A 57,671-nucleotide genomic window follows, 5' to 3' on the forward strand; every position below is an offset into this window, starting at 1 on the left:
AGCGTCGGAGATGGCGCTGAAATATGCGAAAGTCAACAAGCAGCAGCTGCAGTTCTATGTCGGCGGCGATCTGATGAACCAAATTATTAGCAACAGCTTCGCGGCCAGAACAATCGGCGCTCCTTATCTCGGTGTATTCGGCGCTTGCTCAACGTCGATGGAATCGCTTGCCATTGCATCGCTAATCGTCAATTCCGGCTCTGGCGAGTATGTGCTCGCAGGTACTTGCAGCCATAACTGCACAGCGGAGAAACAATTCCGCTATCCAACGGAATATGGCTCCCAGAAGCCGCCGACGGCACAATACACCGTAACCGGAGCAGGTGCGGTCGTCGTTGCCCCGGCAGGCGACGGTCCTATTGTGGAATGTGCAACAATCGGCCGGATTGTAGATCTGGGCATTACGGACCCGTTTAATATGGGAGCGGCGATGGCCCCGGCTGCCGTCGACACCTTGAAGTCGCATTTTAACGATACAGGCAGGCAGCCGAAAGACTATGATTTGATCGTGACAGGGGATTTGGCTACTGTCGGGCATGGCATCGCGAAAGACCTGCTTAAGCGGGATGGCGTACCGATGGAAGATACGGTTTTCGGCGATTGCGGCTTAATGATCTACGATGTGCAAAACCAGAAGGTGCAAGCCGGGGGAAGCGGCTGCGGCTGCTCGGCAACGGTTACCTATGGTCATCTGTTAAAGCGGCTGAAGCAAGGGGAGCTGAAACGAATTCTCGTCTGCGCGACAGGCGCGCTGCTCTCGCCGCTGTCGTTCCAGCAAGGCGAATCGATCCCATGTATCGCCCACGCCGTAGCGCTCGAAAGTCCAATGCACAACTAATAGGGAAGGAAAGGAGCAGAGGTTACATGATCTATTTATGGGCTTTTATCGTGGGCGGGGGCATTTGCGTGATCGGCCAGCTTATGTTTGATATTGCGAAGCTGACACCTGCGCATACGATGGCAACACTCGTTGTTGCAGGTGCCGTAGTGGACGGGGTCGGCTTGTATGAACCGCTCGTCAAATTTGCCGGCGCAGGAGCAACGGTACCAATAACGAGCTTCGGCAACGCGCTTGTGCACGGCGCAGTAACGGAGTATCAGAAGGATGGCTGGATCGGGATCATTACCGGTATATTCAGCATCACGAGCGCGGGGATTTCCGCCGCGATTATTTTCTCCTTTTTGGCAGCGCTGGCGGTTCGGCCTAAGGGGTAGCGGTAGACATTCATCTAGCTGAGGATAAGCGGAAAATATAGACAGTTCTACCGAATTGGAGGGTCCCTGTGGGATTCTCCAATTTTTTTTGGCGGTTATGTTGCTATACGAGTAGTTGTATTTTTTGTAAAATAATAGAATCACTACTCTCATATCCAACTACCATCATCCGGGAGGAATTGTCATGGACAATCGTACAGCAGAGTATCGCTTATGTAAGGAAATTCGCCGTAATTTGGGCAGTTGTATATTGGGTAAAGAGGTCGAAATCGAGAGACTGCTTACAGCGCTGCTTGCCGGCGGCCATGTACTCATCGAGGATGTGCCGGGAACGGGCAAAACACAGCTTGTCAAAGCACTCTCCCGCACAATAGGCGGGCAATTCCGACGCATTCAATGTAACCCCGATCTACTCCCAACTGATATAACCGGCGTTGCAATCTATCATCCGAAGAATGAAACTTTTATGTTCCGGCCCGGTCCGGTCATGACGAATTTGTTGTTGGTCGATGAGATCAACCGCGCAACGACGAAGACGCAATCGGCACTATTGGAAGCGATGGAAGAACATCATGTTACGGTGGATGGCGAGTCGCACGAATTACCGGTACCGTTCACAATGATTGCCACGCAGAACCCCATTGAATTCGATGGCACGTATACACTCCCAGAGGCACAGCTTGACCGATTTATGATGAAGCTATCACTGGGCTATCCGGATGCCGCGACAGAGAGGCAAATGATTATATCTCCTAATGCTTCCTCTCCGGCAGATAAGCTGGAGTCGGTAGTAGATGTCGAGCAAATCGCCGTTATGATGGAAGCCGTTAAACGAGTGCATCTTGACGAAGCGGTTGCCGATTATATCGTGCGAATTGTACGTGCAACGCGCAATCACAGCGGCGTGCAGCTAGGTGCAAGTCCGCGTGCCGCAATTTCCCTGACGGCAGCAGCCAGAGCGAACGCTTATCTGCAAGAACGCGATTATGTCATTCCCGATGATGTGAAGCTGCTTGCTTCCTCGGTGCTAGCTCACCGGATGATTATGCATACGGAAGCCAGAATGAACGGTCTGAAGCCTGAGGACGTGATTCAATCCGTCATCCGTGACACGAATGTCCCTGTCCGAATGGAGCGCTGACGCTGATGCTTACGGCTAAAGCGACAATGTTTAGATGGCGTTTTATCGGCCTTGTCTATGTGATCTCGCTCTTATTTTTACTTTTTCAAGGCGGTAAGACGTCTTTCATGTTGTTCTGTATCTTTAATGTGCTGCTGATTTATTTGGTCTTTGGCAGGTGGAGCGGTATTGCATCTGTAACCGGAGTTCGGAGATTGAGCAACGGTGCGAACTCGATTAGCGAGCAGTCATTGTCTGCCGGGACACGGCTTGAAGTAAGTCTGACCATGCAAATTCCGGGCGTCTGGCCCATCCCGTACGTACTCGTTCGCGACCGTTTGAAGAGTATAAGCGGGACCGTGATTCCGATTGAAGCTTCCTTCGTGCCGAACTATCGCAGAAACGGTGTGGTTCAATACGTAACACCGCCGCTGGAACGCGGTGTCTACCGGTTTGATTCAACAGAATGCTCAACGCGGGACATATTCGGTTTATTCGAACACAAGGGATCATTCGAATCGTCCGAGCCGTTCACCGTGTATCCACGGATCGCAGTGATTCGGCAGTGGAAGCAGATGAAACGAGGCTCGAAGGGGCCGTACTCGACCTCTGCATCTCGTCTATCAGCGAAAGAAACGACACAGATCAACGGTGTCCGCGAATATATTTATGGCGATCGTCTGTCTAGGATTCATTGGAATGCTACGGCAAAGACAGGGCAGTGGAAGTCAAAGGAATTCGAGCGCGAATCCCTGCCGCGAACCGTCGTCATGCTGGATCGCTATGCCGGTTCATATGAGAACAAGGACCAATTTGAGCTGGCGGTTTCGACTGCTGCCTCGCTTTTGGAATTCGGGTTTCGGCGAGCGACTGCCGTCGGGTTGATTTCGGTCGGCAAGAAGAGTGAAGGCTTCACGCCCAAAGCGGCTGCCGAACAACGCGAGCTGATGATGAACCATCTGGTCCGTGTGCAAGCGGATGGAGAACAGCCCCTATATCGCGCCATCCGGCAGTCCGGAACGCTTGCTGCAGCCGGTTCCTTTGTTGTCATTGTCAGTCCGCAAGTAGGCGAAGAAACAATACGTGCGATGGAATGGCTGAACCGTACCGGCGTCGTGCCTGTCCTCATCCATTTGCAGACTAAGTCTACTGTAGGGAAAAGTATCGCCGTCAGTGAAAGCCGCGGCAACGAATGGATGAAACTGCTGCGTAAGAACGGCTTCGCGGTGCATGCAATCAGTACGCTGCAAGAACTGCCCGACGCGCTTGAAGGAGGTCAGCTGTCATGAGGACCTTCAACCGTGTGGCGATCAAATGGTTTTCCGCAGATGTTTATCGCAAACTATCGGCTATTTTCTCCGCACTTATTGTCTATCAGTGGATTCGATGCTTGGGTGATTACTGGTGGTCGGAGACCTATACTATCGTCAATGGAGTCTTATTCGCCGCTGTTGCCGCTAACCTGCTCATCCCTTCCAAGCTGCTTTCCGGAACGGTACAGCTGATATCGCTGGTTGGTCTTAATGCAGCTTATTCGGGTTACGTATGGGTCGCATTCGAAGGTGATAAACGATCCGTTACGCAATGGGTGGATTGGTTCCAGCTTCAATACGATCAACTGACTCCTTTCATATGGATCAGCCTTGGCGTATGGGCGGTTTTCCATGCCATTGTCCTGCTGCGCCATAAACGAGCTTACATGATGATCGCCGTGGGACTTGCGATTCTATCGCTGGCTGCAGCAGATTCCTTGTTTACGCCGATCCATCTGTGGGACGAGATAGCCTGGCTGGTTTTCATCGGTCTCGGTTGGCTGGTTGCAAGCCACTTCTCAAGATTCAAGGAACGCCATCCTGAGAATTGGGCGCAGCTGCTGGAATATCCGCTAAGCTTGTTTCTGCCGATGCTGCTAATTATTACGCTTGTTATGGGTGCAGGTCTGTTTGTGCCGGCTGTGAAGCCAATCTTGACGGATCCTTATACGGCGTGGAAAGAAGCGCGCGGGGAATCCATTCCTAATTTGGTGGGAGACAAAGCGATCATCGTTCCCGCCAGCAAGAACAATGCAGATGGGAAATCCGGCTACAGCCGGGACGACAATGAGCTCGGTAACGGATTTGAATTCGACTATACGCCGATCATGACCGTCACGACGACCAAACGCAGCTATTGGCGCGGTGAAACCAAATCGCTCTATAGCGGTAAGGGCTGGTCGGAGGCGCCGCTGGAGAAGAAAGAGAAGGCACTCGGCTCTATCGTAAGTAAGCAGGTACTGAAATCCAACGGTATTGCGGATACGACGAAGACAGAGGTTGTCGATCAGACGATTACGATGCTGAAGAAGGATAAGTACCCGGTCTTATTCGGTGCAGGACCGATCTCGTCCGTGCTTGCGGTCAATGGGAAGAATACGTCGCTGCCTAAGCTGAACTGGATGTCTGATTCCTGGGAGCTGCGACTTTCCAAGTCGTCCGGTACGACCAGCTACCCGGAGAGCTACATCATCCAATCAAGCATTCCGATTCTGGATGTGGCCGCGATGGAAACCGGAGCACCAGCAACACTAAGTACCGACATCGATCCCATGTATTTGCAGCTGCCGGATACTTTACCGCTTCGCGTGAAGCAGCTTGCTCAGAATATTACGTCTACGGGAGCAACGCCTTACGATAAAGTGAATTTGTTGGTTTCCTATTTGCAGGCGACCTATTCGTATACCAATACACCGGACTTGTCGAAGCGTGTGAGCGATGATTTTGTGGATTCCTTCCTATTTGAAGTGCGCGAGGGATACTGCGATTACTTCTCCACATCGCTTGCCGTCATGTCACGTACACTTGGTATTCCTGCCAGATGGGTGAAAGGGTATTCGCCTGGCTCTAAACCGGTTGATCCGGAAATGCAGCGTCTCCAAGGAATGACAGGCGTAGAACCGGAAGAGAGCGATGCAGGCACGTACACCGTGCGAAACGCAGATGCGCATTCCTGGGTTGAAATTTATTTCAACGGCTATGGCTGGCTGCCTTTCGAAGCGACTTCCGGGTTCGCATTTCCTTATGCGGTGCCGAAGGATAAAGCAGAGCCTGAGCTCGCACCTGTTCCGGTCCCGGAACTGGACGACGTCACGCAGCCTGCTGAAGATAGCGGCTTCAAGGTGAAAGCTTGGATGTTCTGGACTGCCGCTTCTGTTCTTGCGCTGGCGCTCGCGGTGCTGGGCTTCCGTCCCTTGCTGGCGCAGCTCAAGAGATATCGCGGCGGCTCCGCCACGATCAACGAGCGAATAGTAAGAGAAACTAACCGTCTGATTAAGCATTGCCGCAAGAAGGGACTTGATTATAACGAATATGAGACGGTCCGAGAAACGATGGTACGCTGGTCGGGAAGGCTCTCGTCGCTGCAAACGCAGTTCCGAGAGGTGCAAGTGGCGTTCGAGCAAGCGATGTACAGCAATAAGACGATGACGCGGGAAGAAGCAGATCGTTTATCGCTGACGATGAAACAAATTCGGGAGCATTTGGGATAATCAAGCTTTCAAGCCGCTTAAAGGTGTGTTTTACGCATCTTTAGCGGCTTTTTTGCAACAAATTCACTAATTATGGTATAGTTTGCGTGATAGCGATAAGCAGGGGAGTCGAAACTATGTTTGAACGGCTGTTGCCGCACATGCGCGTCAATACCATTTATGATATCAATATGCATACCTTGAAAGAGCAAGGAATGAGAGGCATCATTACAGACCTCGATAACACACTCGTCGGAGCAAGAGAACCGCTGGCTACGCCGGAGCTTGTCCAATGGCTTGACGATGTGCGCGATAATCTTGGCTTCAAGGTTGTCATCGTATCCAACAATAATCAGACACGGGTCGGGAAGTTCGCGGAGCCGCTGAATATTCCATTCGTACATGCTGCCCGAAAGCCGGCCGGAAGGGCGTTTACTCGCGCGCTTAACGAGCTGGGTTTGTCCGCGGAGCAAACGGTCGTAATTGGTGATCAAATGATGACAGATGTGCTTGGCGGAAGAAGGATGGGATTGTTTACAATTCTCGTCCGTCCAATCGCACCACATGATGAAGGAATCATGACCCGTTTCAATCGGTTTCTGGAACGCATTGCCCTGTCCCGTCTGCGGAAGAAAGGGCTATGGCCCGAGGAGGAACATAAGAAATCATGACTACTTACCATCAAGAAGACAAAAATGCTTGCGCCGGCTGCGGCGTGAAGCTGCAAACCGAATCATCGGACAAGCTGGGTTACATCCCGCAAGCGGCGCTTGCTAAGGATCCGGCCATCTGCCAAAGATGCTTCCGAATCAAGAACTATAATGAAGCAGCGTCAATCGCTGTGGATCAAGACGACTTTCTGCGACTGCTAAGCGGTATTGCGAATACGCAAAGCTTGGTTGTACATATTGTCGACTTGTTTGATTTCGAAGGCAGCTTGATCTCCGGCTTGCAGCGGTTCGTCGGCAACAATCCCGTATTGCTCGTGGTGAACAAGATTGACTTACTGCCGAAGAGCATTAACCCGAACCGCATACTCAACTGGGTGCAGAAACAAACGAAAGCGCAAGGCTTGAAGGTTGTCGATGTGGTGCTTTGCTCCGCGAAGCGCAATATCGGCTTTGAGCGCGTTATCGAAGCGATCGGAACGCACCGCGGTAAGCGCGATGTGTATGTTGTCGGGGCCACTAACGTTGGGAAATCAACGCTGATTAACCGACTGATTCGCGACTACAGCGATTTGGACCGAGAGCTGACAACATCTCGCTACCCGGGAACAACGCTTGATGCGGTTCATATTCCGCTTGATGACGGGAATGAAATCATTGATACGCCGGGTATCGTTTATTCGCACCGGATGACAGAGATCGTACCGCGCGAGGTGCTTGGCGCCTTGCTGCCGGATAAACCGATCAAACAGCTGGTCTATCAGCTGAATGCGGGGCAAACGCTGTTTGTCGGCGCACTGGCGAGGTTTGATTTTATAGAAGGGGATCGTCAATCGTTCTCCCTTTATGTCTCGAATGCGCTTCAGGTACATCGGACGAAACTCGAGCGTGCAGACGAGCTGTACGAAACGCATAAAGGCGAAATGCTTGCACCTCCTTCCAAGGAGCAGCTAGAGGAAATGCCGGCATGGACGCGTCATCGTTTGACGATTAAACGCGGCACGGATACGGATGTGTTTATCTCCGGTCTGGGCTGGATCCATATCAATGGCAGCAGCGGCGCGCTGGTTGATGTATTCGCACCGAAGGGGATTCGAGTGCTTCAGCGCGATGCGCTGATCTAATGGAGTAGATTAAGGGATTAAAGGCCGATTCATCTTGCATGGGGAGAGTGAACAGAAGGATGGGCAACGCAGTGGACAGCCATACCGTGCTCTACAGTGTAATCGGGGATCCGATCCGGCATTCGAAATCGCCGATTATGATGAACCGCGCATTCCGAGAGACCGGCATTAATGGCATTTACACCGCTTTTCATATTACAGGTGACCGACTTGGAGATTTCGTGGCAGGTGTACGAGCAATGGGGATTCGCGGCGTGAACGTGACGATTCCGCATAAGCTCGATATTATGCCTCTGCTGGATGAAATCGATGAGAGCGCGCAGGCAATCGGCGCTGTGAACACGATTGTGAACACAGACGGGCATTTGACAGGCTACAACACCGACGGACTTGGCTATGTGCGATCGCTTAAAGAAGAAGCGAAGTCCGATCTTGCAGGTGCGAATGTGCTGATTATTGGTGCAGGCGGCGCGACTAGAGGCATTCTGTACGCACTGGCCCGTGAAGGCGTCGGCTCGATTACGATTTCCAACCGTACGGTAGCTCGTGCCGAAGAGCTTGCAGATGCATTCCGACCACTGGTTCCTTCGATTCGCGCAATTGGACAGGATGAATTACAGGAAGCTTGCGGCTTGAATGATATCATTATTAATACAACCTCGCTTGGTATGTATCCGAATGTGGAGGCCACGCCGATCGACAGTACATGGCTGAAACCGGATACGGTGGCGAGCGATCTTATTTATAACCCGCTGACAACGAGATTTCTCGCGGAAGCGCAAGAACGAGGCTGCCGCATTCACGGCGGGCTTGGCATGTTTATCTATCAGGGCGCCTATGCCTTTGAATATTGGACGGGCCGTCCGGCTCCGGTTGCCGCCATGCGGGAGACGGTGCTGGAAGCGCTGCTCGCCAAATAGGGAAGTTCAGTTTTTATTTTGACGAGAGAAGGAATCACACATGTTAACAGGTAAACAAAAACGTCATTTGCGCTCGCTTGCGCATCATTTAACGCCGATTTTTCAAGTAGGTAAAGGCGGCACTAACGATCATCTCGTTCGCCATATCGAAGAAGCGATCGAAGTTCGTGAATTGATCAAAGTCTCCGTGCTGAACAATTGTATGGATGACCCCAAAGAAGTAGGCCAATGGATCGCGGAAGAATCCGGGTCTGAGCTCGTTCAAGTCATCGGCAAAACGATCGTATTGTATAAAGAATCGAAAGATAACAAAACAATCGAGCTTCCTTAAGGGCAGGTTCGGCTAAGGCGAGAGGAGTCATGTCGTTGATTAAAGTGGGATTTATGGGCGGAACGTTCGACCCCATTCATTATGGCCATTTGCTCGCTGCCGAATCGGCACGTGAAGCTTGCGGACTGGACGAGGTTTGGTTTATTCCTGCCGGTCATCCGCCGCTGAAAGAAAACGGGCCTCTTGCCGACGGCCAGACACGGCTGGAGATGGTGTACCGCGCAATCGATTTTCAACCTCATTTCCGGGGGATGGATGTTGAGCTGGAGCGCGAAGGCACCAGTTACACGATCGATACGGTAAAATCACTCATGGCCTTGTATCCTGACAGGGAGTTCAGCATCATCATCGGTTCGGACCGCGTCAATGACCTGCCGCAGTGGCATCAAATCGAGGAATTGGCAAAGCTGGTTCGTTTTATCGGTGTGCGCAGAGCCGGCGAAGAGCTGAAGGTTGATGATCTTCCCGTTTATCTGCAGGAAAGACTGTCGATGATTGAGATGCCGCAGATCGGTATCTCATCCACGGATATCCGGAATCGTCGTGCACAGGGCCGGTCGATACGTTTCCTCGTTCCGGAGAAGGTGTATTCGTTTATCAGAAGGAACGAGCTCTATGAATCGTGATGAGATGATTGCCAGGGTAAAGGCCGAGATGCCGGAGCGGAGATGGACCCACACGGTCGGCGTAATGGAGACATCCGTTATTCTTGCTGAGCGGTTCGGTGCCGATCCTGTCAAAGCGGAGCAGGCAGCTATTCTGCATGATGTCGCCAAATATTGGGCCACCTCCCGTATGGAAGCGATCATTCGGGTAGAAGGGCTTCCCGCTGATCTATTACTGTTTGATAAAGAGCTGTGGCATGCGCCTGTTGGCGCGTTCGTCGCTGAGCGCGAGTATGGTGTCACAGACCTTGAAATTCTAGATGCGATTCGTTACCATACCTCCGGCCGCGAGAAGATGACCCTGATGGACAAGGTCGTTTGTCTGGCCGATTATATGGAGCCGGGCCGCGATTTTCCCGCAGTTCAATCCATTCGGGAATTAGCGGAGCATAGTTTGGAACGCGCTTTGGTCGCGGGGTTTGATTCAACGATTTCTTATTTGCTGCAGCAGGGAAAACGGATTTATCCGCTTACAGTTGCAGCGCGCAATGATTTACTACTAACGATACGGGAGGCGGGGCTATGACGGTTCATTCCGACGAGCTGCTCAAGCTTGTAGTTAAGGCAGCTGATGATAAAAAAGCGCAAAATGTAATCGCGCTTGACTTGAAAAACATCTCGCTTGTAGCGGACTATTTTGTCATCTGTCACGGGAATTCGGATGTGCAGGTGCAGGCCATTACAACAGAAATTCGCAAACAAGCAGAGTCGCGCGGCGTACGTGTTCGCGGGATTGAAGGCGCGGATACCGGGAGATGGGTACTGGTAGACATCGGAGATGTTGTCGTCCATGTATTCCACCGCGAAGAGCGCGAATATTACAATATCGAACGTCTATGGTCCGACGCGAAGGTCGTGGAATTCGCATGAGTTTAATTGCAGGTACTACGATGAAGCTTAAGTTAGCACGCGAAGTTTCGCCATATGGATATTTCATGACCGATGGCGAATCGGAAGTGCTGCTGCACTATACCGAGCTTGTCGGACATCGTCCGCAAATCGGGCAATTCTATGATGTATTTCTGTTCTTCGATTCGGAGGATCGGATCGCCGCAACGATGAAGACGCCTCTCATTCAGCTCGGTACTGTAGCGAGACTCGCGGTAGCGGATATTCATCCGCGAATCGGAGCTTTTCTCGAGATGGGCCTTGGCCGTCAGCTTCTGCTGCCGCTCTCTGAGCAGCCGGAATTGAAGGAGCTTCGCCCGAAACGCGGCGACGAGGTTCATGTTATTCTTGCCCATGACAAAATCGGCCGTCTTGTCGCTAAGGTGGCCTTCGAGGAAGAACTCTCGGAGCTGGCATTCCATGCGCCGCAAGCTTGGCATAACACTTGGGTCGAGGGCTGGGTAACGAAGACGCTGAAGATCGGCTCGTTTGTGATGATCGATGGCGGCGTAATCGGATTTGGCGCTTATGGCTTCATCCCTGCCGATGAGCGGACGCGGTTGCTGCGACTCGGTGAGCGTGTGAAAGCGCGGGTTACTTTCGTACGTGAGGACGGACGTGTCAATCTGTCCATGAATCAGCGTAAGGAAGTAGGACGTGTAGAAGATTCGGAGCGTATTCTGAGCTTCTTGAAGGAGCGTCCGAACGGGGCTATGCCATATTCGGATGAAACGCAAGCCGAAATCATCAAGGAGAAATTCAGCATCAGCAAAGGCGCGTTCAAGCGGGCTATCGGTAAGCTGATGCGCGAAGGACTCGTCGTCCAAGAAGGAAGCTGGACGAAGCTGACCGAGCAAGCGAAGGCGGCGGCTACTGCCACGACGCAGGCAACTTCTGCGGCAGACGCGGGGGAATAGAGATGGAAGCTTATCGGCATTTCGCCTCCGTATATGACAGACTGATGGAAGAGATGCCGTATCCGCAGTGGCTGAAGTTTGCAGAGAATTGCTGGAAACGGTACGGAACGCCTAAAACTGTCGTTGATCTGGGATGCGGAACAGGCAGCATTGCCATTCCGCTGGCACGAAGCGGTTACCAGGTCTACGCGATTGATCTTTCCTCCGATATGCTGACCATTGGGCAAAGCAAGTGGGGGGATGAACCTTCGCGCAGCGGCGGCTCGATTACTTGGCTTCAGCAGGATATGACCGAGTGGGAGATCGGCGAAGAGGCAGATGCCGTTATCTCTTTCTGCGATTGTATCAACTATCTGACGGAGGAAGAAGAGGTTCAAGCCGCTTTTCAGGCAACCCATCAAGGCTTGAAGTCAGGCGGTTTGTTCCTCTTTGATGTTCATGCGCCGAAGACGTTAGCTAGGTATGCGGATGAGCAGCCCTATGTACTCGATGATCCGGATGTGGCTTACATTTGGACCTGCGAGCTGGATGAAGAGCGGGTTGAGATCGAGCACCGACTGACGATATTTGCGCAGGAGAGCGGTCCGCGAGACAGTTATTCTCGCATTGAGGAGACGCACGTACAACGGGCGTATGACGCGCAGTGGATTCGGGAATCACTGCTAATGGCAGGATTCAGTCATGTGGAGCAATTTGCGGATTTCACGATGGATGAGGCTAATTCGGAATCAGAACGGCTGTTTTTTGCGGCAATCAAGTGAAAATGACAGATTTCGGGCGTTCTATGCCTTGACATGACAGGATTCGCTTCTTTATAATCGAACTATCTATTTAGGTGTTGAAGAGGAGCAGTAGCTTTAGCAGCGTTTGGATCAGAGAGCCGGCGGTAGGTGCAAGCCGGACCAACGTGAAGTGAACTCGCCTTGGAGCCGCGCGTGAACACGATTTCAGTGGCAAACGTGCCGTTTCGCCTGCGTTAAGGGCAAAGAGTGAGCAGCGACAAAGCATGTCGTTTGCTAACTAGGGTGGTACCACGGGAGAATAATCTCTCGTCCCTAGCGTTGTCGCTAGGGACGGGAGTTTTTTTGTTTTCTAATAAGGACTGGTTTGGCATGGAAGAGAGAATAGGGAGGCAATTCGTTATGACACAGGAACGCCAGGAGCAACAGGGGTATAACCCGTTAGTCATTGAACCGAAATGGCAGAAGCATTGGGATGAGAACAAGTCGTTCAAGACGACCGAGGATGCAGGGAAACCGAAATTCTACGCACTTGATATGTTCCCTTATCCATCCGGGGCGGGACTTCATGTCGGCCATCCGGAAGGTTACACCGCAACGGATATCGTCTCGCGTTATAAGAGAATGCGCGGCTATAACGTGCTTCATCCGATGGGCTGGGATGCATTCGGTTTGCCGGCTGAGCAGCATGCGCTGGATACCGGCGAACACCCGCGTGAGATTACGGTCAAGAACATCAACAATTTCCGCCGTCAAATTAAATCGCTTGGTTTCTCCTACGATTGGGACCGCGAATTCAGCACAACCGATCCGGACTACTACAAATGGACGCAGTGGATCTTTATTCAGCTGTTCAATAAAGGCTTGGCTTATGTAGCCGAAGTGCCGGTTAACTGGTGTCCGGCGCTTGGAACGGTTCTTGCCAATGAGGAAGTCATCAACGGCTTGAGCGAGCGCGGCAACCATCCGGTTATTCGTAAGCCGATGCGCCAATGGGTGCTGCGCATTACGGAGTACGCAGAGCGTTTGCTTGAAGATTTGGAAGAGCTGGATTGGACCGAGAGCATTAAAGACATGCAGCGCAACTGGATCGGTAAATCCAAAGGTGCGGAAGTTACGTTCGCCATTGACGGCCATGATGCATCCCTTGTTGTATTTACGACTCGTCCGGATACGCTCTTCGGAGCGTCCTACTGCGTACTTGCGCCGGAGCACGAGCTGGTAGATGTGATTACAACTTCCGCGCAGCAAGCAGCCGTGAAGGATTATCAAGAAACAGCCGCACGCAAGAGCGACCTTGAGCGTACGGATCTGAATAAAGACAAGAGCGGCGTATTCACCGGTGCTTATGCAGTCAATCCGGTTAACGGCGCGCTTGTTCCGATCTGGATTGCCGATTACGTCCTTGCCGGTTATGGCACAGGCGCAATTATGGCCGTGCCGGGACATGATCAACGCGACTGGGAATTCGCACAGCAGTTCGATTTGCCGATCGTGGAAGTCGTTCAAGGCGGCGATGTGCTGGCTGAAGCTTTCGCAGGCGACGGTCCGCATGTGAATTCCGGATTCTTGGACGGTCTCAGCAATGAAGCGGCGATTGCTCGCGCTATCGAATGGCTGGAAGCGGAAGGCAAAGGCCAAGGCAAAGTGACTTACCGTCTTCGCGATTGGCTGTTCAGCCGTCAGCGCTACTGGGGCGAGCCGATTCCGATTCTCCATTTGGAAGACGGCACAATGAAGCCGGTACCGGATGATCAATTGCCGCTGCTGCTTCCTGACGTGGATCAAATCAAACCGTCGGGTACAGGCGAATCCCCGCTTGCGAATGTGACGGAGTGGGTTGAAACGATCGATCCGGAAACCGGTTTGCGCGCGCGTCGCGAAACGAACACGATGCCGCAATGGGCCGGCAGCTGCTGGTACTATCTGCGTTTCATTGATCCGCATAACGATAAAGAATTGTGCTCCAAAGAGAAACAAGCCGAGTGGCTTCCCGTTGATCTGTATATCGGCGGCGCTGAGCATGCCGTGCTTCACTTGCTGTATGCGCGCTTCTGGCATAAAGTGCTCTACGATATCGGCGTAGTGGATACGAAAGAACCGTTCCATAAGCTGGTTAATCAAGGCATGATCTTGGGTACCAACAATGAGAAAATGAGTAAATCACGCGGTAACGTTATCAATCCGGACGATATCGTGAACGTATACGGCGCTGACACGCTGCGTATGTACGAAATGTTCATGGGGCCGCTTGAAGCGACTAAGCCTTGGAACACAAACGGCGTAGAAGGTATGTACCGCTTCTTGGCTCGCGTATGGCGCTTGTTCGTTACGGACAGCGGAGAGCTTGCTGAGAAAATCGGCGGCAGCGGCGAAGTGTCCGAAGCGTTCAAACGCACATGGCACCGTACCGTGAAGAAGATCACCGATGATTACGAGAACCTTCGTTTCAACACGGCGATCAGCCAGTTGATGATTTTCGTCAACGATGCTTATAAAGCGGAATCCTTGCCACGCGAAGCAATGGAGAGCTTTGTTCAAATGCTTTCGCCGCTTGCGCCGCACATTGCGGAAGAGCTGTGGTCGAAGCTGGGTCGTACGGATGCCTTAACTTATGCGGCATGGCCGACTTTCGATGAATCGTTGACCGTTGACCAAGAAGTTGAAATCGTCGTGCAAGTGAACGGCAAAATCGTTGAGCGGATTTCAATTGCAGCAGATACGGACGAAGCGGAGATGGAGCGCATCGCGAAGGAGTCCGAGAAAGTAGCGGAAGCAATCGCAGGGAAAACCGTTCGCAAATTGATTGTCGTTAAAGGTAAGCTGGTTAATATCGTAGTAGGCTAAACAACGCGTGGGTTCTACCGCATCCACCAATAATAAAGAAAGAGGTGAGCGACCTCTTAACGCAAAGCATGCGTTAAGGGCCGTTCACCTCTTTGCCGTATAAGGACACTTTTACACGTTCTAAATCTTCGTTGTATTTGGCATGCGTGGCTCGAATGAGCCGATTGAACACGCCGTCCAGCTCGTTATTTAGCAGCGCCAGCGCTTGTGCAGTAATACCGCCGGGCACCGCAACACGTCGTTGCAGTTCCTCAGGTGACATGCCGCCCGACGTTAAGAGCTGGCCTGTGCCTAAGAGCATTTCGCTGGCAACGATACGCGCCTCATCACGCGGAATGTTCGTTTCCTCTGCGGCCGCATCGATGAAACGCTGGAGGAGGTAAGACATGATGGCCGGACCGCAGCTGGATAAATCGGAGACGATTCGCGTATGCTGCTCGTTGATTGGCATCGGCTCGCTGATATAGGAGAGCAGATGGTTCAAGCGATTCTTATCGGCTTCGGTCATCCGGTCGCCGAACATACACAAGGATACGCCGCTGCACATATAGTTTGTGATGCTCGGAATGACTTTGGCTACTTTACAAGGAAGCGATTCCTCCAGCTGCTCGATCATAACCGGACTAGTGATCGAGATGACAATCTGCTGCGGCTGGATGACATCGCGGATTTGGTCGATGACGTTTTTGAACTCCATCGGTTTAATACATAGAAAGATCAGATCCTGATCGATGACGGCATCGCGGTTCGAAGGGACAGCCTGAAGACCGGGATGGCGGTCAGCTAAGCAGATTGCTTTTGCTAAAGTACGGTTGCTGGCTGTTATTTGCGACGGCTTCAGAGCTCCCGATCCGATAAACGTATCGATGAGCAAGCTGCCCATGCTTCCAATCCCGATAAATCCGACATTCATCGCAATCCCTCCTATGCGCTATAAGGCGATCAGCGCAGCTTTAACACAGTAATGGGTAAGTGGAGCGGTAAAGTATTTATGGTGCTCTTACTACGTTATGCCGGGCAGCAAGGACATCATGACCAGCAATAACGATAAATGACAAAGTTTTCTAAATTGGGGAGGAGTAGAGGTGTGCTGCAAAAAGGAACAGGCCGAATAGATCGGCAAAAGCTATTGATTTATGCCATGTTTCTCGCCGCGATCCTATTGGCTGTCATTGCTATCGTACATCCGAAGGCTGCGGAGCCGCCGGGCTGGGTTTCGGTGAATGAGGAGGTAGATAGGGCATTAAAGCCGCTTGAGCAGCGAATAGCCGACAAACAAACGGGCGGCGGTGTGGAACCAGCACCTGACGTGGCAGCAGTACAGTCAAACGATGCTTTGAACAGAGAGACTACACCGGAAGCGGCTGCTGCTGCTGATACAAAGCCAGCTGTTGTGGGTAAGGAGAAAGAGGTGCGTTCAGATGATGCGACTGGCGGGAAGATCGACATTAACCACGCCACGGCTGAGGAGCTGGATGCGATTCCGGGAATTGGCGCTTCCAAAGCCAAATCGATTATCGAGGATCGGGAGAAAAACGGTTTGTATAGCAGCTTAGAGGAATTGCTTCGCGTGAAAGGCATAGGGCCGAAGCTGCTTGAGAAAATGAAATCTTCCATTGTTCTCCATCCTTGATTATGCGACAATAAGAGAAATATCGGGCTGCAGCGGCTATAATCACACCTGAAGTAAATAGTATGGATTCCTCTTATTAATGATCATACGTTCCCAAGCCCGTACTTGTGACGCCGGATTGAATGAGAGGCATAGATTGCAGAAGAGCATGGATGCGCAAGGAGGAAGAGCTGGAGAGATGACAGAAGAGGTTCAAGACAGCGCCAGAAAAGACTGGGACACTTATTTTATGGATATTGCATACATGGTTTCTACTCGTTCACGTTGCCCGCGCCGACATGTCGGTACTGTTCTGGTGCAGGGCAAGAAGCTGCTTGGGACAGCCTATAACGGCGCGCCAATGGGCGTTGCAGACTGCTCTGAGGATGGCTGTATGATCGTCGAGGAGCTCGAGATGAAGCAAGTCGGCGATGTGGAGCAAATGGTTAAGAAGCAGCGATGTATCCGTACGATTCATGCGGAACAAAATTTGCTTCTGTTTACAGACCGGATCGACCGTGAGCGTTCAACCGTGTATGTGACGGATCAGCCTTGCTGGACCTGCGCGAATATGCTTGCTAACAGCGGTGTGCGCGAGATTGTGTATCATCGTGCATATGCCAAAGACAGCGATAAAGTAGCATCGCTTATGAGTTTAAAGGGGATCGTTTTCCGTAATCTTGCTGCTTATGAGCCGCCGGCTCAGGCAGGTATGAATGTTATCGGATAATCATCAGCGCATGTGGGGAAGAACCTCCGAACGTGCCTAAGGAAGAGAGCTGTATGATCCTTAATGGATCATCTTAGACGGCTGCTTTCGTAGGTATGGACGGAGGTTTTTTTGTATGGTTTGAACGAAAGGAGATGGGCGGATGGGGGCGCGAAGACCGCTCATCTGGTTTACGGTGTGTTGGGCGCTCGGAGCATGTGCCGCTGCGGGGTTGATGGACAGCGGCGTTTATTTGACCGGCGCAGCCTTGGTTGCCGCCTTGCTCGCGTTGGGATTGCTGAAACGTGCTTCATGGCCGCTCGTTGCCGCATGCTTGGCAGCCTACATGGCTGCTGCCGGAGAGCGAATGTGGGTGGATGCGCGTAATGTCACAGCGCTTCCGGAGCTTCAGGCGACTGCTTATGAAGCTGTTCCTGCCGGTTCAGCCGTGTTCGGGGCGAAGGTCAGCGGCATTATTATTTCACCGATTGAGCTTGACGGTGATCAGGTTCGGTTCCGCGTTGCTGTAGATGAGGTTAAGTTGGAGGGGGAAAACAGTACGACACTGTTGGGGGGCGAGCGAGTACAGGTGCAAGTACGGCTTGCAGCGGAGACGGAACTCGCTGATGCGGCTTCTTGGAAGCGCGGGCAGCAGCTGTCGGCTGCCGGTGAGCTGTCCGCGCCTATGGCTGCCACGAATTTCGGCGGCTTCGATTATCGCCGCTATTTGTACAGCCAGCACATTCATTGGCAGTTCAGTGTGGATGGCGCGGTGTCGGTGCAGGTAAGCGCAGGTTCGCGGTTGTCTGCCGCCGCGCTTCTCCGCTATGTCGATGACGTGCGCGCCGCGCTTGGGGCGCAAATGGACAAGCTGTATCCGGACCTCCAGTCCGGGTACATGAAAGGCCTCGTCCTCGGCATAAGCGACGATCTCGATCCCGCCGTGTACCGCCGGTTTGCGCAGCTGGGGCTTACGCACATCCTGGCCATATCAGGCCTGCACGTCGCCGTATTCCTCTACATGCTCGGCGGCCTGCTGCGCTTAACGCGAATGACGCGGGAGCGCATGCTGATGCTGCTCATGGCAGCGGTGCCGCTGTACGTGCTCCTCGCAGGAGCCTCGCCGTCGGTCGTGCGCTCCGGCATTATGGCCGTGCTCGGCCTGGCCGCCGCGCGCCTCCACAAGCTTGGCGACGGGCTGCACCTACTGGCCGCCGCCGCGCTGCTCATGCTCGCCTTCGACCCGTACATGCTCGGAAACGTCGGCTTCCAGCTGTCGTTCCTCGTGACGGCGGGTCTCATTCTCGGCGTGCCGCCCGTGCGCGGCTGCTTGCCTGCCGGGAAGCGCTGGTGGGCGCGCTCCCTGCTCGATTTGCTCACGGTCACTGTGGTCGCACAGCTCGTTTCGCTGCCGGTTACTATTTATTATTTCAACGCCGTACACCTGCTCTCGATCGGCGCGAACCTGGTGCTTGTACCGTTCATCAGCTTTATCGTCATGCCGCTTGGCGGTGCTTCGATCTTGCTCGGTGCTTTATGGCATCCGGCTGGTGCGCTGCTGTCACAAGTAGCCGTAATAGGTAATGAATGGACGTTTGCTTTTGTTGCACAGCTGAGTAGTTGGAACAGCTTCCGATTGATTTGGGCAACACCGCCGCTGCGGTGGGTAGTGAGCTACTATGGGTGGCTCGGGATTAGTTTTGTCGTGCTTGGAAGGATGAAGCGTCATCGACAGCGCGCTTCGGAAGAAACCTCGACTTCAGGTTTTAGCTTGGATTCGTCTTTGAGTGTGGATTCATCTTCCCCGTTATTCTCACATTCCTCTTCAGCCATGGACCTCACACAGCCGATCCTTGGTCCTAGTCATACGGAGTCAACGGTCATTTCCTTTATAGACATGTCGCCATCAGGAACGCCGCGATCTCGCAGACGCAGCATCTTCCTTTTGTCTTTCTCCGTTGTCAGTCTGGGGCTGCTTTTATTATGGGCTTACTACCCTGACATTAGGGACCGTCATGCGTATGTCGATTTTATCGATGTGGGTCAAGGGGATGCGGTTCTGATCCGCAGTTCAGGCGGGAAGCGAATTTTAATCGATGGCGGAGGGGCTGTTCAGTTCGGACGTAAGGAGGCGTGGCGGGAGCGGAGAGATCCCTATGAGGTAGGCCGCAAGCTTCTCGTGCCGCTGCTGCAGAAACGTGGCGTACACCAGCTTGATCTGCTCGTTCTCTCGCACCTTGACAGCGACCATATCAAGGGTCTGCAGGCGGTGCTAAGCGATATCAAGGTAAGGGCGATTTTATGGAATGGGACGCTGAAAGATTCCGAGGATTCGATCACGCTGCTGCGCATGGCGGTTGATAAGGGCATTCCGCTCTATAAAAGCACCGCAGGTTTGAACTGGAAACTCGATTTCAATACGACAATTCAGGTGCTCGGTCTTGCACCTGGCGCCACCGATACAATCACGGAAGAAGACGAGCAGAACGGCAAAAGCGTTGCACTACTCTTCGAGTTGTACAACCGCAGGTTTCTGTTTACGGGTGATGCGGACGTAAAGGAAGAAAAGCTGCTGCTAGAGCAGCTTCAGACTTTACAGCCTCTAATGGTTTCACAGGTTTCTCCACCACCGACTGACGTCATGAAAATCTCCCATCATGGCAGCAAAACCTCGACCTCCGTTCAATGGCTCAACTATTGGCGGCCCAGGTGGGCGGTAGTCTCCGTCGGACGAACTAATACATACGGTCATCCGGCACAGGATGTCATGGCTCGATTAGCCGCCGCGGCCATACAAACACGCCGAACAGATTGGAACGGCGAGATTCAATTCCGCATCAGCCCGGATCAAGCCATTACCCACAGAGAAAAAATCCCCGGTACCTAGCAGACATCCTGCAAGGCACCGGGGAAACGCATTTATGTGTGTATAATCTATTTAGTGAAGCGATTTAATTTTCTTCGCCAAATCCATGCGCTGCAGCTTCAACGTTCCGATCAGCTCGCGAATCGTGCTTTCCTCGGCGGGATCGCTGCTCTGCTTCATTTGTGCAAGCAGATCCATCATTTGGTGGTTGATCGTATTGAATTTATGCCACAGCTCTTCTTTGGCACTCCGTACAGCCTCTTCGCGGTTCAATGCATCCTTCTGACGCATCGCTTCAAGCAGCTCTTCCTGCCACTGCTGATCGCCAAGCTGCTTGGCAAAGTTGTAGAGGTCCAAATAATCGTCAAACCAATTGCTGGTCTTAGTCATCGTGGAGGGCTCCTTTCGTGCGCTTGTCTACCTCATATTATACTTAGATTAAGAAGAAGATCAAATCTCCCTTGTTCATTTGCTAGTTCGACATTAAACGGTTTCAGTTTGACATCGTTCTTGGAGCGGTGGTAATCTGTGGCAAAGAACGGTTAGGGAAGGGGATCAAGACCATGGGAACGATTGTGTCCGTACATCCTTTTGACGGAGAACAAGTGAAGGCTATACAAGATGCTTGTCCAAGCTTGGATTATCATAGTGTTAGCGGCTTTGACTCTGATGAGGCAAGAGCGGCTCTAATGAAGGCGGAAGTTATTTTGGGCTGGAACCGTGATGTGCTCAAAATCATCCATGCAGACGGCATACCGCTTAGGTGGCTGCAAAACTTAGGCGCAGGCGTTGACCATATCCCTCTGGAACGGCTGCAAGCTCTCGGCGTCACACTGACTCAAGCTTCCGGCGTACATCCGAACGGGATCTCGGAATCGATCTTTGCCATGCTTCTATCCTTGACAAGAAACGTACATTTCGCGATTCGTAACCAGCAAACGCAAACGTGGAAACCTTCGAAGAATATGGGTGAAGCGCATGGGAAGACCATTGCGATTCTCGGGACAGGCGCTATCGGGCTTGAAACGGCTAAGCTGGCCCAAGCGTTCAACATGAACGTGCTTGGCGTTCGCAAGTCGGGCGAGCCTGCCGAATGGGTAGACCATATGTACACTATCGAACAACTTAATGAAGTACTCGCACAGAGCGATTACATCGTGAATTGCTTGCCGCTGACTGCGCAAACGAGGCACGTCATAGGCAAGGAACAGTTTGCGGCCATGAAGCGATCCGCGATTTACATTACTATTGGCCGAGGCGGCACAACTGATACAGCAGCCCTGGTAGATGCTCTGCAGTCGGAGCGGATCGGCGGAGCGGGACTCGATGTATTCGAGCAGGAGCCGCTGCCTCAAGATCATCCTTTGTGGACCATGGAGAATGTTATTCTAACCCCGCATGAAACAGGAAATACGCCTTATTATATGGACCGGGCATTATCCATCGTGCTCGATAACTTAAAGCATTACAGCGCTCATGGTAAACCTTGCCAAAACGTGGTCGACTGGCAAGCGCAATATTGATTTTTGTTAGCAGTCCACAAGCCGTACTCCCACTGGTAATTTCTAGTAGGGTGTACGGTTCTTCTATTTTCTGCTATCATTTTGAATAGTATGCTTTCCTTCATCATTTCTTCAAATGGAAGCGAAAACGCATCGTTCTTCCTAAATTCTCGCTGAATACAGACTGCCGATCGGCCCGAATACGGCGATTATCCTTCCTTTTTTGGCAGTTGGTCAATCTTTTTAATTTAGCTTCATCACAACAGCTTAAATTTTTATAAAGAAATGTTTAGGCTTGGTGCAACATTATAACGAACCTTTCCGTCTGAAAGGTTGCAAGGGGGGATCCTCCGTGGTAGAGCCAGGCCTTATTAAAGCCGCACAAGCCGGCGATGGCGACGCTCTTATTTCTCTATTGCGCGAGATTGAGAATCATGTTTACCGGACAGCCTATTATATTGTAGGCAATGAGCAGGATGCGATGGATGCGGCTCAAGAAGCACTTATTCGTATTTATACGAAAATCGGCAGCTACGAAGAGAAAGCCCAGTTTAAAACTTGGGTACAGCGGATCGTAACTAACATATGTATCGATAAGTTTCGTCGAACCAAACCGACTGTATCCATTGACGAGCATGAGATGGTGTTCAAGGATAATCAATCGGTTGAAGAGGAAGTTCTTACTTCCTATGCAGCGCAGGATATCCGCAAAGCGATCGACAAACTGCCTGAGCATCACAGGGCCGTTGTTGTACTTCGTTATTTGCAGGATTTCTCGTACAATGAAATCGCCGATTCACTTGATCTGCCGCTGAATACGGTCAAATCTTATTTATTCCGGGCAAGACAACAGCTGCAAACATACCTGCATGATTATCAGAGAGGGGGTGTCCGAGGATGAATTGTCAAGAGGTGATGGAATATATGCAAAGGCAGCTTGACGGCGATCTGGATGAGCAGGAAGCCGAATTCTTGATGACTCATACACGGCATTGCCCGGAATGTGCAGCCATGCTTGAACGGCTTGAAACGCTCTCCTCCGGACTAACCAACCTGCCGAGGGTCACGCCGAGCTACAGTTTAGTGGATGCGATACTGCCACGGCTGGCAGAGCTTCAAGTCGCTCAGGATACCATTCAAGGCGATATTCCTATGCAAGACCGTGAAGCGGATCAATCGGCAATGCCTAGAAGAATTGCGCCAAACTCGGAGAAGAGAAGATGGACGGATCGCTTTTCGATTCGCGCAATTGGCGGCGTTATCGCAGCAGGCATCATAGCGGGGCTGTTTATCGTCAATTACGACCCGAGCCGCTCGATGAGCGACGATTCTGCACAGGATATGTCGACAGCTTCATCCGATACTTATGATACGGCACAGAATACGTCTTCAGCCGATTCTATAGTCAGTACGGATCAATCGGCGGACTCAACGAACGATGCAGCTGCTGCCAACGAGATCACGACTGAAACGGCTGCGCCACTGGCTTCTACATCGGATACGAAAACGATGATGAAGGCGGAGAGCCGCAATGTCGATCCGAACGGTGAAGTGATGCCGCCGCTTACAACGGAAACCGATGGCGGGGCACCAACGGTAAAAGGCCAGTCGCCTAACTACGAAGTTTCCCGTTCAAGCGATTCCGATTCCGGCAATGCCGCTGCTGCTACGGACAGCGCTGCCGGAGATCAGGCCGCGAACAGTAAGGCGGATAATGCCAATACGTCGGCAAGCAACAAGAGTACTGACTTTGGCGCTAGTAACGTCATTATGGCTTCGCCAATCTCGCCGGATGGCTTGTACCAAGCGTTTATTGTCGAGGATACCGTTCGCATCTATACCGTTCAAGACAGCTTAATGATTTTCCAAGGTGTTAAACGGGCAGGCATAGCGAATTTGAAGTGGTCTGAAGACAGTGCGTTGTTAACGTATGAGGCAAACGATGGCGATGGGGTCAAACAGGTGTACTCCGTTGATCCCAAGAAAGAAGCCGAGCAACAAGTACAATCTATTAAATAATGTGGCGGGCGATGCACACTTTACGGGATGTTCGCGTATGGTGTAGGGAGCAGGAAACCAGTCATAGGACGGAACCTTAACGTCGTATGACCATTCGCAGCCGGTACCATGGACCGTATGCTAGCGAGTGTTTATATAGATGTTCGGGGACAAAGGGATGAGTCGCAAGCTGACTTCATCCCTTTGTTGCGTTTTTTGCAAAATGGCGCTATCGTAGGGTTGGTGGTTTAAAGGGGGACTTATGCCGTGGAAATCAAAGATGTCATGAAAGAATTGAAAGCGGGAACGATTCGTCCCGTCTATGTACTGTACGGAAAAGACCGGTATCGCATGCGCCAGTTCGTGTCGAGCTTAACGGACAAGCTGCTGCCTCCTGACGAGCAAGAGCTGGGACTAGTAAAATTCGATACATCGGAAACACCTATAGAAGAGGCAGTAGCAGAGGCCGAAACGTTGCCTTTCTTCGCATCGCGCAAGCTGGTGCTAATTCGGGATTCCTCCGTGCTCGCCGCGGCACAAGGCAAAGAGGGGAAACTTGAGCATGGAACAGACACGCTGATTGCTTATTTGAAGCAGCCTTGTGAGAGCAGCGTCATTGTGTTCCAGGTCATGGCTGAGAAGCTGGATGAGCGCCGTAAGGTGGTCAAGCTGTTAAAGGAGCAGGATGCATTAATTCCGTTTCAAGAGCTCCAGGAGAACGAACTTCTACAGTGGACAGTTAAGCGTGCGGAGGAACAGGGACGTGGGATGAGCCGTGACGCTGCACAGCTGCTTCTGGCGCGCACGGGGACCAACATGCAGCAGCTGGCGCATGAAGTGGACAAGCTCTGTCTGCATGCCGGCAGCGGAGGCTCCATCAGCAGCAGCGATGTGGAGCATTTGATTGCATCGACGGTGGAAGAGGACGTATTCGCGCTTATTGACGCGATGGCTTCGCTGCAAGTGGACCGTGCCCTTAAATTATATGGCGAGCTGCTGCTCCGTCGCGAAGAGCCAATTAAGATCGCAGCTTTGATTGCAAGGCAATTCCGCATTATGCTTCAGGTCAAAGAGCTGGAGCAGCATAATTATTCCCCGCAGCAGATGGCAGGGCAGCTGGGCTTGCATCCTTACGCCGTCAAGCTGGCCGCAGAGAAGGCGAAACGGTTTACTGCGCAAACCCTTGGGAAACATCTGAACAAGCTGGCAGAGCTGGATTACAGCATGAAGACGGGGCGCATCGATAAGACGCTGGGGCTGGAGCTGTTTCTACTTTCGCTTGCCGCTTAATATGGACATAAAAAAAGTCCTGCTTTTACGCACTAGGCGTAAGAGCAGGACTTTCGTTTGATTGATTAGGCTTGTGCGCTAAGTGCGTTAAGCTTTTTAGCCAGGCGCGACTTCTTGCGAGCAGCTGCATTTTTATGAATCAGGCCTTTAGTTACGGCTTTATCCAGCTTTTTTGTAGCATTGATAAGAGCTGCTTTAGCAGCATCAACATCAGTAGCAACAACAGCTTGATCAGCAGTTTTAACGGCCGTGCGAAGAGCTGATTTTTGCGAAGCGTTCAAAGCGCGGCGTTTCTCGATAGTTTTAACGCGTTTGACTGCGGATTTAATGTTTGGCATTGCATTCACCTCCTGTAAAAAGGGAGAATCCCTTTGTAACAACACAACTTGACATAGTGTATCATGGGCATGACCAAAAAGCAATAGTTCGTTCATGCCTGAATCCACCTAAAACGACAGTAACCGCATAATTCGAGGTTCGCTTTCGCAAACTAGACACAAACGGATGGAAGGAGCGCCCTTATAACATGAGCGAGCTTGATCTGCAAGAGTTTAACGTGGGAATCGATTTGGCGCTTGAAGCGAAGGAATATGCAGAGGCAGCAGGGAACGGCCCGGTACCCGGTGTTCTCTCCGAAGTATCGGAGGATGACGGAATTACGATCACGAGACTAGAAGTAACCACTGAAGAAGGCTCCCGAATTATGGGCAAAATGATAGGTCACTACGTGACCTTCGAAGTGCCGGAGCTGCGTAAGCAAGACACCGTGCTGCAAGACCGCGTGGCTACGAAGCTGGCGCAGGAGTTTGCGGAGTTTCTTCTGCGGATTGGCGTCAGCAAGACGGCGAATGTATTAATCGTCGGACTTGGCAACTGGAATGTCACGCCCGATGCGCTCGGTCCGATCGTTGTCGAGAATGCGCTTGTTACGCGCCACTTCTTCGAACTCATGCCGGGGGAAGTCGCGCCGGGCTACCGAAATGTAAGCGCAGTTGCGCCGGGCGTGCTTGGCATAACCGGTATTGAGTCGAGCGACATCGTACAGGGGATCGTGGATCGCTCGAAGCCGGATCTCATCATTGCAATTGATGCACTGGCATCTAAAGCGCTTGAGCGTGTAAACACGACGATTCAAATTGCAGACACCGGTATTCATCCGGGTTCCGGGATCGGGAACAAGCGGCGTGGGATCACGAAGGAAATCATGGGGGTTCCTGTTGTTGCAATCGGTGTTCCGACCGTACTGTATGCGTCGACGATAGTGAGCAACAGCATCGATCTTATGCGGGATCATTTGAAGAAACATGCGGCGGGGAAGGCAGACGGCTTCCTTGGCTTGCTTGATTCTATCGATGAGAATGAGCGGCTTCAGCTTGTGCGTGAGGCACTTGGTCCGCTAGGCCATGATCTGCTTGTGACTCCGAAAGAAATCGACCAATTCATCGAGGATATCGCCAACATCGTGGCAAGCGGATTGAACGCTGCACTGCATGAGGCAGTCGATAAAACGAACGTAGCTGCTTATACACATTAGGGCTATTGCTATTGAATCAGGCGTCAACATAAAAGAAGTGCACACAGTGCTTACGGGCTGTCGGAAAAGCGTGCTTATCGCTTTTTTGGCAGCCCTTTCTGTTGCCGGAAGTTTGGCTTCGATCGAATTTTACATCCCAGTAATAGTGTTCCATTGCTCTAACGACCGTACGGCGCTTATTTCGCCAATATAGACTCCGAAATTATTCTAACGAACCGTAGGGGAGCTATTTGACGGTTTTTGAGTATTTGTGAGCCGATTATTCGCAAATAAGGCCCCTACGGTTCGTTAGATTTTTGCTGAATGCGATCTGCGTTTTGCAAACTGCAATCTGCAATCTGCGATCCCCGATCCCCAACCTCAATCCATATCCAACTCTACCAAAACTATCACTCTAGCAAACTAGCGATTCTCCAACTCTAGTAAACTTTCGGTTCTATTAAATTCGCTTGCCTCATAAAGTGATACTAGCCTAGTGCGCGATGAAGCAATGCCACAATTGGAACTGGGAGGAGTACAAGGAATGAAACGATTGATTGTCACCCTGAACCTTGCTAAAGGCAGCATGCGTTTGCGTCAGCTGCTCGTAGCAGGCCGTACCTTTGCGTTGTTGTCATTGGGATCGATGATCCTTGTCATTGTAGTAGGCGTCGGCGCGATTGTACACCAGAACGCCGCGTCTTCGCCGGTATCGTCTATGAAGGGGTTCGCGGCTGCGGTATCCGGCGGATTATTTAAAGACATGCTGTCCATGGAGTTGCCGGGTACAAGCGATGGTTCGCCGAGAACAGCCATTAACGGCCGTCAAATCAGTACATTTTTGTTTCGGCTGCTGACCGACATTAATCCGGAAGATCCGAGGAGCCTGTTAGCAAGTCAATATCCCGGCATGAGCGGCGACACTACTGTCATCCTGCGACCGGGGACGGGAACTGATGCGGTAGTCGAATCCGGAGATCATGATTCGATTCCGGGCCAAGAGGAAGTCAGTAACGAAACAGGGCTTCCGGTTACGGATTCGGGCAGGCCGGATCATGAAACAGGAGATACGGAGCCGGACGTAACGGAGCCGGATACCGGCACAGATTCAGGTGAACATTCGACGAAGCCGGTGAATCCGCCGGTAGATACAAAGCCGGAGACAGATCCGGAGCAAGTAGAGCCTGTAAGTCCGGCGAATCCGACGACCGCAGGCAAGAAGGTCGTTTTTATCTACCACTCGCACAGTCGGGAATCCTGGTTCCCTGAGATCAGCAGTAAGAAATACGCCGAATCGTCGGTGAAGAACATCACGCTTCTTGGCAAACGCCTTGCTTTTCAACTGGAGAAAAGCGGTATCGGGGCACAACAATCTTCCACAGATTATGTAACGGCGATTAAAAACTACAATTGGCTCCTATCCTATAAGTATTCGAAGAAAACGGTCGTCGATGCGATGGCCAAAAATAACGATCTCAAATTCTTCTTTGATATCCACCGAGATTCCTTGCGGCGCAAAAATACGACGATCACCATAAACGGGGAAACGTATGCGGAGGTATTCTTCATCATCGGGCTGGCCAATCCCAATTGGAAGCAGAATGAAGCGTTGGCGAACCGCATGCACGAGGCGCTGGAAAAGAAATATCCGGGACTCTCACGCGGGATTTTAGGTAAAACGACAGCCAGCGGCAACGGGGAATATAACCAATCGCTCTCGCCGGACAGTGTTTTGATTGAGGTTGGCGGAGTAGACAACACGTTGAAGGAATCCTATCGGACCATTGATGTGCTGGCGAAGGTTATATCGGACATCTACTGGGATTCAGCGAAAGTGACAGCACCGTTATCGAAAACGAAATAAAAGCTAAAACATAGGGGAGTGAAAGGAATGCGTCGTCAATCGATGAAAATGGCACTGGTAGGAGGAGCGGTTGCGCTCATCATTTTGTTTGGTATAGATATGGCTTCGAGCGGTATCGATCGTGTATATGGACCCGTTGAAGGAGGCGTACAAGCCGTAAATCCTGCCGGATATTCATCCTCCGTGCTGACTGAAAACGAAGATGAATCCTCTGTATCCGGCTCTGTATCCGGTGCTTCGGGTTCAACTGACATCGAGCAGCTCCCCGAGAATCAAGTAGATCAGAATATACAAAGACGCACTGTTGCAGATGCGCAGCACGGGAAAACAGAAGAGGAAATTCGCCTGGAGTATGAACGGAAGCTCCAAGAAGAGCTCAATAAACGCTTGACGGGCTTGCCTGATTTGCGCAGCGATGCAACGGTGAATAAGGTTGCAGATGGGACGGCTGGGGTGCTTCAAACGGTGTCTGCGAAGGGGATTCGGATGGTCGTTTCTTTTTTTGAATCGGTAACGGATTGATGGTGACCCCTCAAGCTGTTATACTTATAAGAATGATTAGCAATTAGGTACCTCTGGGGGTTTAGCATGGCGGACGTACGAGACAGACAAAAACGAATTCGCAACTTTTCAATTATCGCCCATATTGATCATGGGAAATCAACGCTGGCAGACCGGATCCTTGAATTCACCGGCGCGTTGTCATCAAGAGAAATGCAAGAGCAAGTGCTTGATCAAATGGATCTGGAGCGCGAACGCGGCATCACGATAAAGCTGCAAGCCGTTAGACTCGGTTACAAGGCCGACGACGGTGTCGAATACATTTTGAATTTGATTGATACTCCGGGACACGTAGACTTTACGTACGAGGTTTCGCGCAGCTTGGCTGCTTGCGAAGGCGCTTTGCTCGTTGTCGATGCCGCGCAAGGTATCGAAGCGCAAACGCTTGCCAATGTATATTTGGCACTCGACAATAATTTGGAGATTATTCCTGTACTGAACAAAATCGACCTGCCAAGCGCAGAGCCGGAACGCGTGAAACAGGAAATTGAAGATGTTATCGGTCTTGACGCAAGCGAAGCTGTACATGCCTCTGCGAAAGCGGGCATCGGCATCAAGGAAATATTGGAGCAGGTTGTCAGCAAAGTTCCGGCACCGACAGGTGATCCGGACAATCCGCTTAAAGCCCTTATTTTCGACTCGCACTACGATCCTTACAAAGGGGTTATCGTGTATGTGCGCGTTATCGACGGCAGTATCAAAGCGGGTAAGAAAATTCGCTTCATGGCAACAGGAGCAGAATTCGAAGTTATCGAAGTCGGTGCCTTCATGCCTCGTATGGGTATCGTTGACGAGCTGGCTGTAGGCGACGTAGGTTTCGTCGTTGCAGGGATCAAGAACGTTAAGGATACTCGTGTCGGGGATACCGTTACTGATGCGAAGAAACCGGCTTTAGAAGCACTGCCTGGTTACCGTAAGATCAATCCGATGGTGTTCTGCGGTTTGTATCCGATCGAAACGCAGGATTATAACGATCTTCGGGATGCGCTGGAGAAACTGGAGCTCAACGATGCGTCGCTTCGTTATGAAGCGGAGTCATCTACCGCGCTTGGTTTCGGTTATCGCTGCGGCTTTTTGGGACTGCTTCACATGGAAATCATCCAAGAGCGGATTGAGCGCGAGTTCAACATCCCGCTTATTACGACGGCGCCAAGCGTAATTTATCGCGTCACGCTGACGAACGGCGAAGTGATGGAGATCGACAACCCGTCCAACTATCCGGACATCGGTAAGATTGAATATGTTGAAGAGCCGTTCGTAAAAGCAGGGATCATCGTACCGAATGATTACGTAGGGGCGATTATGGAGCTTTGCCAGAATAAACGCGGCGAATTCGTCAACATGGAATATCTGGACACGAACCGTGTAACGATCACCTACGATATGCCGCTTTCTGAAATCGTTTATGATTTCTTTGATCAATTGAAATCAAGCACGAAGGGCTATGCTTCCTTCGACTACGAGCTGTCCGGCTATCGCCAGTCCAAGCTTGTGAAGATGGACATCATGCTCAACAACGAGCAGGTGGATGCCTTGTCCGTTATCGTTCACCGTGACCGCGCTTACCACCGCGGACGGATCATCTGCGAGAAGCTCAAGGAGCTGATCCCTCGTCAAATGTTCGAGGTGCCGGTTCAAGCTTCGATCGGAACGAAGGTTATCGCTCGTGAGACCGTTAAAGCGATGCGTAAGAACGTTCTTGCCAAATGTTACGGCGGTGACATCAGCCGTAAGCGGAAGCTGCTGGATAAGCAGAAGGAAGGTAAGAAACGGATGAAGCAAGTCGGCAGCGTTGAGGTGCCGCAAGAGGCATTCATGGCCGTACTTAAGATCGACGAGGATTAGAATCAATCAAGTAAGAGACGTTGTTCTGGGAAGGGAGCCATCGTGCTCCCTTTCTTCATTCTAATGATAAACGTACAAGTTTCACCTTATTGATACGAATTCCCTTACTGTGGAGGTGACAATCGCTAATGTTTACCCATGCGCCGAAGGCGCTTTATATTCATATCCCTTTTTGCACGAACAAGTGCCACTACTGCGATTTTACGTCTTATGTCCTTCGCGGGCAGCCGGTAGACGCTTATCTGGATGCGCTTGAGAGCGAGATGGCGCGTACAGTCGAGGTGCTTCCACCGGAAGAAATCCTTACTGTTTTCGTTGGGGGCGGCACGCCTACGGTGCTGACACCGCCTCAGATGGAGCGTTTTCTGACTTCCGTAAAGAAATATTTTCCGATTCATCCATATGCGGAATTTACGATGGAAGCCAACCCGGGAACAACGGATTTGGACAAGCTGACAGCCATGAAGGCAGGCGGCGTCAACCGAATCAGCTTCGGTGTACAGTCGTTTGATAACGGGCTGTTGGAGCGGATCGGCCGCATTCACAATGTCGATGATGTCTACCGCAGCATCGACAATGCGAGAACGGCAGGATTTAGCAACTTATCGATCGATCTCATGTTCGGCCTTCCCGGTCAGAGCGTGGAACAGCTCTCGGATAGCGTGAATCGTGCGCTGCAATTAGGTCTTCCACATTACTCCCTCTACGGTCTTAAGGTGGAAGAGAACACATTGTTCCATACGTTATATGAGCGCAATGAACTGCCGCTTCCTCCGGAAGAGGATGAGCTTGCGATGTATATGCATCTGATTGATAGGCTTAAAGCGGAAGGGTTTCATCATTATGAGATCAGCAACTTCGCAAAGCCGGGTCACGAGAGCAGACACAATATTACGTACTGGCGTAACGAGCCTTATTATGGTCTTGGAGCAGGCGCACACGGTTATGCAAGAGGCGAGCGGCATGTCAATATTAAAGGGATTCAGCCTTACATCGATGCGGCAGCGCAGCGGCTTCCGCGGCTTGAAACGAACCCGGTTCCCGAGCATGAAGCGATGGAAGATTTCATGATGGTTGGACTTCGCATGCTTGAAGGCGTGAACAATGATCGTTTCTCGGCTCAATTTCCCGGTCAAACGATTGAAAGTGTGTTTGGTGAGGCGCTCCAAACAGTGCTCTCGCAAGGGCTAATTGAGCCTACGGAAGGCAATGGCGGCGGTTATCGGTTGTCTGAGAAGGGAATCCCGCTTGGCAACGAAGTATTCGGTGCCTTTATCAGCGGATAAAGTGAGCGGATCCGGTCAAATTATTCTTGTGTTAACATTCATGTTGGTGTATATTTATTCGTGTTAAAAGCAGTTTACTATAGAGTTTATGGAAGCGGAGGCGAGTGGGATGCAAGCGGTATGCAGAAAGGCGACCGAGAGTGATATCGAAACATTAGTGGATTTAATAGCAGGGTACGCCGAGAAAGGAATTATGCTGCCGCGATCTCGCGATATGCTGAAGCGTCAAATTCATACATTCGTTGTGGCGGAGGTTTCGGGTGAAGTAGTCGGCTGCGGTTCGTTAACACAGTTGGGCACTGACCTCGTTGAGATCCGCTCGCTTGGCATATCTGAAGGCTACAAAGGGCTTGGTATTGGCAGCAAGCTTGTTGATCAACTGCTGCTTGAAGCTAAGGAGCAGAATATCCCTAAAGTGATGGCACTGACTTACGAAGTCAATTTCTTCGAGAAGAACGGCTTCACGATCGTCAACAAGGAGATTTTTCCCGAGAAGGTGTGGACGGACTGTATCCACTGTCCGAAACAGCATGCTTGTGACGAAATCGCCGTACTTAGAACGTTGAACTAAGGCAGATCCAACAACCAACCATGATGCAACGACAAGCTTAATATAATGAACAAGCCACTGTGCCTTTCATAAGGTCACAGTGGCTTTTTTGTTTGTGCCAGCTTGCGATTGGCCATAAAAATGACCTGATTGGGAACAATACAAGCTGACAGCATGAGATCAGCAACCCTTACAGGAGGATACGCAAATTATGAAACGCTTAATGATCTTTATCTCCGTAGCGCTAATACTGGCCTCTTGTTCGGTTATAGAGAATGCGCATGTAGAGAAGAATAACGCAAGCGGCTCGCTCGTTAATTTACAGCTGCAAGGTCATCAAGGGGCGGTAACGACACCTTATAAGATGAGAAACGGGAAGGTTTGGATTCCGGCTGATAAAGCCGCGGAGCTGTTCGGCTATCGATACGAGATGGAACCAACAAGCAGGTCCGCATCGATGGGGTATACGGATCCCATTTATAGATTCAACCTGAATGACAAACAGGCTAACGTCGGAGACGAGCCAATTATGCTGCATGAGGCACCGCAGCTAATGGATCGTAAGCTGTATTTGGAAATGAGTTCGTTGTCGCAGCTTTGGCAAACGCCGCTTGAATGGGATGCGAAGCTGAACTCCATCGTGGTCACACCTCCACCAGGGGATAAGCCCAAACAATCATCGGCGTTAAGTGTGCGAAGGAACACGATTAGAGCAAAGGCGCTCGACACGAATGATTCGCAGTGGGACCCGAATACAGATGGCAACACAGATGGAAATACGGATTGGAATACGGATTGGGGGCCAAACCCGGATAGCAATCCCGATAACAACCCTGATTCAAACACAGGCGGCGAGAACCCAGGCGAGAATCCCAATGGAAACTCGGGGGGGAATATAGAACCCAGCGCAGATGCGGAGAAGGTCATTTCTTTTGCCAAGCAATTCATGGCGATCCCATACAAATTCGATGCGGCACCATATGCCAAGAGCCGCAAGTTCGATTGCTCGTCGTTTGTGCAGCATGTTTTTGATCATGTCGGCATTGAGCTGCCGCGTTCATCAAGAGCGCAATCGAAGATCGGCAAATACTTGACCAAGGCGAACTTCATTCCGGGCGATATTGTTTTCTTCTACACCCCCGGCAGGTACAGCAGCAATAAAATTGTCGGCCATGTCGGAATCTATATCGGTAACAATCAGGTCATTCATACGTATGGAAGTCCCGGCGTTACGATTACTGAACTGAAAGGGAACTGGGATAAACGGATTTTGTGGGGAAGAAGAGTGCTCTAAAGGAACGAACCAAACAATGCTGTCTCGAAAGTGTGCAGGCTGACGCTGACTTTTGAGACGGCTTTTTTATTACGAAGAAGTCGCAGGCACAATACTACTGTGAAATGTGGCATCTTTATGTAAACAACTGCCTTTCTTCCGGCCCAAAATATCGAACTGACTTGACAATTGGCAAGCGGTTTTGGTATTTTTGTAGTAATGATTAGCACTCATCGATAACGAGTGCTAACGGCAAAGGGATGACCGTAATAAAGGGAAGCAGCAACAGCACGAATTGACCTTGAGAAACCGGGAGGGACTGCGATGTTAACTGAACGGCAACGAATGATTTTGAATGTCATCATAGACGATTATATCCGCTCAGCGGAGCCAATTGGTTCACGCAGCATTTCGAAACGAAGCGATGTCAGCTTTAGCCCGGCAACGATTCGTAACGAAATGGCTGATTTGGAAGAGCTCGGATTTCTGGAACAGCCTCACACCTCGGCAGGTCGTATTCCATCTATTAAAGGCTACCGCTATTACGTCGATCATCTTGTAAGACTGAGTCAAGTTAACGAACAGGATATGCAAACGGTTCGCTCCTTCTTCACGGAGAAAGTGAACCAAATGGAACAGATCATTCAACATGCAGCCATGATTATGTCCAATCTGACGAATTACACGAGCATCGTGCTTGGGCCGGAGACGTTTACGAATTCGCTGAAGCATTTCCAGCTCGTTCCCATCAGCGATGACACGGCGGTAGCCATTATCGTTACCAATACCGGTCATGTTGAGAATCGTACGATTTCCTTGCCGGATGATATGAGCATGGAGGAAATGCAGCAGGCTGTTAACATTCTAAACAGCAAATTGATCGGGGTGCCAATTGCGCGCCTTAAATCGAAGCTGTATTCCGAAGTCGGTCAGGAGCTTGGCCGTTATGCGGACCAATGCGAGCGACTCCTCGGTGTACTCGACGATGCTTTAATGAGCGAAGACGATCATCGTGTTTTCTTAAGCGGGACGACGAACATGCTGACACAGCCGGAATTCAAGGATGTCGACAAAGTAAAGACGCTGCTCGACCTGCTTGACGAGACGCCGACCATTATGCAGATGTTCAGTACGCTGCCAAGCGGTATTCAAGTTCGTATCGGAACAGAGAATACCCATGAGGCGATCAACAACTGCAGTTTGATTACGGCGACTTATTCGGCACAAGGCAAACAGCTGGGCACGATTGGGATTTTGGGACCGACACGAATGGATTACGGTAAAGTCATCAGCTTGCTGGATTTACTGTCCAAGGATATGGCGGTTCTGCTCGGCCGATGGTACAAATGACGCAAATTAGCATGTGTTATGGCATTAGGGATTACTTTCAGGAGGTGTAAGCGCTCGTGTCTGTGAATGAACAGCATACAGATGAAGAACATAAACATGAAGAGAACCGTGCAGCTGACGAAGTGCAGGATACGGTGAACGAAGAAACGGCAGCTCCCCAAGAAGAAGGAAGCGCAGAAGATTCCCGTGTAGAGGCTCTTGAGAAATTAGCCGAAGAGAACCAACAGCGATACTTAAGAGCACAAGCCGACTTTGACAACTTCCGTCGTCGTACGATGAAAGAGAAGGAAGAGCTTGGGCAATATGCTTCCATGAAACTAATCGGGCAGCTTCTGCCGGTAGTAGACAACTTTGGCCGTGCTATTGAAGCTGCGAAGAACGGCGGCGACGGTGAATCGTTCTCCAAAGGCGTCGATATGATTTTCCGCCAGCTTGAGCAAGTGCTTGAAGCTGAGGGACTGAAAGCGATGGATGCGGTAGGACAGCCGTTTAACCCGGATTTCCATCAAGCCATTATGCAAGTCGAATCCGACGAGCATGAAGAAGGCGTTGTTGTTGAAGAAGTGCAAAAGGGCTATGTCCTGAAGGATAAAGTGCTGCGTCCCGCTATGGTGAAAGTCAGCGGTTAACGATCAGCTTGCCTATAGATGATTTTGATCGTACAAAATATATACCTTTGAGGAGGAACTTTAATTATGAGTAAAGTAATTGGTATCGACCTTGGTACAACAAACTCTTGCGTTGCGGTAATGGAAGGCGGCGAAGCTGTCGTAATCCCGAACCCGGAAGGCAACCGTACTACACCTTCTGTTGTTGGTTTCAAGAAAGACGGCGAGCGTATTGTCGGCGAATCGGCAAAACGTCAAGCCATTACAAACCCAGACCGCACAATCATGTCCATTAAGCGTCACATGGGCTCCAGCCATAAAGAAGTTATCGACGGCAAAGATTATTCAGCTCCGGAAATTTCCGCAATCATTCTGCAAAAGCTGAAATCAGATGCTGAGGCTTACCTTGGCCAAACGGTAACGCAAGCAGTAATCACGGTACCGGCTTACTTTAATGACAGTCAGCGCCAAGCAACGAAAGATGCTGGTAAAATCGCTGGTCTTGAAGTACTTCGTATCGTCAACGAGCCAACAGCTGCTGCGCTTGCTTACGGTCTTGAGAAAACGGAAGATCACACGATCCTCGTTTATGACCTTGGCGGCGGTACGTTCGACGTTTCCATCCTTGAGCTTGGCGATGGCTTCTTCGAAGTAAAAGCAACCAGCGGCGACAACCGTCTGGGCGGCGATGACTTCGACCAAGTAATCATCGACTACCTGGTATCCGAATTCAAGAAAGAACAAGGCGTAGACCTTTCCAAAGATAAAGCAGCTGTACAACGTTTGAAGGATGCCGCTGAGAAAGCGAAGAAAGAACTTTCCGGCGTACTGACTTCGACGATCTCCTTGCCGTTCATCACAATGGCAGACGGCGTTCCGCAGCATTTGGAGCTTAGCCTGACGCGTGCGAAATTCGAAGAATTGTCGCATGCCCTTGTAGAGCGTACGCTTGGCCCAACTCGTCAAGCATTGAGCGATGCCGGCATGTCCCCAAGCGATATCGATAAAGTAGTTCTTGTCGGCGGATCGACTCGTATCCCGGCTGTACAAGAAGCAGTTAAGAAATTGATCGGCAAAGAGCCGCATAAAGGCGTTAACCCGGATGAGGTTGTAGCACTTGGTGCAGCAGTTCAAGCCGGCGTTCTGACAGGCGATGTGAAAGACGTTGTATTGCTCGACGTAACTCCATTGTCCCTAGGTATCGAAACAGCTGGCGGTGTGTTCACGAAGATGATCGACCGCAACACTACAATTCCTACAAGCAAATCCCAAGTGTACTCCACTTATGCGGATAACCAACCGAGCGTAGAAATCCACGTGCTTCAAGGCGAGCGTCAAATGGCTGCAGGCAACAAAACGCTTGGCCGCTTCACGCTTGGCGATATTCCACTGGCTCCGCGCGGCGTACCGCAAATCGAAGTTACCTTCGATATCGATGCCAACGGTATCGTTAACGTATCTGCGCTTGATAAAGGCACAGGCAAGAGCCACAAAATCACGATTACTTCTTCCGGCGGTTTGTCCGAAGAAGAAATCGATCGCATGATGAAAGATGCGGAATTGAACGCTGAAGAAGATCGCAAACGCCGTGAGCTTGTTGAAGCGAAGAATGCGGCTGACCAGCTCGTATATTCCGTTGACAAAACAATCAAAGATCTTGGCGATAAAGTAGATGCTGGCGAAATCGCGAAAGCGAACGAAGCTAAAGAGAAAGTGACTGCAGCGCTGGCAACAGACGATGTAGAACAAATCAATGCAGCTGCTGAAGCGTTGACAGAAATCGTGCAACAGCTTTCCGTGAAGCTGTATGAGCAAGCACAAGCTGCAGGCGGCGCTGAAGGCCCAGGTCCTGAAGCAGGCGGCGAATCCTCCTCCAGAGGAAAAGATAATGTAGTCGATGCCGACTATGAAGTCGTAGACGACAAGAAGTAAGTAGTGTAAATTAAGTTATACGCAAACGGTGTGCCGTCCTAAAAAACTTTGGACGGCGCAGCCGTTTTTCGTGTGTCTAGATAGATAATGATTATGCAGCGCAAATAGGAGACGGGGTGACGGAGTTGGCTGATAAGCGGGACTATTATGAGGTGCTCGGCGTCGGGAAAGACGCAGGCGAGGACGAGATCAAGAAAGCGTATCGTAAAATGGCGCGCCAATACCATCCGGACGTAAACAAATCGGCGGATGCGGAAGATAAATTTAAAGAAGTGAAGGAAGCTTACGACGTACTGAGCGATGATGGTAAGCGTGCTACGTATGACCGGCATGGTCACGTAGATCCGAACCAAGGCTTTGGCGGCGGTGCCGGTGATTTCGGCGGCGGCTTCGGCGATATTTTCGACATGTTCTTCGGCGGCGGCGGTGGCGGACGTCGTGATCCTAATGCCCCGCAGCGCGGGAATGACTTGCAGTACACGATGACAATCGAATTCAAGGAAGCGGTATTCGGCAAGGAAACGGAAATTACGATTCCGCGTACCGAAACCTGCGACACTTGCGTAGGTTCAGGAGCGAAGCCGGGTACGAAACCGGAGACGTGTTCCGTTTGTCGCGGCACAGGTCAGCAAGAAGTGGTTCAAAATACGCCGTTTGGCCGTATGGTGAACCGCAGAGCTTGTTCGAACTGTAATGGCGCGGGCAAAATCATCAAAGAAAAATGCGGTACTTGCCATGGCGCAGGTAAAGTGAAGAAGCAACGCAAAATCAATGTGAAAATTCCGGCAGGTGTCGATGAAGGCGCTCAAATTCGGTTAAGCGGCGAAGGTGAAGGCGGATCACGCGGAGGCCCGGCCGGGGACTTATATATCGTAATTCGAGTGAAGCCGCATGATTTCTTCGAGCGTGAGAACGATGATATTTACTGCGAAGTACCGCTGACGTTTGCACAGGCGGCTCTTGGCGACGAGATCGAAATTCCGACGCTGACGGAGAAAGTGAAGCTGAAAATTCCCGCAGGTACGCAAACCGGCACTTATTTCCGTTTAAAAGGAAAAGGGGTTCCGCGTCTTCGTGGATATGGTCAAGGCGATCAGCATGTGAAGGTAACCGTCGTGACGCCGACTGCCCTTAACGATGAGCAGAAGGAATTGCTTCGTCAGTTCTCCGGCGTTGGAGCAGCAGGCGCCAGCACGGATGGCGGACAGCAAGAACACCATGAATCGATCTTCGAGAAGATGAAGAAAGCATTCCGCGGCGACTAATCGGTTAAAGCATAAGATCGCGGCCACTTGTTTATGCTAACTTTCGTGTCCGAATCATCCTCTACATGAAGGAGCATAACCAACCATGAGCGATCAAGACTTGGAGAAACAAAATTTCGCAGAGCTGCCGATCGGAAAGAATGAAGATGTGGAATTTTCAGCGGAGCTGGCTGACGAGGAAGATAAGAAAGCCATGCAGCGCGCCGCAGAGGCAGACGCCAGAGCGCAGAAGAAATGATGAGGCTGTTACTTGTATGACAGTCATCCATGCAACATTTCAAGATGGAGATGGAGCACGGGAGGCGCAGCTTAAGCTGATGGCTCTTCGCGTGCTTCGGGTGGACGGCGGCGCTGACGGCGCCTCGCTGACTGCCACCGTCGGTGATGATCTGGTAGACCGCGCACTTCATTTGATCGAACAAACCGGCGGAACAGCTAATATGTGAGCAATAGGATGTAGATACCTTACCTGCCATGATCTTGGGGTAGGGTATCTTTTTTTATTCTTGTGAAACGTTTCAACGTGTGGCAAAATGAACGATAGCTTGAAGTTATATGAGGAGGATTAGCATGCCGGTAAATTTCAAAGGTGCTACGCAAGAATATCCCGAGTGGAGCGAGCTAAGCCATTATGGAATCAACTATCTTAAAGTCGGTGATGTCGTTCAACTGCATTATCATGATGCGAATGAGTACTGGATTATTATCAGTGGCAAAGGGAATTGCACGACTGAAGGCGACGCGTACGAAATCGGTGCCGGAGATATGGTTCTAACGAAACAGGGAGACGAGCATTCTTTAGTCGTTACGGAAGACATGGTCGCTGTATACATTTATGGTGTAATGCCTGAAGGCGGTCGTGTGGGTTATCTTTTCAAGGATAGAGGAGATGCACAATAATGACATTGAAAATTATTCAAGTCGGCCTAGGTATGCATGGGTTTGGCGTTGCGCTCCATTTCGTGAAGCAGTCCGCAGATTTCGCCTATGCAGGTGTAGTTGAGATCAATCCGGCTCGTCTGAAAGAATGTGGGGCGGAGCTTGGCGTTGCGGAAGAGAATTGTTACACCGATTACTTGGAAGCGTTCGCATCCTGCGAAGCGGATGCCGTGTTCGTAACCGCAGCTTCCCCTTATCATTATGCAATATGCAAAGCGGCTTTGGAGAAAGGGCTTCATGTGCTGGTTGAGAAACCGTTCGTCCTCGATATCGGCGAAGCTTGCGAGCTCGTTGAGCTAGCGAAACAGAAGCAGCTCATTCTGATGGTCAGTCAAAACTATCGCTACCAGAACCATGTCCTTTCGCTGAAGAAGGCGATCTCTGAGATGGGGAAACCGTTGTTTGTGCAGGCTCAGTTTTTCTATGATCATTTTGGCAAGGACTATCAGCAGGCAATGGAGAACTTTATGCTGCTTGAGATGGCTGTCCATCATGTGGACATGATCCGCTACTTGCTGGAATCCGATATTCGGACCGTGTCGGGCAAAACGTGGAATATCGAAGGAAGCATGTATAAGGGTCATCCGAACGTACAGGCAAGTATGGAGCTGGACAACGGAATTCCTGTCTTCTACTTAGGCAGCCTCGTATCCAAGGGTCTATCAACACCTTGGGAAGGCGACTGGCGGATTCAGTGCGAGAACGGTTCGATCCATTTGGATGATCTCGGACAAGGCTATGGCGTGTATATTGTGGACCAGGAGCAGAACAAACGCTTTATCTCCTATGCAGACGGTCCGCTGCCGGATACTAAGCAAGGCATTCACAGTGTTTTGTCAGAGTTTGCCGCGCGGATCAAAGATGGAGCAGAACCGGCTATCTCGGGCCGAGATAATTTACGTACTTTAGCTGCCCTGATTGCCATCGGCGATTCCTCCCGCACAGGAGAAGTTACGTATCCGGAAAGCTACATTTCTTCTAAGTAAGGATGTGCATGACAAGTCTCTGCTGCCGAAGGGCTGCAGGGGCTTGTTTTTTTGTGTGAAGCCTTTATCTGGTGTAGAATAGACAAGATAGGTTTAAAATGACAAAGAGGAACGATAACACGATCAGGGGGATTTACAAAGTGAAATGGCATGAACTGACAATCTCGACAACCGAAGAAGCGATCGAGATGATTTCCAACTTCTTGCATGAAATGGATGCCGACGGCGTATCCATTGAAGAATCAGGTACACTGAACAAACAGCGGGACACATCGCTCGGACAATGGTATGAGCATCCGCTTAACGATATTCCTGAAGGCCAGGCAGTTATTAAAGGGTACTTCTCGGAGCTTGATACGGACATCGACGCACTCTTGGCTATTTTGCCTGAGCGAATCGACCAGCTTCGCGAATTCGATATCGATCCCGGTGACTATACCATTACGAAGGCACTGGTTGACGAAGAAGACTGGGCTAACGCATGGAAACAATATTTCAAACCGATCCGAGTGTCGGAACGTTTGACGATTAAACCGACTTGGGAAGAATATACGCCTTCACCGGAAGAGCGGATTATAGAGCTCGATCCAGGCATGGCTTTCGGAACAGGTACACACCCGACAACCGCGCTTTGCCTGCGTACGCTCGAGACGGTAATCAAGGGCGATGAAGAAGTGATCGATGTAGGGACAGGTTCCGGCATATTGGCTATCGGCGCCATTCTGCTAGGCGCACGCCGCGTGCTTGCGCTTGATCTGGATCCGATCGCAGTTACCTCTGCTACGGAGAATACACGACTAAACAAGCTGGAAAATGATATTCAAGTGCATCTAAGCGATCTGCTGGGCGTATTGAACGCAGATGGCAATACGACGGATAAGCCGCTGAACGTGACCGTACCGGTCGATGTAGTTGTAGCTAATATCTTGGCTGAAATCATCCTGCTGTTCATCGACGATGTTTATGCAGCGCTTAAGCCGGGCGGCATCTATATTGCATCGGGTATCTTTAAGAATAAGGAAGATGCCGTTGCGGAAGGTCTTGAGCAAGCCGGCTTTACGATTATCGATCGTCAGCGTGACCAGGACTGGCTCGCTTTCATCGCGAAGAAACCGGAGTAAGCTTACGCTCTGCAAAATGGTGTAGGAGGGTGAACGGTGTCGGACTTTTTGTGGTATCCGATTAAAGATTTACCTTTTATTTTTCTAACGATCATGATTGCGTTTACCGTTCATGAGTTCGCTCATGCCTACAGCGCCTATAAATTCGGCGATCGTACTGCGTACGATGCCGGTCGGGTAACATTGAATCCTCGCGTCCATCTCGATATATTCGGGACCATTCTAATCCTCATTGCAGGATTTGGATGGGCCCGGCCCGTTCCGGTTAATCGGAGCCGCTTTAAGTATCCTCGGTTGATGGGCATCGTCGTTTCGGCAGTAGGGCCGCTCAGTAATTTGTTGATCGCTGTCATTGGCATCCTTGCTGTCTATCTCGTGAATGAGACTGGTTACTTGGACTCCGCATCGCACGGGGTTCAACAAGCTATCGGGCATTTTTCATATTATTTAATTACGATTAACATCCTGTTGTTTCTATTCAATCTCATCCCGGTGCCGCCTTTGGATGGGTATCGGATTATCCAAGATTTGGTTCCGCTCAAGGTGAGGGTCCAGATGGATCAGCACGCACAATGGGGGATCTTCATTTTCCTGTTAATCGTCTTTATTCCCTCGCTGCGGCAGGAAACGCTTGATCCGCTCTTTTCACTATGGGTGAACATTTTCTTGTACTGCCGAGATACGTTTGAGCTGTTCTTCACGCCGGTGGACTGGTCCACCCTCTGGACGGATTTCTTCGTGTAGTATCTAGTGACGCCGCGATCTGGAAAATGTTTAACGACCCTAGCGGAGCGAGTGTAAACCGTGTATGATGTAGGTTGGAGTTTTGACACAGCCCTTGGGTTTAACGGGACTGTGATTTGACTGGAAAGGTTCTACCGAAGATGCAACGATATTTTGTCACGCCGGAGCAGTTTACTGACAATTTGGTTGTTCTTACAGGCGACGATGCTCATCATGTTACACGCGTGATGCGGATGGAAGCGGGAGATACCATTATTGTAAGTGACGGCCGCATACGTGTCGCGGAAGCGACGATTCGCGCTTTAACACCGGGCAAGGTGGAAGCTGAGGTTTCCGAATGGATGACCATGAGCGGTGAACCGACTTGGTCGGTGACGGTAGCCCAAAGCTTGCCAAAGGGCGATAAAATGGAGATTGTTATCCAGAAGGGGACAGAGATCGGCGCAGCAAGCTTCGTGCCGTTCCAATCCCAGCGGATGATTGTTCAATATGATGAGAAGAAAGAAGCCAAGCGACTTGACCGTTGGGGCAAAATCGCGAAGGAAGCCGCCGAGCAGGCACACCGCAGCCGTATTCCGGCTATTGAGCCGGTTGCTTCATGGCGGGAGCTGGTCAAACGCATTCCTGAGTACCACTTGGCGTTGTTTTGTTATGAGAAGGAAGGCGGTGGACTTGGGTTGCGTGATGCAATCCAGGCGCGCCGAGGAACGGCAGAAGGCTGGAGCAACGATGAGCCGCGCAATATTCTGCTTATCGTTGGACCAGAAGGCGGCTTCACCGAACGTGAAGCCGAGGAAGCAGAAGAGGCCGGTGCCGTCATTATCGGTCTTGGCAAGCGAATCTTACGCACGGAAACCGCTGCGATGGTTGGACTCGCCTGCCTCATGTATGAATCCGGAGAAATGGGAGGCGTTTAACAACTATGCCATCGGTTGCTTTTTACACATTAGGCTGCAAAGTTAACTTTTACGATACGGAAGCGATCTGGCAGCTGTTTAAGAAGGAAGGCTATGAGCAAGTCGACTTCGAAACAACTACTGCTGATGTCTATCTAATCAATACTTGTACAGTAACAAATACGGGGGACAAGAAGAGCAGACAGATTATTCGTCGTGCCATTCGTCGTAATCCGGATGCTGTTATCGCGGTTACGGGCTGTTATGCCCAAACTTCGCCTGCCGAAATTCTGGCTATTGAAGGTGTCGATCTAGTCATCGGAACACAGGATCGGGACAAGCTGATGAATTATATTACGGACCTGCAGAATGAGCGCCAGCCCGTGAACGCGGTTCGCAATATTATGAAAACACGTGAGTTCGAGGAACTGGATGTGCCGGATTTTGCAGAGCGCACGCGTGCGTTCCTTAAGATCCAAGAAGGCTGCAATAACTTCTGCACCTTCTGTATTATTCCATGGTCACGTGGATTGTCACGCAGCCGCGAAGCGGAAAGCGTCATTAACCAAGCTCGCCAGCTGGTTGCATCCGGGTACAAAGAAATTGTACTGACAGGCATTCATACCGGCGGTTATGGTGATGATATGGAGAACTACCGTCTATCTGACCTGCTGTGGGATCTTGACGCCATTGAAGGTCTTGAGCGGATTCGGATCAGCTCTATCGAAGCGAGTCAAATCGACGAAGCGATGATCGACGTGCTGAACCGTTCCAGCAAAATGTGCCGTCATCTTCATATCCCGCTGCAATCCGGGGATAACGATGTACTGAAACGGATGCGCCGCAAGTATACCGTGGAACAGTTTGCCGAGAAAATCAAGCTGCTGCACGAAGCGATGCCTGGGGTTGCGATTACGACGGATGTTATCGTTGGGTTCCCCGGCGAGACGGAAGAAATGTTCGAGAACGGCTACGCCTTTATGGAGCAAATGGGTTTCGCCGAAATGCATGTATTCCCTTACTCCAAACGGACGGGTACGCCTGCCGCGCGCATGGAAGATCAGATCGACGATGAGCTGAAGAACGAACGCGTTCATAAGCTGATTGATTTGTCCGAGCGGATGCAATTGGATTATGCGAAGAAATACGTCGGTGAAGTGCTTGATATCATTCCAGAGCGTGAGCACAAAGGCTCGGAAGGTTCGGGTCTGATTATGGGCTACTCCGATAACTACATCCAGGTTGTATTCGAAGGTTCGGAATCGCTGATTGGCGAGCTGTGCAGGGTGAAAATCACGGAAGCCGGCGTCAATGAGTGTCGCGGACAGCTTGTACGCGTATTGGATACTCATACGGCGTCTACTGCCCGTGTCGAAGCTGCGCCGCAGCAACAGCCGCAAGCCATGCAGGTCTAAACTTGTACGAATCAATAGCATGCAGCGAGGATTCTTATGCGGCCCGGACAGGGCTGCAAGAGAGTCCTTGCTCTACATAAGAGCATAGTATCCAAGAAACGCGAAGGGGGAACGCAAAATGAAGGAGATTTCAGCAGGTGGCGTCGTGTTCCGTAAGGTTGGCGGTGAGCTGCAGGTGCAGTTGATCCAAGACCGCTATGGCAAGATATCGCTGCCTAAAGGCAAAATGGAACCAGGCGAAACCATTGAGCAGACAGCCCTTCGCGAAATCGTCGAGGAGACGGGAATGGAAGGCGTCATCGTTTCGCCAATCGATCAGATCAAATACAAATACAACCATGAGTCCAAGGGACTTGTGGATAAAGAAGTTCACTACTATCTCGTGGAAGCAGTTGGCGGTAAGCTGCAGGCGCAGGTCGAGGAAATTCGAGGCGTAGAATGGTTTGAACCGATGGAAGCATGGCGCAGGCAGAAGCAATCCGGCTATAACAACAATGATCGGATTCTAGCCGGAGCGCTGCGCCTGCTTGGACTTAATGTTCAAAGCGGCAGCTGATTCAGGTTGCGGACAGTTTCCTTAAACGCGGAAGGTAGCAGATCGGTAAGGCAATCAACGAGCACAGGACATTAAAGATCGTCTGGGCATGGGCAATTTGACTGGCCGGCGACGATGTTATTGAGGCCGCAAGGGTGCCGAGTTCACCTGCGAATGGTGCAAACAAGGCTGCTCCGCCGACGTTTAGGAGCACATGCGCCCACGCAACGAATCGGCCGGATGGCGTACCTCCAAGCGCTGCGAGTACGGCTGTAATACAGGTGCCGACATTGGCGCCGAGGACAATCGCAATGCCAACATCGAGCGGCATGGCGCCGGACTGGGCGAGGCCCATAACGATGCCGATTACGGCGGCGCTGCTGTGAACGGCAGCCGTTAACACAACGCCTGCTGCCAGTCCCCATAGTACGCTGTCTTCCGCACGGCTCATAAAGCCTTGGAAGAATGGGGTAGCTTGTACGGCAGGCGCAACGGATTGCATGAGCCCGATTCCAATCAACAGCAATGCGAATCCGCCTGTCACGACAGATCCGTTACGGAAGGGATTCAAGAAGCGGCTAACCATTTGTCCTGCGCGACTTCTGCCGCCAAGGCCAACCTCGCCGAAGAGGGCGGTTAGCAGCCAGATGACCAGAGAGATTTGGAGCAGCGGCCATCCAAGGCTGCCTAGGTTCAGACCGATCAGCTCGGTCGTTAAGCAGGTGCCGATATTGGTGCCTAGTATAATGCCGAGCGTACGCGGAAATGTAAGCACGCCGGCATTAACGAGGCCAATTGCGATTACGGTAACGGCTGTGCTGCTCTGCAGTACAGCCGTTGTTGCTGTCCCGACGAGCAAGCCGTGCAGCGGTGTGGCAGTGGACCTGCGCAGCACGTCCTGCAGCCGATGGCCGACAGAACGATGCATGGCCAGCTCCATCGCTCTCATGCCGAGCATGAAAACGATAAACCCTCCCAGTACGCGGGCTACGATCATGATTAACATGGCAGTAAGCTCCTTTAACAAGATTAACGATACATATGCAGTAGATCGGACGAGCATGACTAGATCGGATGATCGGATCAGGTAAGCGATAGAAAGGATGAGGCTACATATGGAACGCGCGAAAGCGATATTGCAGCGTGACCGCAAGAAAAGATTGGAGGCCGGGCACCCGTGGGTGTTTGCCGGCGAGATAAACCGTGTCGAAGGAGAGGCGACTCCCGGAGATCTGGTTGACCTTGTCACGCATCAAGGCAAATACTTGGCAACGGGGTATTGGAATCCCAAGTCGCAAATTACAGTTAGGGTTACATCCTATAAACCGATTGAAGCCATGGACGAAGCTTACTTCCGGGAACGTTTCACGCAATGCGCGCAGCATCGGAGCCGTTTTGTAAACGGTCATGATTGCCGGTTGGTGTACGGAGAGGCTGACTTTCTGCCGGGTCTTATCGTAGATCGGTTCGGTGGTGTACTAGTCGTTCAATTGCTGACTTTAGGCATGGATATTCGCCGAGATGCGATTGTCGCGGCTTTAGTTGCCGTATTTGCTCCGCAGGGCATTTACGAGCGCAGCGATGTATCCGTTCGCGAGCTGGAAGGAATCGAGCAGCGGACAGGCGTTCTATTCGGCGATTGTCCGCGTATCGTGGATATCCTGGAGAATGGCCTTCGGATGGAAGTGGATATTGTAGAAGGGCAGAAAACCGGTTACTTCTTCGATCAACGCGAGAACAGAGCTTCGATCGCACCATTGATGCTTGGCTGGGGAGCGCGCAGCGGCATTCGATTGAAGGCAGCCGAAGAGGGCGAGCCTTCGTCTGCTCCTTCGGACGATACCGGAACATTGGCAGCTCTTAACGAAGAGAAGCTTGTCCCCGTCAATGCGAATGGCAAAGTAGTCACATTCCCGTATTGGGATGGCGCTACGGTGCTCGAATGTTTTGCGCATACGGGCAGCTTCACGTTGCATGCCTGCAAATATGGCGCAAAGAAAGTAACATGCCTTGACGTATCCGAGCATGCGATCGAAACCGCACGCCGAAATGTCGTTCGGAACGGTTTCGAGGAACGAGTGGAGTTTGTTGTCGCGGATGCATTCGAATATCTTCGCAGACAAGTGAAGGGAATCGAAGAACGCCAAGAGCGCGGCAGCGCCAAGGCCGTGGATACCTCGAAGAAGATGGGAGAAGCCGGCCGGAAATGGGATGTAGTCATTCTTGATCCGCCGGCGTTCACGAAGTCGAAGAACGCAATTGAAGGCGCAGTACGGGGCTACAAGGATATCAACCTTCACGGGATGAAGCTTGTGAATGAAGGCGGCTACCTGGTTACGGCCAGCTGCTCCTACCATATGCGTCCTGAGCTGTTCCTCGAGACGATCCAAGCGGCTGCGATCGACGCAGGGAAGACGCTTCGCTTAATCGATTGGCGCGCAGCAGGCAAGGACCATCCCCAAATCGTCGGCGTCAATGAAGGCCATTATTTGAAGTTTGGGATATTCGAAGTACGGAGCCGCTAGTATCAACTTGATTATCGTATTTAACGCTCCTAATCTTAGGCAATCGCTTAAGAGTGGGAGCGTTTTTGTGTCGTTGCATCCGCACTGTTGGCGGCATTAGCGCATTCATGTACAATGAAGGCATCCAACTACTAAATGAAAGCAGAGTGAATGCCAGCGAATGCGAGCGTCTCTTCGAACGAAGCTCATTATCGGATTTTTGGCGGTTACGGTACCGCTCTTTGCACTGTTGCTCTACAACAATTTCTATGCGATGAATGTCGTGCGCGAGGAAGTGGGGCAATCGAACAAAAACTTACTATCCATGTACCGCAATGAAATTGATCGCACACTCGTCGAATCGGAGAGCTACTTATACAATTTCGTTGTGTTGAATGAGGATTTGCGACGGTACGGGAAGTCCCAGCCAAGCAGCGCAGCTTATTTTTTCTCTAAAGTGCGAGTGCAGAACAAGATGATTCAAGATATGGTGAATTACCCGAATGTCAATTTAGTTTTCACGTATGGCAAAGCAGAAGATGAGCTGCTAAGCACTTCTTTTCGCGGGGGCGATGCAGCAAGGCTTGAATCGGTCACCAAGGTGCTGAAGAGCTACATTGCCAGCCAGTCTGATGCGCAGCTTCATGAGAAGTCGTGGAAGGTCATCAAACAAGACGGTGAGCTTGCCATCGTTCGGCTCGTGCCAACGGATTACGGACAAATTGTCGGCGTCTGGACCGATATCGATAAGCTCATGGTACCGCTTAGCTATCTAGAGCTCGGTAAGCAGGGACAGGCTATGTTCATTGCGCGCGACGGTACGCCTCTTACTACTGCATACGTAAGGGGGTTAAACACCGCTGGAACGAAGCTCTCGCTTCCGAGCGAGAATGAGCGGTACACCAGATTGCATATGGCCGATCAAAGCGATTATCTGCTCGTTTCAACCGCCTCAAAGTTCGCCCCGCTGCATCTTGCGGTGCTCGTTCCTGAAAGTACATTGCTGCAGCAGCTGCCCTACTTCCAACGATTATTTTTCATCATTCCCTTATTCGGCTTGGCCGTTCTGGTCATTTACTTGCTGCTGCTTCAGCGCGCGCTGCTTAAGCCCATGTATGAACTGATCAAAGGGATGCGGCAAATTAAGCGCGGTGATCTGGAGACGAGGCTGATGGCGGGGAGTACGAGAGAGTTTGGCATCATAAACGATACATTCAATGATATGGCGTCACAGGTGCATGATTTGAAGATCCACGTGTACGAGGAACAGATTCGAACACAAAGAGCGGAGCTCAAGCATCTACAAGTGCAAATCAATCCCCATTTTCTGTTGAATGCAATCAATATCATATACAATCTGGCGGAACTGAACAAAACCGATCTCATCAAGAAAATGTCAACGCATATCTCGAAATATTTCCGCTTCGTCACACGAACGAATTTAAATAGCGTCAGCGTGAACACAGAGTTCGAGCATTTGCAAAGTTACCTTGAAATTCAGCAGCTGCGATTTCCACAGTATTTGCGGTACGAGATCAACATTTCACCGGGACTAGAGAAGGAAATGCTGCCGCCGCTCATCATTCAGCCGTTTGTCGAAAATGCTATCGTGCATGGGTTCGAAATGGGGCCAGAGCACTTCACGATCCGTATTGCAGCCAAACCGGCAACTAACGAAGACGCTGCTTACTACGAGGTAACGATCAGCGATAACGGTGTTGGTATTGCGGATGATCAATTGGTAGAACTGCAGCGCGGTGATATCCATGCTGATTTCGAGGACGGTCACCTCGGCATATGGAATGTGCGGCATCGGCTGAAGCTGCAATACGGTACTTCGGCAGAACTGAAATTTGAGCATGGAGAACCGAAAGGCACCGTAGTAACGCTCCGGATTCCATGCTCGACGACGACGTCCACTGGATAAAGAAAGGAAGGCTATCATGTATAATCTGCTGCTCGTTGATGACGAATGGTTTGCGATTGAAGGACTTAAGAGCGGAGTAGACTGGGAAGGACTCAAATTCGGTGCGATTTATGAGGCTCATAACGCCGAGCAGGCCATGCAAATCTTGCAGCAAACCGCAATCGATGTAATGGTATGCGATATTGAGATGCCGGGAGGCAACGGGATTAGTCTCATGGAGTGGGTGAAGGAGCAGCAGCTTTCACTGGAGACGATCTTTCTTACTTGTCATGCCGATTTTAAATATGCACAGCGCGCCGTCCATTTAGGAAGCTTCGATTATTTGCTCAAGCCGGTTGATTATCGCGAGCTGCAGGATACGGTGCACAATGCACTGGAGAAGGTCGCTGCCGCCCATGACGCTAAGCAGCGCAGCGAAGCGTATGAGAAAGTATACAGCAAGTGGGAAATGAGTAAAAACGTGCTGTTTGAACGGTTTTGGCAGGATTTATTTTGGCAGCGGCTTATTCCAACTCCAGCTAACATTGAGCGTGCATTGACGGAAAGCCTGATGCCGCTATCGACGGAAGCGCGCATACTCCCGATTCTGATCGGGATTGAACAATGGGGGAAGCCACTGAACACTAGAGAAGAGGAAATGATGGAGTTCGCTCTGCGAAATGCAGCGAGCGAGATGCTGCTGGGCGGCTTTCCCGGTCAGGTGCTGCAAGACGGCAGCGGCGTTCAATTCGCGTTGTTCTTCGACGATCCGAACAGCGGAAATCGCAAGCCGCAGTATGATGAAATCAAACGCAGCTGTACAAGCTATATCGACGCATGCGCTGCCTATTTATATTGCCACGTATCTTGTTATATCGGAGATTGGGTTCCTCTAAGTGATGTATCCCGGCTTTATAACGCTTTGATCCAAATGGAGCACCACAATGTCACTAGGTCGCAGTCTGTTCTGTTCTACAGAGAGCAGCCGTTGGAGGCGCGCGCGACGAGGCTTCCCGCATTGTTCCAATGGTCAGAGCTGCTCGAGCACGGCAAACGGGAGGAGCTGCTGCTACTTGCGGATGAAGTATTCGCGGACCTGCGCAAGGATACGAACGTGACTAGTGAAACGCTCCGCGCCTTCTACCATGCACTGCTGCAAACGATTTATTATGTGCTGCATAAGAGGGGCATATCTGTCGTAACGGTATTCCCGGGAGGAGTACTGTTGGATGAAGCGAGTGCAACGCGCTCGCTTCATGCCCTTCAAGTACGGACACAGAGCATGATCGACACGGTAACCATGCATATGTCGCTGCTGGACACGGAATCCACGTTTGTTGATAAAGTGAAGCGTTATATTAGCGATCATCTGTTTGATGATTTGTCCCGAGAAGAGCTCGCTGCTTTTGCCCACATTAATTCGGCATATTTATCGAGGCTGTTCAAGAAAGAGGCCGGAGTGAGCTTGACCGACTTTATCGTAGAGGAACGGATGAAGAAAGCCAGGGAAATGCTGCTGTACTCCGAGGAGTCCGTTAGCAATATCGCTAAAGCGTTCCACTATACCAACTTTTCGCATTTTTCCAAGCTGTTTCGCAAATATTACGGCATGAATCCTCAGGAATACCGGAGACAGTTCACAGAGGAATGAGAGAGTCTGCTAAGGAGCAATCCTTAGCAGGCTCTTTTTTTTAGTTATTATGCAAATGTCACAATCGGTATTGAGGATGTCATCAATCGAGTAGGTGGATCATAGAGGAGCGACTAGAATAAAGCTATAGTTCACAAGAGGTTTGGAGAGATGAAGGATGCAGACGGTGCCTAAATCAGCGAAGAGATTTTCATTATGGAAGGCGATCGTAAAGTACCGCGTTTTGATTATCATGACGATCCCGGGACTGCTCTATTTTATGATTAATAACTATTTGCCGATGTTTGGAGTCATTATTGCGTTTAAGGAGCTCAGCTATACGAAAGGAATTCTGGGCAGTGATTGGGTAGGGTTCAAAAACTTCGAATTTCTATTCAAGACAGAGAGTGCCTACATCATTACGCGAAATACAGTTCTCTATAATACCGTGTTTATCTTTATCAATGTAGTTCTATCGGTCGCAGTAGCCATTCTGCTGAATGCGATTAAGCGCAAGATCGTTTCTCGCTTTTACCAGAGCATCATCTTGCTCCCGTATTTGCTCTCGGCCGTTATTATCGGTTATCTCGTATTCAGCTTCCTGAGCGTCGAGTACGGCTTCGTCAACAAGCTGATCCTGGAACCGCTTGGAATGGATACGGTTTCGTGGTACAGCGAGCCGAAATATTGGCCGTACATCCTCATAATCGTCAATGCATGGAAGAGCGTCGGTTACTTCAGCATCGTTTACTTGGCGGCGATCGTCGGTATCGATTCGGAGTATTACGAAGCAGCTGTGCTGGATGGTGCGAGCAAGTGGCAGCAAGTGAGATCCATTACTATCCCGCTCATTATGCCGGTCATTATGACGCTTACACTGCTGCAGATCGGTCGGATTTTCAACGCAGACTTCGGCTTGTTCTTCCAGGTTCCTATGAATTCCGGCGCACTGATGTCCACTACGGATGTCATCGACACTTATGTATATCGAGCCTTGCTCCAAATGGGCGACATCGGCATGGCTTCCGCTGCAGGATTATATCAGTCCGTACTGGGATTCCTGCTCGTATTCGGAGTAAATGCTGTCGTTCGAAAAGTCAACAAAGAGAATGCATTATTTTAACGGAGCAAAGGGGAATATGAACATGATGAACGTTATCTCGACAAGGCGGAGCAAGCAGTGGATCATTCATCTTCTGTTTCTGATGTATATAGCCGCAACGGTCTTTCCGCTTCTGCTGGTGTTTATGGTTTCAATCACAGAGGAGAAATCGCTGCTTATTCACGGGTATTCAATTCTCCCGCATCAGATTGATTTTAGCGCCTATCGCTACCTCTTCCATGACTCACAAACGATTGTGCGAGCTTATGGCGTTACCATCTTAGTGACGATCGCGGGAACGATTGGTTCATTGCTCATGACATCATTGTTCGCTTATCCCTTGTCCAGGCGGGACTTCCCGTTTCGAACGCCACTTACCTTTTATGTTTTCTTCACGATGCTCTTTAACGGAGGACTTGTGCCATGGTATCTGGTGTATACCAAGTATCTAAGCCTAGATAATACGCTGCTCGCATTAATTATTCCGAATTTACTGATGAGCGGCTTCAATATTCTCATTATGCGCACCTTCTTTATGAATACGATTCCGCCGTCGATTATTGAGTCGGCTTCCATTGATGGCGCCGGGGAGCTGCGGATCTTCTGGCAGATCATCCTTCGACTGTCGCTGCCGGTCATGTCCACAATTGGACTGTTCTGCACGTTAGCCTATTGGAACGACTGGTACAATAGTTTAATCTTTATCAGCGATTCTCACAACTACAGCATCCAATACCTGCTGAACAAGACGCTGCTCGATATTCAAGTGCTGCTCAGTCAGACGGGCAATTCCGGGCAATCTCAGTTGCTCGCGAATGCACCTACGGAGACGATTCGAATGGCGATGGCCATTATCGGAATCGGACCGATCATATTGGCTTATCCATTCTTCCAGAAATACATTGTGCAAGGCTTAACGGTAGGCGCCGTGAAAGGCTAATTCTGGAATGTTGAGTTCCGGTTTAGTATAAAGAAACTAACGGAGAAAAATTGGGAGGTTAAGAAAATGAGAAAGCACGTCAACAGGTATCATCTTGTCCTTCTGCTTCTGCTGGTCTTTTCACTGGTTGCAGCAGGCTGCGGTTCATCAGGCAACAACAGCAAAACGAATACCACGAACAGTGAAAGCAAGGACAGCAACAATGGCAAGAACGAAGGCACGGAAACGGCAGATACCTCCAAGCAAGATCCGTACAATATCGTTATGGTGTTCCCTGGTCCTGAACCGAAGGATCAGAAGCTTGTCCTAGATGAAGTGAATAAGATTCTTACATCCAAAATCAATGCGACGCTGGAGATCAAATCGATTGACTGGAGCGCATGGAGCGACAAAACGAATTTGATGTTTGCTTCCGACGAACCGTTCGACCTGATGTTCTCTGCGGGCTGGTTCGGTTTTACACAGCAGGTTGCAAAAGGTCAGTTTATTCCGCTGGATGATTTGGTCAACGAATATGGTCAAGATTTCTTGAAAACAATCGATCCGGCAATCGTCAATGCGGCAAGGGTAAACGGCAAGCTGTACGGCATGGTTGCGAACAAAGAGTTTGCTGCGGATAAAGGACTTATTCTACGCAAGGATCTGGTCGATAAATACAAATTTGATTTATCCACAGTGAAAGAACTGGCTGATATGGAGCCCATGTTCAAAACGATCAAAGAAAACGAGCCAGGCGTTACCCCATTCATTACAACAGGCGGGGCATCCCCATCGGCCATGATTTTGGATTACGGCTATTACGATATGCTTGGTGAAGGACCGGGTGAGCTGGTGCGTACCGGTTCGGATCTGAAAGTCATCAACAAAATCGAAGATCCCAAATATATGGAATATGCAAAGCTGATGCGAAAATGGTACGAAGCGGGCTATGTCAACAAAGACGCGGCGACGCTTCAAGATATCGGTAAAGCACTTGGTGCCGGTAAAGCCTTTGCCCAAACAGGATCGTTTAAGCCAGGCTCTAATCTTGACAACTCCCGCACACAAGGAACCGATCTGGTAGAAATTCAATTGGCGACACCGTTCACAAGTACGACGGACGCGACAAGCGCTGTATTAGCGATCTCCAGAACCTCAAAGGATCCGGCACGCGCGATGCAGTTTGTTAACCTGCTCTACTCGGATAAAGATATTATGAATCTGCTCATCAACGGTATTGAAGGCAAGCACTATGTGAAGAAGTCCGACAATGTGATCGATTTCCCTGCCGGCGTTGATGCAGGCAGTTCCGGCTATCCGCCAACAAGAAACTGGATGCTGGGCAATTTGCCGCTCGTTTATCTATGGGCAAGTGAAGATCCGCAGAAATGGGAAGCTTATGCGGCTTACAACAAGAGTGCTGAGAAGTCTCGTGCACTTGGTTTTGCTTTCAACGCTGAGCCGGTGAAGACAGAGATTGCAGCAACAAGCAACGTAGAAAAAGAGTTTAAGAATGTCATCGTAACCGGTTCTGTAGATCCGGAGAAATATATCCCAGACTTTATTGCGAAGATGAAAGAAGCCGGTATGGACAAAATCATTGCGGAGAAGCAGAAGCAATTGGACGAATGGGCGAAAGCTAATCAATAAGGATGAAGGATGGGGAGCACCATGAAAGAGATAAAGATCGGTATTATCGGGCTTGGCGGCATGGCAAACGTGCACATGGAGTATATGGCCAAAATCGAAGGTGTTAGCGTTACTGCTATATGCGATTCGAATGCAGAAGCAGTAGAACGTGCCGGGGAGAAGCTGGGCATTCCGGCTGAGAAACGGTATATGAGTTATGAAGCTATAATTGCAGACAGCGATGTGGATGCCGTATTGTCCATCACGCCGAATCAAGTCCATCATGCGATTGTAAAATGCTGCTTGCAGCACGGGAAGCCGTTCATGACGGAAAAGCCATTTACAAGAACCTATTCGGAGGCGCTTGATCTGCTGCAGCAGTATGAAGAGAATCCGATTCAATCGATGGTAGGTTTCTCCTACCGCTACGTTCCTTCATTCCGCTATGCTCGCGATTTGGTTCGTTCCGGCAAGCTGGGAACCGTCCGTCATATCTTCGTGCAGTATTTGCAATCATGGGGGGTTGCGATGGTCGGCACTCCGATGAACTGGCGCTACCGCAGCGAATTAACCGGAACTGGGGCGCTTGGCGATCTTGGTTCCCATATGGTCGATGCCGCACGGTTTATCGTTGGCGAGATTGCGGAAGTGTCTGCTCAAATGAAAACCTTCATCGTGAATCGTCCGGACCCGGCAACAGGTAAGGTAGGCACAGTGGATGTGGATGATTTTACAGGCTTCTTGGCGACGTTGGAATGCGGAGCTGCAGGTGTGTTTCAAACCTCCCGCAATGCTTATGGCTCCGGCAATCAGCTGGAAGTGACGATCTATGGCGATCTTGGCACAGTTTCGGTCAGCTGTGAGCGCGGTCAGGAATTGACTTGGATTCAGCCGCAAGTTGATGCAGCAGACCCATCTATTAGTATGAGTAGTGTTCATAAAGTGCCTGCGCAGTATCATATTACGCAGATGCAGGATTTCATTGATATGCTCCGAGGTCATGTTCGTGAGGAGCTTCCTTCATTGTTGGATGGTTACCGCAATCAAGAGGTGCTTGAAGCCATTCAACAAGCAGCCGAGCAGAAGAGAACCATTGCTTCTGCGGATGTCCGCGAAGCAGCATTGGAAGCGGGAGGTATAAGCTAGTATGACAAAAGTTACAATATGGAATGAGTATCGGCATGAACTAACGAATCCGACCGCGGCTTCTATTTATCCGCAGGGGATTCATCAGGTAATTGCGAGCGGCTTGCAGGCGCATGAGTTAAGCACCTGTACAGCCACTCTGGATGAGGCAGAACACGGACTAACCGAAGAAGTGCTGCAGAACACCGATGTGCTGATTTGGTGGGGACATATGGCACATGATGAAGTCCGAGACGAAATCGTGGAGCGCGTTTATACGAGGGTGCTGGAAGGTATGGGTTTGATCGTACTTCACTCCGGCCACTATTCTAAAATATTTAAGAAGCTGATGGGCACAACCTGCGCGCTCAAATGGCGGGAAGCGGATGAGAAAGAGCGACTATGGGTAGTCGATCCCGCGCACCCGATCGCAGCGGGCATTGGCGAGTTTATTGAGCTGGAGCGGGAAGAAATGTACGGCGAGCATTTCGATATTCCGGCACCGGATGAGCTTGTATTCGTGAGCTGGTTCCAAGGCGGGGAAATCTTCCGCAGCGGCTGCACGTATAAGCGCGGGCAAGGAAATATCTTTTATTTCCGACCGGGACACGAGACATATCCAACGTACCACAATCAAGACGTAATCCGCGTCATCGCAAACGCGGTGAAGTGGTCGGCAGCAGGAAAAGGCGCAGCACCAAAGTATGGCCATGTGCCGGTGCCTCTTGAAACGCTATAAGGTTAACGTGCAGCGCATTAGCGCTGCACGTTTTTTGTTGCAAGGGGCTGATGAAAGGCCGGATGCCGAATGTAGAACTTAAATTGTAGAATGTAGAATTATTTCAGCCAAATGACTGGGGTGAAAATCTAACGAACCGTAAGGCATTATTCCTCCGTTGATTGGTTATCTGGAACAAAGAACAATTTACCTTCATATAAATCGAACAAACGTTTGCTTTTTGGGGTGAAACAAGATTAGGCGTATGGTAGAATAGTAGAATCGAATAACGAGAAGAGGTTGGCGGATTATGACGCTCCGATTTGTAATTGGCCGGTCAGGGTCGGGTAAGACCCATTATTGTTTGGATCGAATTCGCAGCAGCCTGCTGGCGCAGCCAGATGGGCCGCCGATCGTCATATTAGTGCCGGAGCAGGCAACCTTCCAAACGGAATACGCATTGCTGAACCATGCAGAGCTTAGTGGTTCAATACGAGCGCAGGCGCTCAGCTTCCGCCGTCTGTCTTTCCGGATTATGCAG

Annotated in this window: 55 protein-coding genes and 1 other annotated feature (2 of these 56 cut by a window edge); of the genes, 51 read left to right on the plus strand and 4 right to left on the minus strand. The window is 50.7% G+C overall.

From position 1 onward, the window contains the following. The 15 genes from spoVAD to leuS all read left to right on the plus strand — a co-directional run. Window positions 1-838, plus strand: the 3' portion of a protein-coding gene (spoVAD, locus tag AC6ESO_RS09040) for a stage V sporulation protein AD (protein WP_494818656.1). 179 nt of this gene lie to the left of the window's left edge; 838 of the gene's 1,017 nt are visible here — the last part of the coding sequence; the start codon falls outside the window, past its left edge; the stop codon is at window positions 836-838. A gap of 26 nt (window positions 839-864) precedes the next feature. Next, window positions 865-1,215 (plus strand): stage V sporulation protein AE, encoded by a 351-nt coding sequence (gene spoVAE / locus AC6ESO_RS09045; RefSeq protein WP_494818657.1) that lies wholly within the window; start codon window positions 865-867, stop codon window positions 1,213-1,215. 184 nt (window positions 1,216-1,399) lie between these two features. Next, on the plus strand, window positions 1,400-2,356 hold the full coding sequence (locus AC6ESO_RS09050) for an AAA family ATPase (protein ID WP_494818658.1): 957 nt from the start codon (window positions 1,400-1,402) through the stop codon (window positions 2,354-2,356). A 5-nt stretch (window positions 2,357-2,361) separates the two neighbouring features. Then, a complete protein-coding gene (locus tag AC6ESO_RS09055) occupies window positions 2,362-3,624 on the plus strand; it encodes a DUF58 domain-containing protein (RefSeq protein WP_497091124.1) in 1,263 nt (420 codons plus the stop codon). Continuing rightward, a complete protein-coding gene (locus AC6ESO_RS09060; protein ID WP_497091125.1) occupies window positions 3,621-5,858 on the plus strand; it encodes a DUF4129 domain-containing transglutaminase family protein in 2,238 nt (745 codons plus the stop codon). The genes AC6ESO_RS09055 and AC6ESO_RS09060 overlap by 4 nt, the downstream gene beginning before the upstream one ends. Window positions 5,859-5,953: 95 nt before the next feature. Then, on the plus strand, window positions 5,954-6,508 hold the full coding sequence (locus tag AC6ESO_RS09065; protein ID WP_497091615.1) for a YqeG family HAD IIIA-type phosphatase: 555 nt from the start codon (window positions 5,954-5,956) through the stop codon (window positions 6,506-6,508). Next, window positions 6,505-7,629, plus strand: coding sequence for a ribosome biogenesis GTPase YqeH (gene yqeH, locus AC6ESO_RS09070; RefSeq protein WP_494818661.1), 1,125 nt, complete (start codon window positions 6,505-6,507; stop codon window positions 7,627-7,629). The genes AC6ESO_RS09065 and yqeH overlap by 4 nt, the downstream gene beginning before the upstream one ends. Before the next feature lie 59 nt (window positions 7,630-7,688). Next, a complete protein-coding gene (gene aroE, locus AC6ESO_RS09075) occupies window positions 7,689-8,549 on the plus strand; it encodes a shikimate dehydrogenase (protein WP_494818662.1) in 861 nt (286 codons plus the stop codon). Window positions 8,550-8,589: 40 nt separating this feature from the next. Next, window positions 8,590-8,880, plus strand: a complete 291-nt coding sequence (yhbY, locus tag AC6ESO_RS09080; protein WP_091219793.1) for a ribosome assembly RNA-binding protein YhbY — start codon at window positions 8,590-8,592, stop codon at window positions 8,878-8,880. Window positions 8,881-8,918: 38 nt separating this feature from the next. Next, window positions 8,919-9,506 carry a nicotinate-nucleotide adenylyltransferase gene (gene nadD, locus AC6ESO_RS09085; RefSeq protein ID WP_497091616.1) on the plus strand — a complete coding sequence of 196 codons (588 nt, stop codon included), beginning with the start codon at window positions 8,919-8,921 and terminating at the stop codon, window positions 9,504-9,506. Next, window positions 9,496-10,071, plus strand: coding sequence for a bis(5'-nucleosyl)-tetraphosphatase (symmetrical) YqeK (yqeK, locus tag AC6ESO_RS09090; protein ID WP_497091126.1), 576 nt, complete (start codon window positions 9,496-9,498; stop codon window positions 10,069-10,071). Before nadD ends, yqeK begins: the two co-directional genes overlap by 11 nt. Further along, window positions 10,068-10,415: a ribosome silencing factor gene (gene rsfS / locus AC6ESO_RS09095; RefSeq protein ID WP_494818665.1), complete on the plus strand. Its 348-nt coding sequence runs from the start codon at window positions 10,068-10,070 to the stop codon at window positions 10,413-10,415. The genes yqeK and rsfS overlap by 4 nt, the downstream gene beginning before the upstream one ends. Then, window positions 10,412-11,350, plus strand: a complete 939-nt coding sequence (locus AC6ESO_RS09100; protein ID WP_497091127.1) for a CvfB family protein — start codon at window positions 10,412-10,414, stop codon at window positions 11,348-11,350. Before rsfS ends, AC6ESO_RS09100 begins: the two co-directional genes overlap by 4 nt. Window positions 11,351-11,352: 2 nt before the next feature. Next, window positions 11,353-12,111 carry a class I SAM-dependent DNA methyltransferase gene (locus AC6ESO_RS09105; protein ID WP_497091128.1) on the plus strand — a complete coding sequence of 253 codons (759 nt, stop codon included), beginning with the start codon at window positions 11,353-11,355 and terminating at the stop codon, window positions 12,109-12,111. A 68-nt stretch (window positions 12,112-12,179) separates the two neighbouring features. Beyond that, window positions 12,180-12,410: a binding site (T-box leader), on the plus strand. 82 nt (window positions 12,411-12,492) lie between these two features. Continuing rightward, window positions 12,493-14,937: a leucine--tRNA ligase gene (gene leuS / locus AC6ESO_RS09110; protein WP_497091129.1), complete on the plus strand. Its 2,445-nt coding sequence runs from the start codon at window positions 12,493-12,495 to the stop codon at window positions 14,935-14,937. 73 nt (window positions 14,938-15,010) lie between these two features. Here leuS and comER read toward each other — a convergent pair whose 3' ends face one another. Beyond that, window positions 15,011-15,850, minus strand: coding sequence for a late competence protein ComER (gene comER, locus AC6ESO_RS09115; protein WP_497091130.1), 840 nt, complete (start codon window positions 15,848-15,850; stop codon window positions 15,011-15,013). 174 nt (window positions 15,851-16,024) lie between these two features. Here comER and AC6ESO_RS09120 point away from each other — a divergent pair, with 174 nt between their 5' ends. The 3 genes from AC6ESO_RS09120 (at window position 16,025) to AC6ESO_RS09130 (ending at window position 20,145) form a co-directional block, all read left to right on the plus strand. After that, the gene (locus AC6ESO_RS09120; RefSeq protein ID WP_497091131.1) at window positions 16,025-16,570 is read left to right on the plus strand and encodes a ComEA family DNA-binding protein; all 546 of its coding nucleotides are present in this window, start codon (window positions 16,025-16,027) and stop codon (window positions 16,568-16,570) included. A 178-nt stretch (window positions 16,571-16,748) separates the two neighbouring features. Then, window positions 16,749-17,279: a deaminase gene (locus tag AC6ESO_RS09125; protein ID WP_494818671.1), complete on the plus strand. Its 531-nt coding sequence runs from the start codon at window positions 16,749-16,751 to the stop codon at window positions 17,277-17,279. 142 nt (window positions 17,280-17,421) lie between these two features. Continuing rightward, on the plus strand, window positions 17,422-20,145 hold the full coding sequence (locus AC6ESO_RS09130; protein WP_497091132.1) for a ComEC/Rec2 family competence protein: 2,724 nt from the start codon (window positions 17,422-17,424) through the stop codon (window positions 20,143-20,145). 51 nt (window positions 20,146-20,196) lie between these two features. On the opposite strand, the gene AC6ESO_RS09135 is transcribed toward AC6ESO_RS09130, so the two are convergent. Beyond that, window positions 20,197-20,514, minus strand: a complete 318-nt coding sequence (locus AC6ESO_RS09135) for a hypothetical protein (protein ID WP_497091133.1) — start codon at window positions 20,512-20,514, stop codon at window positions 20,197-20,199. A 173-nt stretch (window positions 20,515-20,687) separates the two neighbouring features. Between AC6ESO_RS09135 and AC6ESO_RS09140 the strand changes: the two genes are divergently transcribed. From AC6ESO_RS09140 to holA, 4 genes are all read left to right on the plus strand, one after another. Next, entirely contained in the window at window positions 20,688-21,647 is a 960-nt protein-coding gene (locus AC6ESO_RS09140; protein WP_497091134.1) for a D-2-hydroxyacid dehydrogenase, read from the plus strand. 331 nt (window positions 21,648-21,978) lie between these two features. Beyond that, window positions 21,979-22,527, plus strand: a complete 549-nt coding sequence (locus tag AC6ESO_RS09145; RefSeq protein WP_090980011.1) for an RNA polymerase sigma factor — start codon at window positions 21,979-21,981, stop codon at window positions 22,525-22,527. Further along, window positions 22,524-23,645, plus strand: coding sequence for a zf-HC2 domain-containing protein (locus AC6ESO_RS09150; protein ID WP_497091135.1), 1,122 nt, complete (start codon window positions 22,524-22,526; stop codon window positions 23,643-23,645). The genes AC6ESO_RS09145 and AC6ESO_RS09150 overlap by 4 nt, the downstream gene beginning before the upstream one ends. 246 nt (window positions 23,646-23,891) lie before the next feature. Continuing rightward, on the plus strand, window positions 23,892-24,914 hold the full coding sequence (gene holA / locus AC6ESO_RS09155; RefSeq protein ID WP_497091136.1) for a DNA polymerase III subunit delta: 1,023 nt from the start codon (window positions 23,892-23,894) through the stop codon (window positions 24,912-24,914). 65 nt (window positions 24,915-24,979) lie between these two features. On the opposite strand, the gene rpsT is transcribed toward holA, so the two are convergent. Then, window positions 24,980-25,252, minus strand: coding sequence for a 30S ribosomal protein S20 (gene rpsT, locus AC6ESO_RS09160; RefSeq protein ID WP_210663126.1), 273 nt, complete (start codon window positions 25,250-25,252; stop codon window positions 24,980-24,982). Window positions 25,253-25,440: 188 nt separating this feature from the next. Here rpsT and gpr point away from each other — a divergent pair, with 188 nt between their 5' ends. The 20 genes from gpr (at window position 25,441) to AC6ESO_RS09260 (ending at window position 45,618) form a co-directional block, all read left to right on the plus strand. Next, window positions 25,441-26,448 carry a GPR endopeptidase gene (gene gpr, locus AC6ESO_RS09165; RefSeq protein WP_494818676.1) on the plus strand — a complete coding sequence of 336 codons (1,008 nt, stop codon included), beginning with the start codon at window positions 25,441-25,443 and terminating at the stop codon, window positions 26,446-26,448. Between the two features lie 523 nt (window positions 26,449-26,971). Further along, on the plus strand, window positions 26,972-28,291 hold the full coding sequence (gene spoIIP, locus AC6ESO_RS09170; protein WP_497091137.1) for a stage II sporulation protein P: 1,320 nt from the start codon (window positions 26,972-26,974) through the stop codon (window positions 28,289-28,291). 27 nt (window positions 28,292-28,318) lie between these two features. Further along, the gene (locus AC6ESO_RS09175; protein WP_497091138.1) at window positions 28,319-28,813 is read left to right on the plus strand and encodes a hypothetical protein; all 495 of its coding nucleotides are present in this window, start codon (window positions 28,319-28,321) and stop codon (window positions 28,811-28,813) included. A gap of 66 nt (window positions 28,814-28,879) precedes the next feature. Then, window positions 28,880-30,697: a translation elongation factor 4 gene (gene lepA / locus AC6ESO_RS09180; RefSeq protein WP_494818679.1), complete on the plus strand. Its 1,818-nt coding sequence runs from the start codon at window positions 28,880-28,882 to the stop codon at window positions 30,695-30,697. A gap of 128 nt (window positions 30,698-30,825) precedes the next feature. After that, window positions 30,826-31,983 (plus strand): radical SAM family heme chaperone HemW, encoded by a 1,158-nt coding sequence (hemW, locus tag AC6ESO_RS09185; RefSeq protein ID WP_497091139.1) that lies wholly within the window; start codon window positions 30,826-30,828, stop codon window positions 31,981-31,983. Window positions 31,984-32,092: 109 nt separating this feature from the next. Then, the gene (locus tag AC6ESO_RS09190; protein ID WP_497091140.1) at window positions 32,093-32,554 is read left to right on the plus strand and encodes an N-acetyltransferase; all 462 of its coding nucleotides are present in this window, start codon (window positions 32,093-32,095) and stop codon (window positions 32,552-32,554) included. 190 nt (window positions 32,555-32,744) lie between these two features. Further along, window positions 32,745-33,827, plus strand: coding sequence for a C40 family peptidase (locus AC6ESO_RS09195; RefSeq protein WP_497091141.1), 1,083 nt, complete (start codon window positions 32,745-32,747; stop codon window positions 33,825-33,827). Window positions 33,828-34,130: 303 nt separating this feature from the next. Beyond that, window positions 34,131-35,156, plus strand: a complete 1,026-nt coding sequence (gene hrcA, locus AC6ESO_RS09200) for a heat-inducible transcriptional repressor HrcA (RefSeq protein WP_494818683.1) — start codon at window positions 34,131-34,133, stop codon at window positions 35,154-35,156. Between the two features lie 62 nt (window positions 35,157-35,218). After that, the gene (grpE, locus tag AC6ESO_RS09205) at window positions 35,219-35,785 is read left to right on the plus strand and encodes a nucleotide exchange factor GrpE (RefSeq protein ID WP_497091617.1); all 567 of its coding nucleotides are present in this window, start codon (window positions 35,219-35,221) and stop codon (window positions 35,783-35,785) included. A 66-nt stretch (window positions 35,786-35,851) separates the two neighbouring features. Continuing rightward, entirely contained in the window at window positions 35,852-37,696 is a 1,845-nt protein-coding gene (gene dnaK, locus AC6ESO_RS09210; RefSeq protein WP_497091142.1) for a molecular chaperone DnaK, read from the plus strand. A gap of 125 nt (window positions 37,697-37,821) precedes the next feature. Continuing rightward, window positions 37,822-38,961: a molecular chaperone DnaJ gene (gene dnaJ / locus AC6ESO_RS09215; RefSeq protein ID WP_497091618.1), complete on the plus strand. Its 1,140-nt coding sequence runs from the start codon at window positions 37,822-37,824 to the stop codon at window positions 38,959-38,961. A gap of 85 nt (window positions 38,962-39,046) precedes the next feature. Continuing rightward, window positions 39,047-39,199 (plus strand): YfhD family protein, encoded by a 153-nt coding sequence (locus AC6ESO_RS09220; RefSeq protein ID WP_494818685.1) that lies wholly within the window; start codon window positions 39,047-39,049, stop codon window positions 39,197-39,199. A gap of 16 nt (window positions 39,200-39,215) precedes the next feature. Beyond that, on the plus strand, window positions 39,216-39,407 hold the full coding sequence (locus tag AC6ESO_RS09225) for a hypothetical protein (RefSeq protein ID WP_497091143.1): 192 nt from the start codon (window positions 39,216-39,218) through the stop codon (window positions 39,405-39,407). 124 nt (window positions 39,408-39,531) lie between these two features. After that, window positions 39,532-39,861: a cupin domain-containing protein gene (locus tag AC6ESO_RS09230; RefSeq protein WP_497091144.1), complete on the plus strand. Its 330-nt coding sequence runs from the start codon at window positions 39,532-39,534 to the stop codon at window positions 39,859-39,861. After that, window positions 39,861-40,886 carry a Gfo/Idh/MocA family protein gene (locus tag AC6ESO_RS09235; protein WP_497091145.1) on the plus strand — a complete coding sequence of 342 codons (1,026 nt, stop codon included), beginning with the start codon at window positions 39,861-39,863 and terminating at the stop codon, window positions 40,884-40,886. The genes AC6ESO_RS09230 and AC6ESO_RS09235 overlap by 1 nt, the downstream gene beginning before the upstream one ends. Window positions 40,887-41,026: 140 nt before the next feature. Continuing rightward, window positions 41,027-42,007, plus strand: a complete 981-nt coding sequence (prmA, locus tag AC6ESO_RS09240) for a 50S ribosomal protein L11 methyltransferase (RefSeq protein WP_497091146.1) — start codon at window positions 41,027-41,029, stop codon at window positions 42,005-42,007. 36 nt (window positions 42,008-42,043) lie between these two features. Then, complete coding sequence (locus AC6ESO_RS09245; RefSeq protein ID WP_497091147.1) at window positions 42,044-42,751, plus strand: site-2 protease family protein; 708 nt, start codon at window positions 42,044-42,046, stop codon at window positions 42,749-42,751. 140 nt (window positions 42,752-42,891) lie between these two features. Continuing rightward, window positions 42,892-43,668, plus strand: coding sequence for an RsmE family RNA methyltransferase (locus AC6ESO_RS09250; RefSeq protein ID WP_497091148.1), 777 nt, complete (start codon window positions 42,892-42,894; stop codon window positions 43,666-43,668). 5 nt (window positions 43,669-43,673) lie between these two features. Further along, entirely contained in the window at window positions 43,674-45,062 is a 1,389-nt protein-coding gene (mtaB, locus tag AC6ESO_RS09255) for a tRNA (N(6)-L-threonylcarbamoyladenosine(37)-C(2))-methylthiotransferase MtaB (protein WP_497091149.1), read from the plus strand. A 118-nt stretch (window positions 45,063-45,180) separates the two neighbouring features. Further along, window positions 45,181-45,618, plus strand: a complete 438-nt coding sequence (locus AC6ESO_RS09260; protein WP_497091150.1) for an NUDIX hydrolase — start codon at window positions 45,181-45,183, stop codon at window positions 45,616-45,618. A 1-nt stretch (window position 45,619) separates the two neighbouring features. Here the strand turns inward: AC6ESO_RS09260 and AC6ESO_RS09265 are convergent, their stop codons facing one another. Further along, complete coding sequence (locus tag AC6ESO_RS09265) at window positions 45,620-46,603, minus strand: Na/Pi cotransporter family protein (RefSeq protein ID WP_497091151.1); 984 nt, start codon at window positions 46,601-46,603, stop codon at window positions 45,620-45,622. A 109-nt stretch (window positions 46,604-46,712) separates the two neighbouring features. On the opposite strand from AC6ESO_RS09265, the gene AC6ESO_RS09270 reads away from it, so the two are divergent. The 9 genes from AC6ESO_RS09270 to addB form a co-directional block, all read left to right on the plus strand. Continuing rightward, window positions 46,713-48,122 (plus strand): class I SAM-dependent rRNA methyltransferase, encoded by a 1,410-nt coding sequence (locus tag AC6ESO_RS09270; RefSeq protein WP_497091152.1) that lies wholly within the window; start codon window positions 46,713-46,715, stop codon window positions 48,120-48,122. 160 nt (window positions 48,123-48,282) lie between these two features. Next, window positions 48,283-50,028 carry a histidine kinase gene (locus AC6ESO_RS09275; protein ID WP_497091153.1) on the plus strand — a complete coding sequence of 582 codons (1,746 nt, stop codon included), beginning with the start codon at window positions 48,283-48,285 and terminating at the stop codon, window positions 50,026-50,028. Window positions 50,029-50,044: 16 nt separating this feature from the next. Then, window positions 50,045-51,658: a response regulator transcription factor gene (locus AC6ESO_RS09280; protein WP_497091154.1), complete on the plus strand. Its 1,614-nt coding sequence runs from the start codon at window positions 50,045-50,047 to the stop codon at window positions 51,656-51,658. A 157-nt stretch (window positions 51,659-51,815) separates the two neighbouring features. Continuing rightward, entirely contained in the window at window positions 51,816-52,760 is a 945-nt protein-coding gene (locus tag AC6ESO_RS09285; RefSeq protein ID WP_240548382.1) for an ABC transporter permease, read from the plus strand. A 22-nt stretch (window positions 52,761-52,782) separates the two neighbouring features. After that, window positions 52,783-53,679 (plus strand): carbohydrate ABC transporter permease, encoded by an 897-nt coding sequence (locus tag AC6ESO_RS09290; RefSeq protein ID WP_497091155.1) that lies wholly within the window; start codon window positions 52,783-52,785, stop codon window positions 53,677-53,679. Between the two features lie 66 nt (window positions 53,680-53,745). Then, window positions 53,746-55,308, plus strand: coding sequence for an ABC transporter substrate-binding protein (locus AC6ESO_RS09295; RefSeq protein WP_497091156.1), 1,563 nt, complete (start codon window positions 53,746-53,748; stop codon window positions 55,306-55,308). A gap of 21 nt (window positions 55,309-55,329) precedes the next feature. After that, entirely contained in the window at window positions 55,330-56,433 is a 1,104-nt protein-coding gene (locus tag AC6ESO_RS09300; RefSeq protein WP_497091157.1) for a Gfo/Idh/MocA family protein, read from the plus strand. Between the two features lies 1 nt (window position 56,434). Further along, entirely contained in the window at window positions 56,435-57,151 is a 717-nt protein-coding gene (locus tag AC6ESO_RS09305) for a ThuA domain-containing protein (RefSeq protein WP_497091158.1), read from the plus strand. Window positions 57,152-57,440: 289 nt separating this feature from the next. Then, window positions 57,441-57,671 carry the beginning of a helicase-exonuclease AddAB subunit AddB gene (gene addB, locus AC6ESO_RS09310; protein ID WP_497091159.1) on the plus strand. The gene runs 3,315 nt beyond the window's last position, so 231 of the gene's 3,546 nt are visible here — the first part of the coding sequence; its start codon is at window positions 57,441-57,443; its stop codon lies off the right edge, out of view.

Source organism: Paenibacillus rhizoryzae, from assembly GCF_059686995.1.

Bases quoted from the DNA above. Each gene is read 5' to 3' on its own strand.
- spoVAE (WP_494818657.1), top strand. From the start codon at position 865: ATGATCTATTTATGGGCTTTTATCGTGGGCGGGGGCATTTGCGTGATC.
- AC6ESO_RS09050 (WP_494818658.1), top strand. From the start codon at position 1,400: ATGGACAATCGTACAGCAGAGTATCGCTTATGTAAGGAAATTCGCCGT.
- AC6ESO_RS09055 (WP_497091124.1), top strand. From the start codon at position 2,362: ATGCTTACGGCTAAAGCGACAATGTTTAGATGGCGTTTTATCGGCCTT.
- AC6ESO_RS09060 (WP_497091125.1), top strand. From the start codon at position 3,621: ATGAGGACCTTCAACCGTGTGGCGATCAAATGGTTTTCCGCAGATGTT.
- yqeH (WP_494818661.1), top strand. From the start codon at position 6,505: ATGACTACTTACCATCAAGAAGACAAAAATGCTTGCGCCGGCTGCGGC.
- aroE (WP_494818662.1), top strand. From the start codon at position 7,689: ATGGGCAACGCAGTGGACAGCCATACCGTGCTCTACAGTGTAATCGGG.
- yhbY (WP_091219793.1), top strand. From the start codon at position 8,590: ATGTTAACAGGTAAACAAAAACGTCATTTGCGCTCGCTTGCGCATCAT.
- yqeK (WP_497091126.1), top strand. From the start codon at position 9,496: ATGAATCGTGATGAGATGATTGCCAGGGTAAAGGCCGAGATGCCGGAG.
- rsfS (WP_494818665.1), top strand. From the start codon at position 10,068: ATGACGGTTCATTCCGACGAGCTGCTCAAGCTTGTAGTTAAGGCAGCT.
- AC6ESO_RS09100 (WP_497091127.1), top strand. From the start codon at position 10,412: ATGAGTTTAATTGCAGGTACTACGATGAAGCTTAAGTTAGCACGCGAA.
- AC6ESO_RS09105 (WP_497091128.1), top strand. From the start codon at position 11,353: ATGGAAGCTTATCGGCATTTCGCCTCCGTATATGACAGACTGATGGAA.
- leuS (WP_497091129.1), top strand. From the start codon at position 12,493: ATGACACAGGAACGCCAGGAGCAACAGGGGTATAACCCGTTAGTCATT.
- comER (WP_497091130.1), bottom strand. From the start codon at position 15,850: ATGAATGTCGGATTTATCGGGATTGGAAGCATGGGCAGCTTGCTCATC.
- AC6ESO_RS09125 (WP_494818671.1), top strand. From the start codon at position 16,749: ATGACAGAAGAGGTTCAAGACAGCGCCAGAAAAGACTGGGACACTTAT.
- AC6ESO_RS09130 (WP_497091132.1), top strand. From the start codon at position 17,422: ATGGGGGCGCGAAGACCGCTCATCTGGTTTACGGTGTGTTGGGCGCTC.
- AC6ESO_RS09135 (WP_497091133.1), bottom strand. From the start codon at position 20,514: ATGACTAAGACCAGCAATTGGTTTGACGATTATTTGGACCTCTACAAC.
- AC6ESO_RS09140 (WP_497091134.1), top strand. From the start codon at position 20,688: ATGGGAACGATTGTGTCCGTACATCCTTTTGACGGAGAACAAGTGAAG.
- AC6ESO_RS09150 (WP_497091135.1), top strand. From the start codon at position 22,524: ATGAATTGTCAAGAGGTGATGGAATATATGCAAAGGCAGCTTGACGGC.
- rpsT (WP_210663126.1), bottom strand. From the start codon at position 25,252: ATGCCAAACATTAAATCCGCAGTCAAACGCGTTAAAACTATCGAGAAA.
- gpr (WP_494818676.1), top strand. From the start codon at position 25,441: ATGAGCGAGCTTGATCTGCAAGAGTTTAACGTGGGAATCGATTTGGCG.
- spoIIP (WP_497091137.1), top strand. From the start codon at position 26,972: ATGAAACGATTGATTGTCACCCTGAACCTTGCTAAAGGCAGCATGCGT.
- AC6ESO_RS09175 (WP_497091138.1), top strand. From the start codon at position 28,319: ATGCGTCGTCAATCGATGAAAATGGCACTGGTAGGAGGAGCGGTTGCG.
- lepA (WP_494818679.1), top strand. From the start codon at position 28,880: ATGGCGGACGTACGAGACAGACAAAAACGAATTCGCAACTTTTCAATT.
- hemW (WP_497091139.1), top strand. From the start codon at position 30,826: ATGTTTACCCATGCGCCGAAGGCGCTTTATATTCATATCCCTTTTTGC.
- AC6ESO_RS09190 (WP_497091140.1), top strand. From the start codon at position 32,093: ATGCAAGCGGTATGCAGAAAGGCGACCGAGAGTGATATCGAAACATTA.
- AC6ESO_RS09195 (WP_497091141.1), top strand. From the start codon at position 32,745: ATGAAACGCTTAATGATCTTTATCTCCGTAGCGCTAATACTGGCCTCT.
- hrcA (WP_494818683.1), top strand. From the start codon at position 34,131: ATGTTAACTGAACGGCAACGAATGATTTTGAATGTCATCATAGACGAT.
- dnaK (WP_497091142.1), top strand. From the start codon at position 35,852: ATGAGTAAAGTAATTGGTATCGACCTTGGTACAACAAACTCTTGCGTT.
- AC6ESO_RS09220 (WP_494818685.1), top strand. From the start codon at position 39,047: ATGAGCGATCAAGACTTGGAGAAACAAAATTTCGCAGAGCTGCCGATC.
- AC6ESO_RS09225 (WP_497091143.1), top strand. From the start codon at position 39,216: ATGACAGTCATCCATGCAACATTTCAAGATGGAGATGGAGCACGGGAG.
- AC6ESO_RS09230 (WP_497091144.1), top strand. From the start codon at position 39,532: ATGCCGGTAAATTTCAAAGGTGCTACGCAAGAATATCCCGAGTGGAGC.
- AC6ESO_RS09235 (WP_497091145.1), top strand. From the start codon at position 39,861: ATGACATTGAAAATTATTCAAGTCGGCCTAGGTATGCATGGGTTTGGC.
- AC6ESO_RS09250 (WP_497091148.1), top strand. From the start codon at position 42,892: ATGCAACGATATTTTGTCACGCCGGAGCAGTTTACTGACAATTTGGTT.
- mtaB (WP_497091149.1), top strand. From the start codon at position 43,674: ATGCCATCGGTTGCTTTTTACACATTAGGCTGCAAAGTTAACTTTTAC.
- AC6ESO_RS09260 (WP_497091150.1), top strand. From the start codon at position 45,181: ATGAAGGAGATTTCAGCAGGTGGCGTCGTGTTCCGTAAGGTTGGCGGT.
- AC6ESO_RS09265 (WP_497091151.1), bottom strand. From the start codon at position 46,603: ATGTTAATCATGATCGTAGCCCGCGTACTGGGAGGGTTTATCGTTTTC.
- AC6ESO_RS09270 (WP_497091152.1), top strand. From the start codon at position 46,713: ATGGAACGCGCGAAAGCGATATTGCAGCGTGACCGCAAGAAAAGATTG.
- AC6ESO_RS09275 (WP_497091153.1), top strand. From the start codon at position 48,283: ATGCGAGCGTCTCTTCGAACGAAGCTCATTATCGGATTTTTGGCGGTT.
- AC6ESO_RS09280 (WP_497091154.1), top strand. From the start codon at position 50,045: ATGTATAATCTGCTGCTCGTTGATGACGAATGGTTTGCGATTGAAGGA.
- AC6ESO_RS09285 (WP_240548382.1), top strand. From the start codon at position 51,816: ATGCAGACGGTGCCTAAATCAGCGAAGAGATTTTCATTATGGAAGGCG.
- AC6ESO_RS09290 (WP_497091155.1), top strand. From the start codon at position 52,783: ATGATGAACGTTATCTCGACAAGGCGGAGCAAGCAGTGGATCATTCAT.
- AC6ESO_RS09295 (WP_497091156.1), top strand. From the start codon at position 53,746: ATGAGAAAGCACGTCAACAGGTATCATCTTGTCCTTCTGCTTCTGCTG.
- AC6ESO_RS09300 (WP_497091157.1), top strand. From the start codon at position 55,330: ATGAAAGAGATAAAGATCGGTATTATCGGGCTTGGCGGCATGGCAAAC.
- AC6ESO_RS09305 (WP_497091158.1), top strand. From the start codon at position 56,435: ATGACAAAAGTTACAATATGGAATGAGTATCGGCATGAACTAACGAAT.